The following is a 56,502-nucleotide window of genomic DNA, read 5'->3' on the forward strand; positions in this document are numbered from 1 at the left end:
GCCGTAGTGGGCATGCAGCGCCTCGACTTCGAGGATGTTCGCGGCGCTCATACCTTGCCCCCCGTGATCATGTTGCCCAGGTAGGCCGTGCGCACGCGCGCATCGGCCCGGATGTCGCCCGGCAGCCCCTCGGCCAGCACGCGGCCCAGCTGCATCACGGTCACGGTGTCGGAGATGTCCATCACGATGTTCATGTTGTGCTCGATCAGCACCACGGTGTGGGCGTCGCGCAGGCCGCGGATCAGCCGCTTCATGTCGTCGAGGTCGTCGATGCCCATGCCCGAGGTGGGCTCGTCCAGGAAGATGGCCTTGGGCTTGGCGGCCAGCGCCATGCCCACTTCGAGGCGGCGCTGCTGGCCATGCGACAGCTCGCTCGCGGGCACGTCGGCCAGCCGCTGCAGGCCCACGCGTTCCAGCACCTCGGCCACCGTCTCGGCGCAGGCGCGTTCGCCGACCGGCGCGCGCCAGCAGTTCATGGCCTGGCGCGGCGCGATGCCCTGCGCCGCCACGCGCAGGTTCTCGCGCACCGAAAGGCTCGCGAACAGGCTGGTCACCTGGAACGAGCGTGCCATGCCGCGCTGCACGCGCTTGTGGTCGGGCTCGTGCGTCACGTCGTGGCCGTCGAACAGGATGCGGCCACCCGTGGTGGTGCCGGTGCCCGTGAGCATGTGGAACAGCGTGGTCTTGCCGGCGCCGTTCGGACCGATCACCGAGTGCACGGTGTTGCGCTTGATCTTCAGGTCGACCCCGCCGAGCGCGGCGAACTTGCCGTAGTGCTTGGTGACGCCAATGGCTTCGATGAGGATATCGCTCATGCCTGCTCTCCCTGCACGGCCGGCGCCTTGGCGGCGGCCGGCACCTTGCGGAACACGCGCCGCCATGCGCTTTCGCCCAGGCCCCAGAGGCCGCGCTGCATGCCGATGCTCACCGCAATCAGCATCAGCCCCAGCAGCAGCAGCCATCGCGGCCACAGCGTGGAGAGCCAGTCGGCCAGCAGCACGTAGAAGGCCGAGCCCAGCACCGAGGCAAACAGGTTGCCGGTGCCGCCGATCACCGTGATGACCAGGATCATCTCGCTCGTGTGGTACTCGGCATTCGACAGCGGTGCGATGCCGGTCATCATCGCGTGCAGCCCACCCGCGAGGCCGGTGACGGCGCCCGAGATCACGAAGGCCAGCAGCTTGAAGCGCTTGAGGTCGTAGCCCACCGCGGCGGCGCGGTCCTCGTTGTCGCGGATGGCCAGCAGCGTGCGGCCGAACACCGAATCGGTCACGCGCAGCAGCAGGCCGAAGGCGATGAGGAACATCACGGCCACGAAGGCGTAGTACTTCCAGGGCGTGTCCATGAAGGCGGGGCGCGGCACGTCGAGCAGGCCGTTGTCGCCACCCGTGAGCCCCGACGCGGTGTACGCCACAAAGTAGAACATCTGCGCGAAGGCCAGCGTGAGCATCACGAAGTAGGTGCCGCGCTGGCGGATCGCGACCCAGCCGACCACCGCCGCGCCCAATGCGCCCATGGCAACGGCCGCGAGCAAGGCAAGCGGCATCGGCAGCGAAAGCCGCGTGAGCAGGATCGCGATGGTGTAGCTGCCGAGGCCGAAGAAGATGCCCTGACCGAACGAGAGCAGTCCCGTGTAGCCCAGCAGCAGGTTGCAGCCCAGGGCCGCCAGCGCGTAGATCAGCACCTCGCTCGCGAGCGAACCCGAACGCAGCACCAGCGGCAGGACCAGCGCAACGACGAGCGCCAAAAGGAAAGTGATTTTTTTGGGCATGGCGATGTTCATCCTCTGCGGCCGAGCAGGCCATGCGGGCGCAGCAGCAGCACCGCCCCCATCGCCACGTAGATCATCAGGCTCGCGCCCGGCGGCCAGATGGTGCTCATGAGGCTCTGCACGATGCCGATCAACAGACCGCCGACCAGCGCACCGCCGAAGCTGCCGAGCCCGCCGATCACCACCACCACGAAAGCCACGCTGAGCGCCTCCACGCCCATGAAGGGCTCCGCGCCCCGGATCGGCGCGGCCAGCACGCCGGCCAGTGCCGCGGTGGCCGCACCCAGCGCGAACACCAGGCTGAACACGCGGAACACGTTGATGCCGAGCAGCGACACCATCTCGGTCGATTCGCTGCCAGCGCGCACCGCGCTGCCCAGGCGCGTGCCTTCGAGCACCCACCACAAGAGCACCGCGAGCACGGCGGTGAAGCCGATCACGAACAGCCGGTACTTGGGATAGATGAAGCTGCCCCACATCACCACGCCCTGCAGCAGGTCGGGCGTCGCCACGCTGTTGCCCAGCGGCCCCCAGAACACGATGACGATCTCCTGCACCGCGAGCGCAAGCCCCACGGTCACGAGAATGTGGAACTCGTGCGCCTTGGCATAGACGCGGCGCAGCAGCAGCTTCTCGGCCAGCCAGCCGAGCGCGCCCACGAACAGCGGCACCAGCACCAGCGCGGCCCAGAAGTCGAGCCCCCACTGCATGGCCTGGAAGCACAGGTACGCGCCCAGCAGGTAGAAGGCCCCGTGCGCAAAGTTCACGAAGCGCAGCAGGCCGAACACGATGGACAAGCCAACGGCCAGCAGGAAATACAGCATGCCGATGCCGATTCCGTTGATGGTCTGGAGCAGGTAGACGGTCATGGGCGCGTCGGTGTCCTTTGCGGCCTCAGGCCAGCTTGCAGCCGGTCTTGTCGATGGCAAGGAAAGACTTGCCCGAACTCACCACGTCCACATAGTCGGCCGGGTTCTTCATCTTCGACTTGGCCTTGCCCTTGAGCAGGTAGTAGTCCTTGATGACCTGGTGGTCGGCCTTGCGGATTTCTTCCGTGCCCGTGAGCCCCTCGTACTTCATGCCTTCGAGCGCCGCGATCACGGCCTTCTGGTCCACGGTGCCCGCCTTGACGATGCCGTCGATCAGGATCTTGGTGCAGACATACGAGCCCGCGAGGCTGTAGTTGGGCACGATCTTGAGCTTGTCGGCCGTGAGCTTCACCAAGTCCTTGTTGAGGGCGGTGTCGGCCGTGTGCCAGTACTGCGCGCCAAAGTAGACGCCGTCGCACAGGTCGGCGCCGAGCTCGTCGAACTGCTCCAGACCCGAGGCCCAGGCCATGAGGATCGTCATGTTCTTGTGCATGCCGAAGCTCACCGCCTGGCGCAGCGCGGCCGACGACTGCGCGCCGAAGTTCAGGAGCAGCAGCACGTCGGGCTTGGCGGCCATCGCATTGGTGAGATAGCCGCTGAATTCCTTCTCGTTGAGCGAGTGGTAGCTGTTGCCCACGTGCTCGATGCCCTTCTCCTGGAAGATGTTCTTGGCCGCGCCCAGGAGCCCTTCGCCGAACACGTACTGCGGCGTGATGGTGTACCAGCGCTTGGCCTTCGGCATGCTGGCGATCAGCGGGCGCACCGTCTGCTCGATCGCGCCGAAGGTGGGCACCGACCAGCGGAAGGTGGCCGGGTTGCAGTCCTTGCCCGTGATCTCGTCGGCACCCGCGGTGGTGATGAAGACGCCGCCGGCCTTCTCGGCCTCCTTGCCCATGGCCAGCGCTTCGGACGACAGGATGCCGCCCGCGAAGAACTTGGCGCCCTGCTGCTGCGAGGCTTCCTGCACCTTGCGCACGGCAGTGGCCGGCTTGCCTTCGGTGTCGAGCACCGTATAGGCCAGCGGGCGCTTGAGCACGCTGCCGTACTGCTCGATGGCCAGCTTCATGCCCAGGTCGGCGAACTTGCCGTTGGCCGCGAAGGCGCCCGACATCGGCACCGGGCAGCCGAAGCGGATCGCGTCGGCCGACTGGGCGAAGGCGGCGCGGCCAGCCAGCAGGGAAGCGGGAGCGGCCGACAGGGCGGCGAGCTGAAGAAGGTGTCTGCGTTGCATGGAATTCTCCGGACGAGGGTGGGAGGTAAGAGAAAGGTGCTGCCTGAAGTCGGCAACGAATTTAAGCGGATAAATATGATTAATATGCTGGTAAAAACCCGCTAGCAATGCCCGTGCCAAAATCCGGGAAGGCCCGGGCCCGATACCTGCTCCAGAGCCCTTAAATCACCCGAAACGACCCTCTACGCATGAAACCGACGCAGGACGCCATGACCTTCGGGCACACCCGCGCCAAGCGGCAGAAGCTCTCCGACGTCATCGTCGAGGACGTCAAGCGCTGGATCGTGGCCGAGCGCAAGCAGCCGGGCGACCGGCTGCCGAACGAGAAGGAATTGATCGAGCTCTTCGGCTACTCGAAGAGCACGGTGCGCGAGGCGTTGAAGGCGCTGGAGGTGCGCGGGCTGGTCTCCATCCGCACCGGGCCGGGCGGCGGCGCCTACCTGCAGCAGGTCTCGGTCGACCATGCGTCGGAGCCGCTGCGCAACTTCCTGCACTTCCATCACCTGGACGGGCACCACATCTACCAGCTGCGCAAGGTGCTGGAGCCCGAGCTGGCCGTGAGCGTGGTCGGCAAGCTGACGCCCGAGCAGTTCGAGCGGCTCGAAGCCAACGTGCGCCTTTGCACGCTGGAGCCCACCAACGAGGACGAGCTGCGCACGCAGCGCGAGGCCGAGCTCGCGTTTCACACCATGCTGGCCGAGGCCTGCCCCAATCCGGTGCTGTCCTTCATGTGCCGCTTCCTGAACGACCTGCTGCGCGACCTCGTGGTCTACAAGAAGGCGCTGGACCATCACCACTTCGGCGAGGCCAATGTCGACTATCACACGCAGCTGCTGGCGGCCTATCGCCGGGAAGATGCGAACGAGGTGCGCCGGCTGATGGCCGAGCACATGGTCGATGCCGAGGCGCACATGCATGAGATGGAGGCGCACATCGGGGCGAAGCATCTGTTGCTGCCTAGCGGGCAGCGTTGACCGGTGGGTTGAGAGCAGGCCGTTTTTCTTGTCCCCTCTCCCCTTGGGGAGAGGGCTAGGGTGAGGGCCGCGGGCCTTCACACTCGCACGCCCTTTGCCATTGCCGAAGCCCTCACCCCGGCCCTCTCCCGCAAGCGGGAGAGGGAGCAAGACCGAACTCGCGCACAAGCGTTACTTGTGCGCCTTCTCCAGACACTCCTGAAACGCCAGCACCGCCCGTGACGGCTTCGGCGACCGCCGCAGCAAACTCACGAACCGGCACGCGTAGTTGAACCGCGCCGGCAGCACGGGCTTCATGAGCCCGCGCTCCTCGAACACCTGCGTGTAGTGGTCAGGCAAAAAACCGAGAAAGCGCCCCGAAAGAATCAGCGTGGCAATCGCTTCCTGGTCGAAGCCCGTCGCCTTGCGCGACAGCTTCGCGCGATGGCTCAGTTCCATGTTGGGCGAGTGGTAGCCCAGGCCCGCAAAGTGATGCTCGCGCAGCCTGGCCCACGTGAGCTTTGCGTTGTTGCTCTCGAAGAGCAGATGCCCCTTGCCGCAGTAAAGCAGCATCGTCTCGTCGAACAGGTCGGCGTACACCAGGCTCTTCGAGGCCCGGTGCGCCGGGATGATGCCGATCTGGAAATTGCCTTCCAGCACGCCCTGCTCGATGGCGTTGATCGAGCCCACATGCACCGCCAGGTTCACCTCCGGCGCCAGTTCGGTGAAGCGCGCGATGGCTTCGCCGATGCGCGCCTTCGGATTGGTCGCCGTCTTGTCGAACAGCGCCACGTCGAGCTGGCCGCCCATGCGGTTGTGGATGTCGTCGATGCTGCCGCGAAAGGCATCGACCGAGGCCAGCAGGCGCAGCGTCTCGTCGTACACGCGCTGGCCCTCGGCCGTGAGCGCAAAGCCCGCGCGGCCGCGCCGGCACAGCACCAGGCCGAGCCGCGTTTCCAGGTCCTTCACGTGCCGGCTCACGGTGGAGGTGCCGATGTTGAGCTCCAGCTCGGCCGCCGCCATGCCGCCGCAGTCGACCACGCTCTTGAACACCTTGAGCAGGCGCAGGTCCATGTCGCTGAGCTGCCCCAGCACGGCGCGATTGCGGGCACTGTTTTGGGCTTTCGCCTTTACTTGCATGATGTGTCAAGTGAACATTGATATTGCGCCATTCTCCACACTGAAGGCTCTGCCAACAATCGGCACACCTCATCACCCTTTTGGAGCCCGCTTGCGCGGGAAGCGCCATGACCCTTGCAACGCCCGCCATCGAACCGACGCCCGCCCTGCGCACCGACGCCGCCTGGCTCGACGCGCACTGGATGCCCTACACCGGCAACCGCAACTTCAAGGCCGATCCGCGCATGATCGTGGAGGCCAGGGGTGCCTACTTCTCCGATGGCGACGGCCGCAAGATCTTCGACGGCCTCTCGGGCCTGTGGTGCTCGGGCCTGGGCCACGGCCGCCCTGAAATCACCGAAGCGGTGAGCCGCCAGATCGCCAAGCTCGACTACTCGCCCGCCTTCCAGTTCGGCCATCCGCTCTCGTTCGAGCTGGCCAACAGGATCAAGGAGCTCACGCCCGCGGGCCTGGACTACGTGTTCTTCACCGGCTCGGGCTCCGAAGCGGCCGACACTTCGCTCAAGATGGCGCGCGCCTACTGGCGCACCAAGGGCCTTGCCAGCAAGACGCGCCTGATCGGCCGCGAGAAGGGCTACCACGGCGTCAACTTCGGCGGCATCTCGGTGGGCGGCATCGCGGCCAACCGCAAGCTGTTCGGCCAGGCCGTGGAGGCGGACCACCTGCCGCACACGCAGATCGCGGCCAATGCCTTCACGCGCGGCATGTCCGAGAACGGCGCCGAGCTGGCCGACCGCCTGCTCGACCTGATCGCGCTGCACGACGCCTCGAACATCGCGGCGGTGATCGTGGAGCCCTTCGCGGGTTCGGCCGGCGTGGTGATTCCGCCCAAGGGCTACCTGAAGCGCCTGCGCGACATCTGCACCGCCAACAACATCCTCCTGATCTTCGACGAGGTCATCACCGGCTTCGGCCGCTGCGGCGCACTCACGGGTGCCGATGCCTTCGGCGTGACGCCCGACATCATGAACATCGCCAAGCAGGTGACCAACGGCGCGCAGCCGCTGGGCGCGGTGATTGCCAGCAAGGAGATCTACGACACCTTCATGGCGGCGGGCGGCCCCGACTACATGCTCGAATTCCCGCACGGCTACACCTACGGCGCGCACCCGGTGGCCTGCGCCGCCGGCATCGCGGCGCTCGACGTGCTGCAGAAGGAAGACATGATCGGCCGCGTGCAGGCGCTCGCGCCGCACTTCGAGAACGCGGTGCACAGCCTCAAGGGCAGCAAGCACGTGACCGACATCCGCAACTACGGCCTGGCCGCGGGCCTGACGATTGCCGCGCTGCCGGGCGAGCCGGCACGCCGGCCGTACGAGATCGCGATGAACTGCTGGAAGAAGGGCTTCTACGTGCGCTACGGCGGCGACACGATCCAGCTCGCGCCGCCCTTCATTTCCGAGAAGGCGGAGATCGACCGCCTCGTCAACGCGCTGGGCGACGCGCTCGCAGAAACGGCCTGACGCACGGGCGGGCGGGCAATGGACGGCTCTGCATAATGAGCCGGCCTCCATTTCCCCGCCAGCCCCGTGCAACAGATCGACCTTTCCTACGCGATCCGGCCCCGCCGCAGCGGATCGCGGCAGATCCGCAATCCGCTGATGCAGATCCTGCAGGCGGTGCGCGAGCACGGCTCCATCTCGGCCGCGTCGCGCGCGCTCGACCTGTCCTACCGCCATGTGTGGGGCGAGCTCAAGCACTGGGAGCAGGCGCTCGGCCATCCGCTGATACAGGGCGAGCAGGGCCAGCGCGCGCAGCTTTCCGAATTCGGCGACAAGCTGCTGTGGGCCGAGCGCCAGGCCCAGGCCCGGCTCGCGCCGCAGATCGAGGCGCTGCATGCCGAACTGGAGCGCGCCTTCGCCCTCGCCTTCGACGACCGCACCCATGTGCTGAGCCTGCAAGCCAGCCACGACGACGCGCTCGCGCTGCTGCGCACGCATGCGGCGGGCACCGCGCAGCTGCATCTGGACATCCACTTCACCGGCAGCGTCGATGCGATCCGCGCGCTCAACCAGGGCCGCTGCGTGATGGCGGGCTTCCATACGCTGGAGCACCCGCCGCGCGGCTCGCTGGCGCAGCGCACCTACCAGCCGCTGCTCAAGCCGGGTCAGCACAAGCTGATCGGATTCGCGCGGCGCACGCAGGGCCTGCTCGTGGCGCCGGGCAACCCGCTCAACCTGCGCTCGCTGGCCGACGCGGCGCGGCTGCGCGCGCGCTACGTCAACCGGGCCATCGGCACCGGCACGCGCCTGCTGCTGGACGAACTGCTGGCAGAAGCCGGTCTCGACGCCTCAGCGCTCGCGGGCTACGAGCGCTGCGAAACCTCGCATGCCGCGGTCGCGCATGCCGTGGCGTCCGGACAGGCCGATGCGGGGCTCGGGCTCGAATCTGCCGCGCACGCCGAAGGGCTCGACTTCGTGCCGCTGGTGCGGGAGCGCTACCACCTGGCCTGCCTCAAGTCGGCGCTCGACCAGCCCGCCATGCAGGCGCTGGTGGCGGTGCTGCAGAGCGCAAGCTGGCAGCACCTGCTGGAGACGCTGCCCGGCTACGAGGCTGCGGCCAGCGGCGAGGTGCAGTCGCTGCGCGCGCTGCTGCCGTGGTGGACCTTCGCGCGCGAGAAGAAGGCTCACGGGCATTGAAGAGGCGGTCCGGGCACATGGGTTAAGGTTGTACCCATGACAGCTGCGGTGCATAGCGACATTCCCGCCCGTCTCGACCGCCTGCCGTGGTCGCGCTGGCACTGGCGCGTGGTGGTTGCGCTCGGCGTGGCCTGGGTGCTCGACGGCCTCGAGGTGACGCTTGTCGGCTCGATCGGCGCCGTGCTCGAGCGGCCCGACACACTCGGGCTCAGCGCCGGCGAGATCGGCTGGTCGGGCTCGATCTACATCGCGGGCGCGGTGATCGGCGCCCTGCTCTTCGGCCGCCTGACCGACCGGCTCGGGCGCAAGAAGCTGTTCCTGGTCACGCTGGTGGTCTACACCCTGGGCACGCTGGCCACCGCGTTCTCGCCGGACTTCGCCTTCTTTGCGCTGTGCCGCTTCATCACGGGCCTGGGCATCGGCGGCGAATATGCAGCCATCAATTCCGCCATCGACGAGCTCATTCCGGCGCGCGTGCGCGGCCGCGTCAACCTCGCGATCAACGGCAGCTTCTGGATCGGCGCGGCGCTGGGGGCCGGGCTCAGCCTGGTACTGCTCGACCCGCGCGTGATCGGTCCGGTGTGGGGCTGGCGCGCGGGTTTCGCGCTGGGCGCGGTGCTGGCGGTGGCCATCCTGCTGGTGCGGCGCCACGTGCCCGAAAGCCCGCGCTGGCTGATGGCGCATGGCCGCGCCGACGAGGCGCTGCGCATCGTCGAGACCATCGAGGCCGAGGTCCGCGCGCAGCACGGCCCGCTGGCGCTGGCCGAGGGCCGCGTGGCCTATGGCGGCGGGCACCACCGCAGCCCGTCGATGCGCGAGGTGGCGCACGTGCTGCTGCGCCGCTACCGCGCGCGCAGCGTGGTCGCGGTGGCGCTGATGGTTTCGCAGGCCTTCTTCTACAACGCGATCTTCTTCACCTATGCGCTGGTGCTCACGCGCTTCTACGGCGTGGCCGAGGACAACGTGGCGCTCTACATCTTTCCGTTCGCGCTTGGCAATGTGCTCGGGCCGCTGCTGCTGGGCCCGCTGTTCGACAGCGTGGGGCGGCGCAAGATGATCGCGCTGACCTACGTGCTCGCGGGCGTCGGGCTCGCGTTCACCGGCTGGGCCTTCATGATGGGCTGGCTCGATGCGCGCAGCCAGGCGCTGTGCTGGTCGGCGGTGTTCTTCCTGGCCTCGGCCGCGGCGAGCTCGGCCTACCTCACGGTCAGCGAAGTGTTCCCGCTCGAGATGCGCGCCATGGCCATCGCGATCTTCTACGCCATCGGCATGGGCGCGGGCGGCTTCGTGGCGCCGGTGCTGTTCGGCGTGCTGATCGAGACCGGCAGCCGCGGCGCGGTGATGGTGGGCTACGCGATCGGCGCCACGCTGGTCATCGTTGCGGGACTGCTCGCGCTGCGCTATGCGGCCGATGCGGAGTGCAAGCCGCTCGAGGAAGTGGCGCCGCCGCTGTCGTCGGAGATCGGGAGCACCGGGATCGGCGACTAGGCAGCCCCCGGCGCAGGCTCAAAGTGCACAGGTCCTGAAGCCGAAGAAACCATCGTCGCGCCCGGGCAGCGCAAAGCTGCGGCGCCGCGGCGAACGCAGGCGCGAGCGGGTCGCGAACGACGCGCCGCGCAGCACGCGCGCCTCGCCGAATGCAGGCACGGGATCGAACTCGCTGCCCGCGCTCCAGGGATCGGCGCGAAAGCCGGGCCAGGGCCGCAGCGTGCCCGCGGTCCACTCGTGCACGTCGGCCCAGCGGAATCCACGCCGCGCCGCCGTGTGCGCCGCAATTTCCCATTCGACCTCGGTCGCGATGCGCCGGCCGGCCCAGCGCGTCCAGGCATCGGCCTCCCACCAGCTCAGGTGCACCGCGCTGTGGTGGCCGGCCGCACGCACGGTGGCACCAAAACGGTGCTGCAGCACCGAGCCGCCGGTGCCGTTGCGCGCGACGCCGATCTGCTCGATATGGCGCGGCCCGCGGCGCCCTTCGATCTGCGAGGCGAGCCAGCGCCAGCCCTGCGGATGCCAGAGCTCCTCGCGGTCGTAGCCGCCCTCGTCGACGAATTCGATGAACTGGCTCCAGGTCACGGGCTGGGCATCGATCTCGAATTCGGGCACCTCGACGCGGTGCGCGCCCTGCTCCTGCGCGAAGGCGAAGCCGCAGCCCTCGGGCAGGCCGAGCTCCCATTGCGTGGCCGGCAGCAGCAGCGGCTCGCGCGTGACGGCCGTGGGCATCGGATCGATGCCCAAAGGCAGCCCCAGCGTCTGCGCCATCACGATGAACTGCTCGCCGCGCAGGTCTTCATGGAAGAGCGCGAGGCGGTAGAAGTAAAGCCCCGGATCGGTCTCGGCCGCATGCTCGAGCAGTTCGAGCGTGCTCTCCAGCGTTTCGAGCAGGTAGGCCTTGGTCTGGGCCAGGTCCGGCAGGCCGGGCGACCAGCGCTGCGCGGGCGAAACCTGGGCCGGGTTCCACCAGTCGTCGGCCGCGGGCTCGATGGCGGCCAGGCGGGTCGGCCGCACCGGGCAATCGGCGCCGAAGGCGCGCTGGGTGTTGCGCCCGATCCACCATTCGGCGAACCAGCCGATGTGCCCCGCCAGCCAGAGCGGCGGCACCAGGCCCGCATCGCCCGTGCGCTCCACCGCGAGCGCGGGCGAGCCCAGCGCCTCTTCGTAAAGCGAGAGCAGATGAAGCGTGTGGTTGCGCGCATCGATCAGGGCCAGCGAGAGCAGCTCGCGGCCGGCGCGCTGCATGTCGGGCGAGTCGATGGAGTGCGGCAAGCCCGTGGGCAGCGGAGGCGGCGACGACGAGGGCATGTTTCATTATCGCGAGCCGGCGCACCAGTGCGGCGCATGGCGGCCGCGCCTACGGGAATACACCGCCCGTGCCCGTCCGAAAACGGCTTTGCGCGCCGATAAAATCGCGCGTCCGCCGAAAGCCCCCGGACCGCCGCCCGCCGGCGGAGCCCGGCCCGCTTCTGCATCCAAGCATCCATTTCCTCTCTGGAGAAGAGCATGAATTTCCTGCTCAGATTTTCGCGCGCGGTCGATTGGCTCAATGGCCAGATCGGCAAGTACGTGATCTGGCTCATCCTTGCATCCACCGTGATCAGCGGCGTCAATGCCGTGGTCCGGAAGGTGTTCAACGTCAGCTCCAACGCCTATCTCGAAGTGCAGTGGTACCTGTTCGCCGCATCCTTCCTGATTGCCGCGGGCTATACCCTCCTGAACCAGGAGCACGTGAAGATCGACGTGATCCTCAGCCGCCTGTCCAAGCGCGGCCAGATCTGGGTCGACATCATCGGCTTCAGCTTCTTCCTCACGCCGGTCTGCCTCGCCATCCTCTGGTATGGCATTCCGTTCTTCCTGCAGGGCTATCGCTCGGGCGAGATGTCGAACAACGCCGGCGGCCTGATCCGCTGGCCGATCTACGCCATGATCCCGCTGGGCTTCTCGCTGCTGATGCTCCAGGGCTGGTCCGAACTCATCAAGCGCATCGCGTTCCTGCAGGGCCGCATCGACGATCCCACGCAGAAGCGCGACGAAAAGACCGCCGAAGAAGAACTGGCCGAGTCGATCCGCCGGCTCGCCGAATCCAACGCCAAAGGCTGAGCGGTAGCACCCCATGGAATTCATTACGCAAAACTTCGCCCCGATCATGTTCGCGGGGCTGATCGTGTTCCTGCTGTTCGGCTTCCCGGTGGCGTTCAGCCTCGGCGCCTGCGGCCTGTTCTTCGGCTTCGTCGGCGTGGAGCTCGGCCTCCTGCCCGAGGCGCTGCTGCAGGCGCTGCCGCTGCGGGTGTTCGGCATCATGCAGAACGACACGCTGCTGGCCATTCCGTTCTTCACGCTCATGGGGCTGATCCTCGAGCGAAGCGGCATGGCCGAAGACCTGCTCGACTCGATCGGCCAGCTCTTCGGCCCCGTGCGCGGCGGCCTCGCGCTGGCCGTGATCTTCGTGGGTGCGCTGCTTGCGGCCACCACCGGCGTGGTGGCGGCCTCGGTCATCTCGATGGGCCTGATCTCGCTGCCGATCATGCTGCGCTACGGCTATGACCGGCGCATCGCCTCGGGCGTGATTGCGGCCTCGGGCACGCTGGCGCAGATCATTCCGCCTTCGCTGGTGCTGATCATCATGGCCGACCAGCTCGGCCGCAGCGTGGGCGACATGTACAAGGGCGCGTTCGTGCCGGGCTTCATGCTCACGGCCATGTACGCGGGCTACGTGATCCTGCTGGCCATCTTCAAGCCCAAGTGGGTTCCGGCCCTGCCGCTCGAGGCACGCACCTTCCGCGAGCCGAGCGGCAGCAGCGGCCTGCCCTCGCTGCTGGTGCTGACCACCGTTGCCACCGCGGCGGCCGTGTTCTTTGCCAAGCACATTGCCGATGTCCACACCTGGTGGACCGGCCAGCCCGTGACCAGCGTGGCCACCGACGAAACCATCGTGGTGTCGATGTGCGTCGGCGTGATGCTGGCCTTCCTGATCGCGGTGGCCAACCGCCTGCTGCGGCTGCGCCTGCTGTCGCGCATTGCCGAGCGCGTGACCTTCGTGCTGATCCCGCCGCTGCTGCTGATCTTCCTGGTGCTGGGCACGATTTTCCTCGGCGTGGCCACCCCCACCGAAGGCGGCGCCATGGGTGCCCTGGGCGCCTTCATCATGGCCATGGTGCGCGGACGGCTCAGCATGAGCCTGCTCAAGCAGGCGCTCAACACCACCACCAAGCTGTCGTGCTTCGTGGTGTTCATCCTGATCGGCTCGACCATCTTCAGCCTGGTGTTCCAGGGCGTGGACGGACCGCGCTGGGTCGAGCACCTGCTGACCGGCATGCCCGGCGGCCAGCTCGGCTTCCTGATCCTGGTGAACGTGCTGATCTTCTTCCTGGCGTTCTTCCTGGACTTCTTCGAGCTCTCGTTCATCGTGGTGCCGCTCCTGGCACCCGTGGCGCACAAGCTCGGCATCGACCTGATCTGGTTCGGCGTGCTGCTGGCTGTGAACATGCAGACCTCGTTCATGCATCCGCCTTTCGGCTTCGCGCTGTTCTACCTGCGCAGCGTGGCGCCGACCAAGGCCTACAACGACAAGGTCACGAACGAACGCATCGAGCCCGTCACCACCATGCAGATCTACTGGGGGGCGGTGCCCTTCGTGCTGATCCAGATCATCATGGTCGGCCTGATCATCGCGTTCCCGGCCATCGTCTCGAGCGGGCTCGACAAGGAGGTGGCAGTCGACCTCGACAAGATCGGCGCCGAGATGCAGGCCAACATGCCGAAGGACGACTCCCAGCCCGCTCCCGAGCCGGCACCCGGCGCCTCGGCACCGGCCGGCGGCGAAGCGCCTGCGGGCGCGGAAGAAGACCCGATGAAGGCCATGCAGGAACAGCTGGACCGGGACGCGGGCAAGAAGTAGTTCGAAGAAAGCCGCTGCAGGCCCTCCGGGGCACGCGGCGGCCGCGGGCCTTCCCCGAAGCCCCAAAAAAAAAGCCCCGCATCGCGGGGCTTTTTGCTGGCCGGAGTGAACCCGGATCAGAGCTTGAGCGTGGACATGAACGAGTCGAAGCGCGATTCCGCAAAACGGAACCAGAGCACCTGGTCGCGCTGGAAGCTGCGGAAGTCGGCGTAGATCTTCTTCCACTCGGGGCTCTTGGCGTCGTTCTCGGCATAGACCTCGAGCGAAGCCTTGTAGGCGGCGTCCATCATGGCTTGCGAGAACGGCAGCACCTTGGTCTTGGCGGCCACGAGCTGCTTGAGCGCGATGGGGTTCAGCGCGTCGTACTTGGCCAGCATGTCCGACGAGGCCACGGCCGCGGCGGCTTCCACGATGGCCTTGTTCTCGGCCGAGAGGCCGTCCATGGCCTTCTGGTTGATGAAGAAGTCCACTTCCGGACCGCCTTCCCACCAGCCGGGGTAGTAGTAGAACGGCGCGACCTTGTTGAAGCCGAGCTTCTGGTCGTCGTACGGTCCCACCCATTCGGCGGCATCGATGGTGCCCTTTTCGAGCGCCTGGTAGATCTCGCCGCCCGGCAGGCTTTGCGGCACGGCGCCCATCTTCTGCATGACCTCGCCGATCAGGCCGCCGCCCAGGCGCATCTTCATGCCCTTGAAATCCGCCACGGACTTGATTTCCTTGCGGAACCAGCCGCCCATCTGGCAGCCCGTGTTGCCGCCGGCGAAGCTCACCATGCTGTATTTGGCGTAGAACTCGTTCATGAGCTTGCGGCCGTTGCCGTGCATCATCCACGCGGTCATCTGGCGCGAGTTCAGGCCGAACGGAATGGCCGAACCCAGCGCGAACGCGGGGTTCTTGCCGTAGAAGTAGTAGGGCACGGTGTGGCACATCTCGACCGAACCGTTCTGCACGCCGTCCACCACGCCGAAGGGAGGCATCAGCTCGCCGCCGGCATGGACCGAGATTTCGAACTTGCCGCCCGACATGGCCTTGACTGCCTTGGCGAAGACTTCCGCGCCGCCGTAGATGGTGTCGAGCGACTTGGGAAAGCTCGACGCCAGGCGCCAGCGGACGGCCGCCTGCGCATGAACTGCGGGCGCAATGCCGGCGGCCAGAACGCCCGCAATGCCGGCGTTTTTAATGAGGGAACGACGATCCATTGAATTCACTCCGAGTGCATTGGAAAAAACGAAACGCGGCTTGTGGCCGCGTCGAGGACTTTTGTAAGTCCCGGATATTGTAAAAACGCACTTACACCCGGCCGGCGGGGGTTTACCCTGCGGCGGCCGCGCCGAAGCGCTGCGCAATCGAAGCGGCAATGCCGGGCGCATCGAGCCCGATCGATGCGAGCAATTTGCCAGGGTCGCCATGCTCGATGAAGCGGTCGGGCAGGCCCAGCTGCAGCACCGGCCTTTGCACATGGGCCGCCTGCAGCGCCTCGAGCACCGCGCTGCCCGCGCCGCCCATGACGGCGCCCTCTTCGAGCGTCACGATGGCGTCATGCGTGCCCGCCACCTTCAGCAGCAGCTCGACGTCCAGCGGCTTGGCCCAGCGCATGTTGACCACCGTGGCATCGAGCGATTCGGCCGCCGTGAGCGCCGGGTACAGCAAAGTGCCGAAGACCAGGATGGCGATGCGCTTGCCCTCGCGGCGCACTTCGCCCTTGCCGAACGGCAGCGCGTCGAGTGCGAGGTGCGGCACCACGCCGGCACCGGCCCCGCGCGGATAACGCACGGCCACCGGATGGTTCTGCTCGTAGGCGCTCGACAGGAGCTGCCGGCACTCGCGCTCGTCGGCCGGGCAGGCAATGCTCATGTTGGGAATGCAGCGCAGGAACGGGATGTCGTAGGCGCCCGCGTGCGTGGCGCCGTCGGCACCCACGAGGCCGGCGCGGTCGAGTGCGAACACCACCGGCAGGTTCTGGATCGCGACGTCGTGGATCAGCTGGTCGTAGGCGCGCTGCAGGAAGGTCGAATAGATCGCCACCACCGGCTTCAGGCCCTCGCAGGCCAGGCCCGCCGCAAAGGTGACGGCATGCTGCTCGGCAATGCCGACGTCGTAGTAGCGGTCGGGAAAGCGCTGCTCGAACTCGACCAGCCCCGAGCCTTCGCGCATGGCCGGCGTGATGCCCACCAGCCGGCCGTCGTGCGCGGCCATGTCGCAGAGCCATTGGCCGAAGACCTGCGTGAAGGTCTGCTTGGCCACCGCGGTGGGCTTGACCAGCCCCACCTGCGGATCGAACTTGCCGGGCCCGTGGTAGGCCACCGGGTCGGCCTCGGCCAGCTTGTAGCCCTGGCCCTTCTTGGTGACCACGTGCAGGAACTGCGGGCCGTCCAGGTGCTTGAGGTTCTCGAGCGTGGGCACCAGCGAATCGAGGTCGTGGCCGTCGATGGGGCCGACGTAGTTGAAGCCGAACTGCTCGAACAGCGTGGCGGGCACCACCATGCCCTTGGCGTGCTGCTCGAAGCGCTTGGCCAGCTCGAACAGCGGCGGCGCCGCGCGCAGCACGCTCTTGCCGACGTTCTTGGCCGCGGCGTAGAAGTTGCCGCTCATCAGCTGCGCGAGGTAGCGGTTGAGCGCGCCCACGGGCGGGCTGATCGACATGTCGTTGTCGTTCAGGATCACCAGCAGCTTGCAGTCGCACACGCCGGCGTTGTTGAGCGCCTCGAAGGCCATGCCGGCCGTGAGCGCGCCGTCGCCGATGATGGCCACGGAATGGCGGTCCTCGCCCTTCTGCTTGGCCGCCATCGCCATGCCGAGCGCGGCCGAGATGCTGGTCGACGAGTGCGCGGTGCCGAAGGTGTCGTATTCGCTCTCGCTCCTCTGCGGAAAGCCCGAGATGCCGCCGATCTGCCGCAGCGTGGGCATGCGCTCGCGCCGGCCCGTGAGGATCTTGTGCGGATAGGTCTGGTGGCCCACGTCCCACACCAGGCGGTCGTGCGGCGTGTTGAACACGTGGTGCAGCGCGACCGTGAGCTCGACCGTGCCAAGGTTCGAGCTCAGGTGGCCGCCGGTGCGCGAGACGTTGTCGAGCACGCAGGCGCGCACCTCGGCCGCCAGCTGCCTGAGCTGGGCGCGGTCGAACTGGCGGATCGGCGATGGATCGTGAAGCGTGGGAAGCAGCGCAGCCATGGGATCGTCGTGGGTCTTCTTGTCCATCTGTGAGTTGTTCATCGGTCGCGGTCGACGACCATGTGGGCCAGCGCGCGCAACGCCGCGGTGTCGGCCAGGCCGCTGCGGTCCAGCGCCGCGAGCGATTCGGCCAGCAGCTGCCTTGCCTGCGCACGCGCACCGTCCAGGCCCCACAGCGAAACATAGGTGGGCTTGTCGGCGGCCGCATCCTTGCCGGCGGTCTTGCCGAGGGTCTGCGAATCGGCCGTGACGTCGAGGATGTCGTCGACCACCTGGAACGCCAGGCCGATGGCGGCGCCATAGTCGCGCAGCGCGGCCAGCGCCGCGGGCGCCACGGCGCCGGCGCAGGCCGCGCCCATCTCGACGCTGCCCTGCAGCAGCGCGCCGGTCTTCAGGCGGTGCATTTCGCGCAGCTGTGCTTCGTCCAGCGCGAGGCCCACGCTGGCCAGGTCGATGGCCTGCCCGCCCGCCATGCCCTGGCTGCCCGCGGCGCGCGCGAGCAGCCGGCACAGCGTGGCCTGGATGGATGCGGGAATCTCGTCGCCCTCGGGCGTGAGCAGCTCGAAGGCCAGCGCCTGCAGGGCGTCGCCGGCCAGCAGCGCATCGGCTTCGCCGAACTTCACGTGCACCGTGGGCTTGCCACGCCGCAGCACGTCGTTGTCCATGCTCGGCAGGTCGTCGTGCACCAGCGAGTAGGCGTGGATCAGCTCGGTTGCGCAGGCCGCACGCAGCGCCGCAGCCGCATTGCCGCCGACCGCTTCGCTCGCGGCCAGCACCAGGAGCGGCCGCAGCCGCTTGCCGCCGTCGAGCACGGCATAGCGCATGGCATCGCCGAGCAGCACCGGCGCGTCGACGCCGACCCAGCGCGACAGCGCCGCCTCGACGCGCGCCAGGTGCGGGTCGCTCCAGCTGGCCAGGCGCGCGGCATCCCATTCCACCGCTTGAACCGCGCTCATTCGGCAGTCCAGGGCTTGAGGCTCCCGGCGTCGAGCACCTTGATCTGGTCTTCGACCGCCTGGAGCTTTTCGCGGCAGAAGGCGAGCAGCGCGGCGCCGCGCTGGTAGCTGCCGAGCAGCTGGTCGAGCGGCAATTGGCCCGACTCGAGTTCTGCAACCAATTGTTCCAACTCCTGGAGCCCGGCTTCGTAGCTGGCCGGCAGCGGCCCCGTGTCGGGCGTGGCGGCCGGGCTGGACGTGGCGGAAGAAGGGACCTTGGGCATGCGAGCGAACGAGTGTGAAACCGCGCATTTTAGGACGGGGAAGCAAACGGGCGCCGGCATGCGGCGAGCCACCGGCACTGCACTGCCCCCTTGGGTACAATCCGAGCTTCCCAAGCCGGCCGACCCGGCACAACTCTTCGGGCCGTCGCCCTCCAGACGGCGCCTTCCGTCTTTTCTTTTTTCTCCCTGTGGGGAGCTTGGTCAGGTCCTCCATGTCTGATTTAAGTCTTCAACTGCAGCAGGCCACGAGCCAACTTCCAGTTTCCGCGTACTTCGACGAGTCGCTCTACGCGCGCGAGATGCAAACGCTGTTCGCGCAGGGCCCGCGCTATGTGGGCCATCGCCTGGCCGTGCCCGAGCCCGGCAACTTCCACACCCTGCCGCAGGAGCACCAGGGCCGCGCGCTGGTGCACACGCCCAAGGGCGTGGAACTCATCTCCAACGTGTGCCGCCACCGCCAGGCGCTCATTCTCCAGGGCCGCGGCCAGCTCGACAGCCAGGCCGGCGGCAACATCGTGTGCCCGCTGCACCGCTGGACCTATGCGGCCAGCGATGCGCGCACCACCGGCACGCTGATCGGCGCGCCGCACTTCCAGCAGGACCCCTGCCTCAACCTGCACAACTACCCGCTCACCGAGTGGAACGGCCTGCTGTTCGAGCGCGGTCCCGATGGCGCAGGGCGCGACGTGGCGGCCGACATGGCCGAGCTCGGCCCGCGCGCCGACCTCGACTTCACGGGCTACGCGCTCGACCGCGTCGAGCTGCACGAGTGCAACTACAACTGGAAGACCTTCATCGAGGTCTACCTGGAGGACTACCACGTGGGCCCGTTCCACCCGGGCCTGGGCAGCTTCGTCACCTGCGACGACCTGCGCTGGGAGTTCAACCGCAACTTCTCGGTGCAGACCGTGGGCGTGGCCAACCGGCTCGGCCGCGCGGGCAGCCCGATCTACCAGAAGTGGCAGGAGCAGCTGCTCAAGTACCGCGAAGGCAAGCCGCCCAAGTACGGCGCCATCTGGCTCACCTACTACCCGCACGTGATGATCGAGTGGTATCCGCATGTGCTCACGGTGTCGACGCTGCATCCGGTGAGCCCTACCAGGACGCTCAACATGGTGGAGTTCTTCTACCCCGAGGAAATCGTGGCCTTCGAGCGCGAGTTCGTCGAGGCCCAGCAGGCCGCCTACATGGAAACCTGCGTGGAGGACGACGAGATCGCCGAGCGCATGGACGCCGGCCGCCGCGCGCTCATGCTGCGCGGCGACGACGAGAGCGGCCCCTACCAGAGCCCGATGGAAGACGGCATGCAGCAGTTCCACGAGTGGTACCGCAGCGCAATGCAGAACAACGCCTGAGCCGATAGTGCAAGCACTCTGGATGGTGCTCGGCGCCTTCTTGTTCGCCACCATGAGCGTGGTCGTCAAGGTGGCCTCGGCCTGGTTCAACAGCGGCGAGATGGTGCTCGGGCGCGGCCTGATCGGCATCGTGTTCCTGTGGCTGCTGGCGCGCAACCGCGGCGTCTCCATGGCCACCCGCTACCCCGGCATGCACGCCTGGCGCAGCACCATCGGCGTGGTGTCGCTGGGTGCGTGGTTCTATGCCATTGCCCACATGCCGCTGGCCACGGCCGTCACGCTCAACTACATGAGCAGCGTGTGGATCGCGGCCTTCCTGGTCGGCGGCGCGCTGCTGGCCTGGGTGCCGGTGCCCGGGCGCGACGGCCGCATCGAGCGCCCGCCGCTGCAGGGCACGCTCGCGCTGACCGTGCTCGCGGGCTTTGCCGGCGTGGTGCTGATGCTCAAGCCCACGGTCAGCGGCAGCGACGGCTTCGCAGGAATGCTGGGCCTGCTGTCGGGCCTCACGGCCGCCTTTGCCTACATGCAGGTGGTGGCGCTGTCGCGCATCGGCGAACCCGAGCTGCGCACGGTGTTCTATTTCGCGGTGGGCTCCGCGGTGGCGGGCGCCTTTGCCACGGCCGCCACGGGGTTTTCGGGCGGAAATTCCTGGACGTGGCAGCATGCGCTGTGGCTGCTGCCGATCGGCCTTCTGGCGGCCCTCGGGCAGCTGTGCATGACGCGCGCCTACGCCACGGCCAAGACGCAGGCCGGCACGCTGGTAGTGGCCAACCTGCAGTACTCCGGCATCATCTTTGCGGCGTTGTACAGCGTGGTGCTGTTCGACGACCGCATCGACGCCGCCGGCTGGACCGGCATGGCGCTCATCATCGTGAGCGGCATCGCGGCCACCGTGCTGCGCCAGCGCGCAGTGCCCAAGGCGCCGGCCGAAGAACACTGATCCGCATCGACCCTCATCGACAACGAAGGAACCCCGCCATGTACACCACCCTCCTCAGCGTCGAACAACTCCAGCAGCTGCAGGCCGGCGACGCGCCCCACATGGTCTTCGACTGCAGCTTCGATCTCATGAAGCCCGAAGCCGGCGCGCAGCAATATGCCGCCGCCCACATCCCGGGCGCGGTGTACGCGAACCTCGACACCGACCTGAGCGCCAAGCACGGCATGCCGGGCGCGCAGGGCGACGTGGTCATCGCGCAGGAAGACGGCGTGCCGGCCTCGGGCGGGCGCCATCCGCTGCCCAGCCGCGAGAAGTTCGCGGCCTGGCTGTCGAGCATCGGCTTTTCCAACGACATGCAGGCCGTGGTGTACGACCGCAACGGCGCCAACTACTGCGGCCGGCTCTGGTGGATGCTCAAGTGGATGGGCCACGACGCGGTGGCCGTGCTCGACGGCGGCCTGCAGGCCTGGCAGGCCGCGGGCGGCGAAGTCACGAACCGCGAGGAGCCCGCGCACTTCCAGTCGAACTTCGTGATGGGCGAGCCGCTGGTGAAGCTCGTGGCCACCGACGTGGTGGCGCGCCGGCTCGGCCAGCCTGACCAGAACCTGATCGACGCGCGTGCCGCCGCACGTTATCGCGGAGAGGTGGAACCTCTGGACCCGATTGCGGGTCACATCCCCGGGGCTGTGAACCGGCCCTTCGCCGAGAACCTCGGCCCCGACGGCAAGTTCAAGCCGGCATCGCAATTGCGCGCCGAGTTCGAAGCGCTGCTCGCGGGACGCGATCCGGCGACGGTCGTCCACCAATGCGGCAGCGGCGTGAGCGCTGTGCCCAACCTGCTCGCGATGCAGATCGCGGGCCTTGGGACGACGGCGCTCTATGCCGGCAGCTGGAGCGAGTGGAGCAACACGCCGGGGCTGCCGACCCGGCAAGGCGCAGAACCATGAGCAAGACCCGACTTCGACGACGCATTTCATCCGGCCTCGCATTGGCCGCGGCGCTGTTCGCAGCCCCCTTTCTTTCCGCCCAGGCGCAGCAGCAGCATGCGCATGTGCACGGCCAGCTCAAGCTCGATGTGGCGATCGACGGACCCACGGTGGTGATCGACATGGAATCGCCACTGGACAACATCGTCGGCTTCGAGCGCGCGCCCAAGACCGACGCCGAGAAGAAGACCGCCGAAGACGCTATCGCCCAGCTGCGCGCAGCCGACAAGCTGTTTGCCATCGACCCGGCCGCCAACTGCAAGCTCGGCCCGGTCGAGCTGCGCTCCAGCGCACTGGGCCTTGGCAACCCCGACCCGGCAGAGCCCGCGGGCCATGCCGACCTCGACGCGACCTTTTCGTTCAACTGCACCCATGCGGCCGCGGCAAAGTTCATCGACGTGAATCTGTTCTCCGCCTTCAAGGGCACGCGCCAGATCGATTCGCAGATTGCATCCGCGCAAGGCCAGTTCAAGCGCCAGCTCAAGCGCCCGGCCGGCGCACAGGCCGCCCAGCCCGTTCGCCTGAACCTGGGCAAGTGACACTGTGAGCACCGTCCCCCAGGGCGAGGCCGCGCCGCCGCTGCGCGTGGTGCTCGCCGCCGAAGGGCTGCGCTTCTCGTGGCCCGGCATGCCAAGGCCGTGCATCGACATCGAGGCCTTGCGCATCACCGCGGGCGAGGCCGTCTTCCTGCACGGGCCGAGCGGCTGCGGCAAGAGCACGCTGCTGTCGCTTCTGGCCGGCGTGCTGGTGGCGGACGAAGGCCGCGTCACGCTGCTGGGGCACGACTGGTCGCAGCTCTCAGGCGCCGCGCGCGACCGCTGCCGCGTTGCGCACGTCGGCTACATCTTCCAGCAGTTCAACCTGCTGCCCTACCTGAACGTGCTCGACAACGTGCTGCTGCCCTGCCGCTTCTCGCAGCGGCGAGAGGCGCAGGCCGCACGCGGCGGCAGCGCGCGCGAAGAGGCCGAGCACCTGCTCGATCAGATGGGGCTCGACCGCAACCTCTGGAAGCGCCAGGCGATGCAGCTCTCCGTGGGCCAGCAGCAGCGCGTGGCCGCGGCGCGCGCGCTCATCGGCCAGCCCGAAGTGGTGATTGCCGACGAACCCACCTCTGCGCTCGACGAGGACCGGCGCGAAGCCTTCCTCGACGTGCTGCTGACGGCCTGCGCCGTGAACAACAGCGCGCTCGTGTTCGTGAGCCACGACCAGCGCATCGCGCAGCGCTTTGCGCGGCACGTGCTGCTGCCCGAGATCAACCGCGCGGCGCCCGCGGCCATGGCGGCGGACAGCTGAGATGAAGGCGCTTTTTTCCATTGCCTGGCGCAGCGCCTGGAACCGGCGCTTCACGCTGGCGCTCACGGTGTTCTCGATCGCGCTGTCGACCTTCCTGCTGCTCGGCGTGGAGCGCATCCGCACCGAGCTGCGCGAGAACTTCGCATCGTCCGTCTCGGGCACCGACCTGATCGTGGGCGCGCGCACCGGCGCCACGCAGCTGCTGCTGTACTCGGTGTTCCGCATCGGCGCGGCCACCAACAACATTTCCTGGAAGAGCGTGCAGGCCCTGGCCGCGCATCCGGGCGTCGACTGGGTGGTGCCGCTTTCGCTCGGCGACTCGCACCGCGGCTTCGCGGTGCTCGCAACCTCGCCCGAATACTTCGCGCGCTTTCGCTACGGCAACCGCCAGCCGCTCGCGCTGCGCGAGGGCAAGCCCTTCAGCGCGCTGTTCGATGCGGTGGTGGGCGCCGAGGTGGCCGACAAGCTCGGCTACCACGTCGGCCAGAGGATCACGCTCGCGCATGGCAGCGGCGAACTCAATGCGTCCGAGCATGCCGACAAGCCCTTCACCGTGGTGGGCGTGCTCGCGCGCACCGGCACGCCGGTCGACCGCACGGTGCACATCGGCCTCGAAGCGATGGAAGCGATCCACCTCGAATGGGTGGGCGGCGCGCCGATGCCGGGCGTGAAGATCCCGGCCGAGCAGGTGCGCAAGTTCGACCTCACGCCCAAGAACGTGACGGCCGCGCTCGTGGGCCTGAAGAACCGCTCGGCCGTGTTCGGCGTGCAGCGCTGGATCTCCACCTACACCGGCGAGCCGCTGATGGCCATCCTGCCCGGCGTGGCGCTCGACGAGCTGTGGAGCGTGATCGGCATCGGCGAGAACGCCCTGCTGCTGATGTCGGCGCTGGTGGCGCTGGTGAGCCTTGCGGGCCTGGTCTCGGTGGTGATGGCGGGGCTGAACGAAAGGCGGCGCGAGCTGGCCGTGCTGCGCGCCGTGGGTGCCGGCCTGCGCCATGTGCTAGCGCTGCTTGCGCTGGAGGGCGCCATGGTCACCGTGCTGGGCGTGGCCCTCGGCGTGGTGATGGCGGTGCTTGGCATTGCCCTGCTCGCGCCATGGCTGCAGGCGCAGTTCGGGCTGACATTGAGCCTTTCGCCACCTACACTGAACGAATGGCTGCTGATGGCGAGCCTGCTGGTCGCGGGCTGGCTGGCAAGCCTCTTGCCCGGCATCCGGGCCTATCGGCTCTCTTTGGCCGACGGCCTTTCCCCGAGGATTTAAACCATGCGCATCGCAAAAAAGAACTCCACGGTCAACGCCTTCACGCGGCTTTCGATGCTGCTGGCTGGCGCCGGCCTTGCCGCCGCCACATGGGCCGCCGACCCGGCACCCAAGGACACGACCGCATCGAACCCGCTCGGCGGCAAGGCCGCACCGCCTGCTGCCGCAGCCAAGGCTGCGCCGGGCCAGCCGCGCCAGATCACCTGGGAAGAGCTCGTGCCCAAGGACTGGGACCCGGCCAAGGAATTCAAGGGCATGGACCTGAGCGCGCTCAACGACGGCGACCCGCGCGCCAACGAGCTGCTCATGAAGATGCAGGAAGTGTCGAACAACGCACCGACCAACCCCTCCATGAACGGCGCGGACATCAAGATCCCGGGCTTCATCGTGCCGCTCGAGGAAGCCAAGGGCGAAGTGACCGAGTTCCTGCTCGTGCCCTACTTCGGCGCCTGCATCCACACGCCGCCGCCGCCGGCCAACCAGATCCTGCACGTGGTCACGCCCAAGGGCGCCAAGTTCCGCGCCATGGACACCGTGTGGGTCACCGGCAAGCTGCAGACGCTGCGCAACGATTCGATGATGGGCGTGAGCGGCTACCACGTGAACGCAACGAGCGTCAGCAAATACACAGGCGGCGCCAAGTAGAGCCTGGGGCTTGTGGTTCTGCGCCGACAGCGCAGGCGGCGCAACACCGACACAGACCGTTGCATCGACGATGCAGGCTGGCGTCGTCGCTACAGGTGGCGCGCCGTTGAAGAGTTTCGAAGGCGCGGCTTCTGCGCCCATAGGAACTCCAGATGACAACATCACTGCGCCGCACACCGCTCGCGCGGCTCCTGACGATCTCGCTGTGCATCGGCGCAATCGGCATCGCCGGCTGCAACAAGACCGACAGCACGCCTTCGGCCCCGGCACCTGCGCCCGCGCCTCCGGCAGCTGCCGCGCCGGCACCCGCGCCAGCCGCCCCCGCTCCCGCGGCCTACACGCCGCCCTCCGCCGAGCAGCTCTACCAGCTGGTCGCGCCCATCGCGCTGTACCCCGACAAGCTGGTGGCGCAGGTGCTGGCCGGCGCCACCTATCCCGACCAGATCACGGCCGCGCACGGCTGGCTCGCGCAGAACGCGTCCCTCAAGGGCGGCCCGCTCGCGGACGCGGCCAATCAGCAGCCCTGGGACCCGAGCGTGAAATCGCTCACCGCGTTCCGCCCGGTGCTGGACCAGATGGCCGGCAACATCGCGTGGACCGAAGCGCTCGGACAGGCCTACTACAACGATCCCGCCGACGTGATGAACGCGATCCAGGTCATGCGCCAGCGCGCATCGGCAGCGGGCCGGCTCAAGAACAACGACAAGCTGCGCGTGGCCAGCGCCGCCACACCGCGCAACTACGCACCGGCGCCTGACGTGCAGCCCGTCTATGCGGGCCCCGCCGTCGTCGAGCCGCCGCCGCAGTTCATCACCATCGAGCCTGCGCAGCCCGACGTGGTCTACGTGCCGAGCTACGACCCGCAGCGCATCTACGGCGAACCCGTGCCCGTGTATCCCGGCTATGCGTACACCCCGCCCGTCGAGGTTGCGCCCGGCTACAGCCGCGGCCAGATGGCGGCGGCCGGCGCGTTCACCTTCGGGCTCGGCGTGGTGGTGGGCGCCGCGCTCGAGCGGCACGACTGGGGCTGGCGCTCGTGGGACGTGAACTGGGGCGCGCCGCGCTACCGGGATCGCGACCGCGCGGTGCCGCCGGCCTATGCGCGGCCCGCCGTGGTCTACAACAACAGCACCTACATCTCGCGCTCGACGACCGTGGTCAACAACGTGCGCAATGTCTACAACAACAACGCGCCGCGCGGCCTGCCGCCGGGCGCGCCCCCGCCCAATTTCGCGGCCGCGCCGGGTCTGCCCCCGCCACAGAACGCCCAGTTCGCGCAACAGCAGCAACAGCAGCAACAGCAGCAACAACAGCAACGGGAGCAGCAGGCACGGCAGCAGCAAGCCTTCATGCGCCAGCAGCAGGAGCAGCAGCAAGCCGCACAACAAGCACAGCAGCTGCAGGCCCGCCAGCGCCAGCAGGAGCAGCAGGAGCGGCAGGCACGCCTTCAGCAGCACCCGCAGCAAGACCCATTGCAGCGCCAGCAAGCGCAACAGGCGCAGCAACAGGCGCAGCAACAGGCGCAGCAACAAGCACAGCGACAGGCGCGGCAACAGGCACGACAACAGGAGCGGCTGGCGCGGCAGCAGGCGCACAACACGCCCCCGCAAGCGCCGCAGGCCTTGCTTCAACAACAGCAGCAGCAGCAGGACCTCGCGCGGCGGCAGCAGGCGGCCCAGCAGCAACAGCAACAGCAACAGGCGCGCGCGGCCAGCCAGGCCCAGCAGCAGCAGGCCATGCAGGAGCGCCAGCAACAAAGGCAATCGGCGCAGCAGGAGCAATCACGGCGCCAGCAGATGCAGCAACAGCAAGCCCAGCAGCAGGCCCGCGTGCTCCAGCAGCAGCAAGCGCAACAGCAGCAGATGCAGCGGCAGCAGGCGCAGCAGCAGGCCCGGCAACAGCAGCATCAAGAGCAACTGCAGCGGCAGCAGCAAGAAGCGCAAGCAGCACGCCAGCAGCAACAGCGGCAGCAGGCGATCCAACAACAGCAGCAACAGCAGCAGCAACGCCAACAGCAACAGGCTCAACAGCAAGCGCAGCAGGCACAGCAAATCCGCCAGCAGCAGCAACAGGCCCAGCAGCACGCGGCCGCCGCCGCAGCGGCCCATCGGCGCCCGCCCGGCCGCCCCGGCGAACCGCCCAAGGACCAGCCCTGAAGGCGGCGGCCGCGAGGCCGGTTACTGCTTGCCGATTTCCGTCAGCAACCGGGTGACGAGATAAAGGCGCGGCACGATCGAGTCGACCTCGATGTATTCGTCGCGTGCGTGATAGCCGAAGCCCGCGAGGCCGAAGCTCTCGACCACGGTGGCCTTGCCGGAGCGGCCCGCATAGCCCGCATCGGTGCCGCCGCCGGTCATGGGCGTGAGCGCGAGCTCGCGGTCGATCTCCTTGTAGATGGCCTGGGCCTTCTCGCCCAGCGCGCGGCCCTTCTCGCCCGCCACGAAAGCCGGGCGGCCCACTTCCACCTTGAGCGTGGTCTCGGTGTCGGGCACCAGCTTGCCGCTCGCGAGCTTCGCCTGCAGCGCGGCTTCGAGCTTCTTCTCGGCGCCGGGCTGCGTGATGCGGATGTCGCCGAGCGCCTGCGCCTTCTCGGTGATCTGGTTGATCGGGCCGGTGGCGCGCGCCACGGTCCAGTTGAGTGCCACGCCGGGGATGTCCTTGGCCACGTCGCGGGTCTGCAGCAGCTGGTACGACAGCTCGTACAGCGCGTTGCGGCCCAGCTCGGGTGCGGCGCCCGCATGCGATGCGCGGCCCTTCACGTCGAGCGTGGCTTGCGCGATGCCGGCCGCGCCCAGCAGCAGCGATTCGCCCTTGGCCACCGACTTGGCGGCGGTGGGCTCGAAGGACAGCACCGTGTCGTGCTGGTCGGCCATGGTTGCGATGAGCTCGCCCGAGCCCACCGAGCCCACTTCCTCGTCGGGGTTCATGAGCACCGTGAGCGTGTCGTAGTCGCGCCAGCCCGCATCGGCCAGGATCTTCAGCGAAGCCATCATGACCGCGAGCCCGCCCTTGTCGTCCGCGATGCCCGGCCCGTAGATGCGGTTGCCGTCGACCTTGTAGGGCTGGCTGTTCAGGATGCCGGCGGCGTACACCGTGTCCATGTGGCCCTGCAGCATGATCCTGCGCTTGCCCGTGCCCTTGAGGGTGCCGATGACGATGTCGGCGCCCGCGCCCGCCGTGGCCTTGCGCCGCTCCGTCTTGAAGCCCGCGGCCTTCAGGCGCGCTTCCACCACGTCGGCCATCTTGAGCAGGCCGTCGACGTTGAGGCTGCCCGATTCGATCAGCACCATTTCCTTGAGGTTGTCGATCACCGCGGGCTGCGCCTTTTCGGCGGCGGCGAGCAGCTTGGCATCGGGCGCGGCGTGCACGGCGGCGGCGGCGCCAAGGGCGAGGCTGCAGGCCAGCGACACGGACCGCAGGGCAAGGAAGGACGAGGGCAGGTTCATGATGGTTTCTTGTCGGAGTGATTGGCGGGCGCCAGCATAGCGACCCTCGCCAGCATTCGCGCGCAAATCGGCGACAGCAGGACGGCGCGGCGAAGCGTCAGGCCCCGCGGCCTCGCGTGGCTTTCTTCGTGGCGGCTGCGGGCTTGGATCTGGGCGGCACCTTCCCCACCGGCCCGGAAGCAGGCGCCTCGCGCGCCGACCGCATGTGCCCGCTCTCCGCCGTGGTCATGCCCACGATCTTCGCGAGCTGCCGGCTCACGCTCACATAGGCATGGCCGAGCCGGCTGTCGAAATACAGCGAGTCGCCGCGCGCAAGCTGCACCACTTCGCCGTTCTCGAAGTGCACCTCGATCTCGCCCGACAGCACATAGGCGAATTCCTCGCCCGCATGCCGCACGAAGTCTTCCGGCCCATGGATGCGCCGCGCATGCACCGTGCCCACGATGGGGCTCATCTGCTTGCCGGCCGCCGTGGTGCCGAGGAATTCGTAGGCGATCGAGAGGCCCCGGTACACCACGCCCTTGCCGGCGCGCGTGACGACCGGCCCGTCGAGCTGCGCGGGCTTGACGCCGGCGCCCGCGAACATGGCGTTCATGTCCATCTCGAGCGCGCGGCCGAGTGCGGTGAAGTTCTCGTAGCCCAGCGCGAGCTGGCCGCGCTCGGCGCGCGAGATGGTGGTGATCGACACGCCCGAGCGCTCGGCCAGCTGCGCCAGCGTCCAGCCGAAGCGCTTGCGCGCGGCGCGCAGCCGATGGCCGAAAGTGGTGCGGTCCAGCGTGGGCGCCTCGTCCTTCGGCCTTGTTCCCGGCTTGGTCCCTGTGTGTGGATTCACGCTTGGCTTTCTCTTGTGGTGCAGCGCAATTCTGCCAGCCCGGCGCCGCGCCATCCATGACAGCCCGCACGGCGCAGGCCTGGAATTTGCGTATGCGCAAATTGCGTTGACGCAAATTTCACCGATGCGGTGCACCATGGTTTCCCCTTGGTGCGTCCTGTTTTATTTGCGTATCCGCAAATTTCTACCTACACTTTTCGCCGATGACTGCAAACTCCAAAGCGCCCACGGTGGCCGACTACCTTGTGATTGGCGGCGGCATTGCCGGGGCTTCGGTGGCCCACTGGCTCGCCCCGCATGCCCGCGTTATCCTGCTCGAACGCGAAGCCCAGCCGGGCTACCACTCCACCGGCCGCTCGGCCGCGCTCTTCATGGAAAGCTACGGCACCGCGCAGGTGCGCGCCCTCACCATGGCGAGCCGCGCCTTTCTCGAGCATCCGCCCGAAGGCTTTTCCGAGCACCCGCTGCTCACGCCGCGCGGCGCGATGATGGTCGCGAGCACCGAGCACCTGGCCGAGCTCGAGGCCCACTGGAACGTGCTGCGCGCCATGAACACCGGCGCCACGCGGCTTGGCAGCGAAGAAGCGCTGGCAATGGTGCCTGCGCTCAGGCCCGGGCAGGTGGCCGGCGCCGTCTACGAACCCGACGCCGCCGACATGGACGTGCACGCCATCCACCAGGGCTACCTGCGCGGCATGCGGCAGGCCGGCGGCAAGCTGGTGTGCGATGCCGGCGTGACGGCCATCGAACGCATCGGCGAGCGCTGGCGCGTGACGGCTGGCGGCAATGTCTACGAAGCACCGGTGCTGCTCAACGCCGCGGGCGCCTGGGTCGACACCATCGCGCGGATGGCCGGTGTGAAGCCCATCGGCATCGAGCCGCGCCGGCGCTCGGCCTTCGTCTTCGCGCCGCCCGAAGGCAGCAGCGTCGCGCACTGGCCCATGGTGTTCGGCGCCGACGAAGGCTGGTACATCAAGCCCGATGCCGGCATGCTGCTCGGCTCGCCGGCCAATGCCGACCTGGTCGAGCCGCAGGACGTGCAGCCCGAGGAGCTGGACATCGCCTTCGCGATCCACCGCATCGAGGAAGCGACCACGCTCGCCATCCGCCGGCCCGCGCGCACCTGGGCCGGCCTGCGCTCCTTCGTGGCCGACGGCGACCTGGTGGGCGGCTTCGATCCGGACGCGCCGGGCTTCTTCTGGGTTGCGGCGCAGGGCGGCTACGGCATCCAGACCTCGGCGGCCATGGGCGAGGCCTGCGCCGCGCTGGCGCGCGGACTGCCGCTGCCCGAACGCATCGCGGGCTTCGGCCTCACGGCCGAGATGCTCGGGCCGCAGCGGCTGCGCACGGCCGCAGCCGGCTGACAAGAACACTCCCACCACCACAGAGACAAACCCATGCGTGTCTTCAGCGCCTCCCTGGCCACCGAAACCAACACCTTCGGCCCGATGCCGACCGGCCTCGCCTCCTTCAAGGACCGCGGCTACTTCCCGGCCGGCCGGCATCCGGACGCGATGACGCTGTTCTCGGGCCCGCTGTGGGCCGCACGCATGCGCGGCGCCGACCGCGGCTGGGAGCTGTTCGAAGGCATGGTGGCCGGCGCGCAGCCCAGCGGCACCACCACGCGCCACGCCTACGAAACGCTGCGCGACGAGTTGCTGGCCGACCTGCGTGCGGTGCTGCCGGTCGACATGGTGCTGCTCGGCCTGCACGGCGCGATGGTGGCCGACGGCTACGACGACTGCGAAGGCGACCTGCTGGCGCGTGTGCGGCAGATCGTCGGGCCGGGCGTGGTGATCGGCGCCGAGCTCGATCCGCACAACCACCTCACGCCGCAGATGGTAGCCAACGCCGACCTGATGATCTCGTTCAAGGAATATCCGCACACCGACGTGCTCGAACGCGGCCTGGAGCTGGTGGACATCTGCGCCGCGATGGCCGAAGGCAAGGTGAAGCCGGTGGCCGCGGTGGTCGACTGCGACATGATCGTCACGGTGCACACCTCGCGCGAGCCGGCGCGCGGCTTCGTCGAGCGCATGCAGTCGCTCGAGGGCAAGGACGGCGTGCTGTCGATCTCGCTCACGCATGGCTTCTCGTGGGGCGACGTGCCCGAGATGGGCACCAAGGTGCTGGTCTACACCGACGGCGACCAGGCCAAGGCCGATGCGCTGGCCCGCCAGCTGGCCGACGAAGTCATCGCCATGCGCGAGGGCCTCGCGATCGACTACCCGGGCATCGACGCCTCGCTCGACCAGGCGCTGGCCTTCGACGGCGGCCCGGTGGTGCTGTCCGACGGCGCCGACAACCCCGGCGGCGGCGCGGCCAGCGACTCCACCTTCATCCTGCGCCGCATGGTCGAGCGCGGCATCACCAACGCGGCCATTGGCCCGATGTGGGATCCGATCGCGGTGCGCATTGCCTTCGATGCAGGCGTGGGCGCCAAGCTCGCGATGCGCATCGGCGGCAAGATCAGCCCGCTGTCGGGCGACCCGATCGACCTCGACTGCACCGTGAAGGCGCTCAAGCACGACCTGGTGATGACGGGCCTCGCGGGCACGCCCACGCTCATGGGCGACAGCGCGCTGGTCGAGGCCAACGGCATCGAGATCGTGCTGATCACGCTGCGCAACCAGGCCATGGGCACCGACCTGTTCACGCAGCTGGGCTGCGACCTTGCGGCCAAGAAGATCATCGTCGTGAAGTCGTCGCAGCACTTCTATGCCTCGTACTCGAAAGTCGCGAAGCACGTGATCTACGCCGGCGCTCCCGGTGCAGTGACGCTCGACCTCAACACCCTGCCCTACCGCAAGGCGCGCCTGCCCAAGTGGCCCATCGGCGTCGCCGCCTGACCTTTTCTTTCGCCCCCAACGGAGAACCGACGATGAAACGACGAACGCTTGCCGCCCTTGCCACCCTGGCGCTTTCCGCCGCGTGCCTGCCGGCCCTCGCCCAGACGCCGGCGCCCAAGACGCTCAAGGTGGTGGCGCATGCCGACCTGAAGATCCTCGACCCGACCTTCACCACCGCCTACATCTCGCGCAACTTCGGCTACATGGTCTACGACACGCTGTTCGCGCAGGATGCAAACGGCAAGCCGCAGCCGCAGATGGCCGAGAAGTACACCAGCTCCAAGGACGGCAAGCAGTGGAGCTTCACGCTGCGCCCGGGCCTGAAGTTCTCCGACGGCGCCGCCGTGACCTCGGCCGATGCCATTGCCTCGCTGCAGCGCTGGGCCGCGCGCGACAGCATCGGCCGCGCCATGGTGGCGGGCGGCGCCGAGTGGAAGGCGGTGGATGCGCGCACCTTCACGCTCACGCTCGCCGAGCCCTTCGGCCTGGTGCTCGAGGGCCTGGCCAAGCCCTCGAGCTTTCCGCCCGTGATCCTGCCCGAGCGGCTCGCGAAGATGCCCGCCACGGCGCCGCTGCCCGAGGTGATCGGCTCCGGCCCCTTCATCTTCAAGCGCGACGAATGGGTGCCGGGCAACAAGACCGTCTTCGTGCGCAACCCCAACTACCTGCCGCGCAGCGAACCGCCGAGCGGCCTGGCCGGCAGCAAGAAGACCAGCTTCGACCGCGTGGAATGGCTCTACCTGCCCGACGCCAACAGCGCCATCGCGGCGCTCAAGCGCGGCGAGGTCGACCTGGTGGAGCAGGTGCCACCCGACTACATCGCGCCGCTGCGCACCGACCCCGGCGTGAAGATCGGCTCGGGCGGCACCTACCAGGGCTTCCTGGTCATGAACCACCTGCTGCCGCCCTTCAACAACCCGAAGATCCGCCAGGCGCTGCTGCAGGCCGTGAGCCAGGAGCGCATCGTCGCGGCCATGGGCTATCCGCTGGACATGCGCATGGCCTACTGCCCGACCTTCTTCATCTGCGGCAGCCCCAACGAAACCCCCGCGGGCGCCGAGCCCTACCGCAAGGCCGACGTGGCCAAGGCCAAGAAGCTGCTCGCGGACGCGGGCTACAAGGGCGAGAAGGTCACCATCCTGGTGCCGAGCGACGTCACCTACCTCAATGCCGAGGCGCTGATGGCCGCACAGACCATGCGCAGCATCGGCATGAACGTCGATGCGCAGACCATGGACTGGGCCTCCATCGGCGCGCGCCGCGCCAAGCGCGACGCGCCGGAAGCGGGCGGCTGGAACATGTACGTCACCGTGGCCGGCGAGTTCGACGTCAACTCCCCCATCACCAACGCCTACCTGAGCGCGGCCTGCGGCAACACGCTGCCCGGCTGGCCCTGCGACAAGACGCTCGATGACCTGCGCAACGCCTGGCTGAAGGAAACCGTGCCGGCCAAGCGGCGCGAGATCCTCGACGCCTTCCAGGCCCGTGCCTATGAAACGGTGCCCTACATCAACGCAGGCCAGTACACGGCCGCGTTTGCCGCCCGCGCCAGCCTCAAGGGCACCGACAAGCTCTGGGCCGGCATGCCGACGGTCTGGATGCTCGACAAGTAAGCGGCACCACACGGCAGCACCATGGGCTACATCCTCAGGCGATTTCTCTCGACGCTGCCGGTGATGGCAGTGGTGGCGGTGGTGGTGTTCCTGCTGATCCACCTGTCGCCGGGCGACCCGGCGGCGCTGATCGCGGGCGACCTGGCCTCCGTCGAAGATATCGAGAAGCTGCGCGCCGCGCTGGGACTGAACCTGCCGCTGTGGCAGCAGTTCGCGATCTGGCTCGGCAAGCTCTTCACGGGCGACCTCGGCACCTCGATCTTCACGCAGGTGCCGGTGGCGCAGCTGCTCGCGCAGCGGCTGGAGCCCACGGTGTCGATCGCGGTGCTGACCATGGCGCTCACGCTGGTGCTGGCGGTGCCGCTGGGCACGCTCGCGGCCTACCGCGCGGGCAGCTGGATCGACCGGCTCGTGATGCTGTTCGCGGTGCTCGCGTTCTCGGTGCCGGTGTTCCTGGTGGGCTACCTGCTGATCTACGCTTTTGCGATCCAGCTGCCGTGGTTTCCGGTGCAAGGCTACGTGCGCTTTTCCGACAGCCCTGGGCAGTGGCTGCGCGGCCTGGTGCTGCCCTGCGTGAACCTCGCGCTGGTGTACATCGCGCTCGTCACACGCATGACGCGCGCCACCGTGCTCGAGGTGCTGCATGAAGACTACATCCGCACCGCGCGCGCCAAGGGCCTGGGCGTGCTGCCGGTGCTGGGCCATGCGCTGCGCAACGCGGCCATTCCCATCGCCACCACGGTGGGCGTGGGCATCGCCCTGTTGATCGGCGGCGTGGTGGTGACGGAGACGGTGTTCGCCATTCCGGGCGTGGGCCGCCTCGTGATCGATTCGGTGCAGCGCCACGACTACCCGGTGATCCAGAGCGTGCTGCTGCTGTCGGCCGGCGTGTACGTGCTGATCAACCTGCTGATCGACCTGAGCTACCGCTTGTTCGATCCGCGCATCACGTACTAGATGTCCTCATGTCCACCGTACTTCCGATGAGTGAACTTCCACCACCCGTTGCCACCGCCGCGCCCGTGGCCATGGCCGACGAAGCGCCCTTCGTGCCGCCGCGCTGGCGCTGGGTGCGCAAGCATCCGACGCTGATCGTCGGCGGGCTGCTGCTGGTGGCAGTGGCCGCCGTCTCCATCGGCGCGCCCTGGATCGCCACCTTCGATCCGCAGGACATCGATCCGCTCGCGCGCATGCAGCCGCCCTCGGCCGAGCACCTGTTCGGCACCGATGCGCTCGGCCGCGACGTGTTCAGCCGCGCCGTGTGGGGCGGGCAGGTGTCGATGATCGTCGGCGCCTCGGTTGCGCTGCTCGCCACCTTCTTCGGCGTATTGATCGGCCTTTTCGCGGGCTTCGTGCGCTGGGCCGACGGGCCGGTGATGCGCGTGATGGACGGGCTCATGGCCATTCCCGGCATCCTGCTGGCCATTGCGCTCATGGCGGTGACGCGCGCCAGCCTCACGACGGTGATCGTCGCCATCACGGTGCCGGAGATCCCGCGCGTGGTGCGGCTGGTGCGCTCGCTCGCGCTCACCCTGCGCGAGCAGCTGTATGTCGAGGCCGCGCATGCGGTCGGTACGCGCTTGCCGGTGATCCTGCTGCGCCACGTGCTGCCCAACATGGTGGCGCCCTTGATCGTGCAGTCGACCTTCGTGGCCGCCGCCGCGGTGCTGACCGAAGCGGCGCTTTCCTTCCTTGGCGTGGGCGTGCCGGCGCAGACGCCGAGCTGGGGCAACATGATGGCCGAGGGCCGCAACTTCGTGGCGGTGGCGTTCCACATCATCCTGTACCCGGGCCTGCTGCTGGCGGCCACGGTGCTGGCAATCAACCTGCTGGGCGACGGCCTGCGCGATGCGCTCGACCCGCGCCTGGCGCGGCAGCTGTGAGGCCCGCCATGGCACCCATGTCCCATCTTGCGCTCGCGCCCGGCGAGCCCCTGCTCGAAGTCGACAACCTGCGCACCCATTTCCATACGCTGGCCGGCGTGGTGCGCTCGGTCGACGGCGTTTCATACACCGTGCGCGCGGGCCGCACGCTCGGCGTGGTCGGCGAGTCGGGCTGCGGCAAGAGCGTGACCGCGCTCTCGATCCTGCGGCTGGTGCCCACGCCGCCCGGCCGCCACATGGGCGCGGTGCGCCTGCGCGGCACCGACCTGATGCGGCTCAGCGAACGCGAGATGCGGCAGATCCGCGGCAACCGCATCTCGATGATCTTCCAGGAGCCGATGACCTCGCTGAACCCGGTGCTCACCGTGGGCCGGCAGATCGCCGAGACGGTGCAGCTGCACCAGAAGGCCAGCCGCGCCGACGCGCTGCAGCGCGCGGTGGAAATGCTGCGCGTGGTGCAGATCCCCGAGCCCGAGCGGCGCGTGAAGGAGTATCCGCACCAGCTCTCTGGCGGCATGCGCCAGCGCGTGATGATCGCGCTGGCCCTGGCCTGCAACCCCGAGGTGCTGATTGCCGACGAGCCCACCACCGCGCTCGACGTGACGATCCAGGCGCAGATCCTCGACCTCATCAAGCGGCTGCAGAAGGAACTGGGCATGGGCGTGGTGATGATCACGCACGACCTCGGCGTGGTGGCCGAGAGCTGCGACCGCGTGGTCGTGATGTATGCCGGCAAGAAGGTCGAAGAGGCCGACGTAGTCGACCTGTTCGACCGGCCGCTGCACCCCTACACGCGCGCGCTGATGGCCTCGATGCCGTCGATGAACACCGCGAGCACGCGGCTGGCCGAGATCCCGGGGCTGGTGCCGGCCGCGCACGAACTGGGCCGCGGCTGCGCCTTTGCGGCGCGCTGCAGCCAGGCGCGCGAGCGCTGCCGCGCGGAGACGCCGCACCTCACACTGCAGGGCGGCGACCACGTGGTGGCCTGCTTCGCCGTCGAAGAACAATGGGCCGATGCCGCCGAGGTGAGCGCATGACGACGACAACCACAGCCCCGCTGCTCCAGGTGCGCAACCTGCGCAAGCACTACCTCTCGCCCAAGCGCTGGCTGCGGCCGGCCAGGCCCGCGATCCAGGCGGTCGACGGCGTCTCGTTCTCGGTGGCGCGCGGCGAAACGCTGTCGCTGGTCGGCGAATCGGGCTGCGGCAAGACGACCACCGCCAAGTCGGTGATGCGGCTGGTGGAGCCGACCTCGGGCTCGGTGGAGCTCGAAGGCGAGGAATTGCTGACGCTCTCCGCCAACGAGATGCGGCTGCGCCGGCGCCAGCTGCAGATCATCTTCCAGGACCCGTATGCCTCGCTCAATCCGCGCCTCACGGCCGGCGACATCGTGGCCGAGCCGATGCGCAACTTCAGCAGCTTCGGCACCGGCACAGCGGCCGAGCGGCGCGAACGCGTGCAGTGGCTGTTCTCGCGCGTGGGCCTCAGGCCCGAGGCGGCGAAGAAATTTCCGCACGAGTTCTCGGGCGGCCAGCGGCAGCGTCTGGGCATTGCGCGCGCGCTGGCGCTCAACCCCAAGCTGATCGTCTGCGACGAGCCGGTGTCCGCGCTCGACGTGTCGGTGCAGGCGCAGGTGGTGAACCTGCTGATGGACCTGCAGGCCGAGTTCGGCATCGCCTACCTGTTCGTCGCGCACGATCTCGCGGTGGTGCGCCACATCAGCCACCGCGTGGCTGTGATGTACCTCGGCCACATCGTCGAGATCGCGGACCGGAACACGCTGTTTTCCGCGCCGCGGCATCCCTACACCGAGATCCTTCTTTCGGCCGTGCCCGTGCCCAATCCGCGCACACCGGCGTGCCGCATGCTGCTGCAGGGCGACCCGCCGAGTCCCGCCAACCCGCCGTCGGGCTGCCGCTTCCACACGCGCTGCCCGATGGCACAGGCGGTGTGCAAGGAACAGGTGCCCGAGTTGACGGAACGACCCTCGTCTTCCAATGGCGGGCATTGGGTGGCTTGCCACTTTCGCTGAGGTGGAGGTGTGGATGCCGCTTGTTCAGGGCGTTGCTCCCGCCGACGGGGTACCTTGCTCCGCGAATGTCCCCCGCCCTTCGGGCTCCTCCTTAATTTCGCTGCGCAAGGCACCCCATCAGCGGGTGCGTTGGACAGAGCAGTCGTCGATCAGCGGTACACCCAGAGCGTGCCCAGGTGCACAGGGCATCGGGTGCTCCCCGCAGCGAAATCAAGGAGGAGGCCGCAGGCCGGGGGACATTCGCGGAGGGGAGTACCCGGTGGCCTGTGCACGCGCCCCGAACAAGAGCGCCCCAAACAAACGTCCTTGAAAACATGAAAGGCCTCGCATGAGCACACTCAAAAACCACTACGACCTGCTGATCCGCGGCGGCACCGTGATCGACGGCACCAAGGCGCCGCGCTTCGAGGCCGACGTAGGCATTGCCCGCGGCCGCATCGCCGCCATCGGCAATCTTGCAGGCCACACCGCCGACCGGACGCTCGACGCCACCGGCCGCATTGTCGCGCCCGGCTTCATCGACTCGCACACGCACGACGACCAGGCCGTGCTGTCGCAGGCGCAGATGCCGTTCAAGGTGTCGCAGGGCGTGACCACCGTGATCGCGGGCAACTGCGGCATCAGCGCCGCGCCGCTGCGCGAAGACATGGAGCTGCCGATGCCGCTGAGCCTGCTCGAGTCGCCGGCCGCGGGACGCTTCACGAGCTTCGCGGCCTACCTCGATGCGCTGCGCGCCACGCCATCGTCCGTGAACGTGGCCGCGATGGTGGGGCACTCGACCCTGCGCGCCGTGGTCATGTCCGACCTCGACCGACCCGCCAACGACAGCGAGATTGCCGCCATGCAGGCCCTGGTCGAGGAAGCGATGCAGGCCGGCGCCATCGGCCTGTCGACCGGCACCTTCTACCCACCGGCCGTCAAGGCGACGACCGAGGAGATCATCGAGGTCGCCCGCCCGCTCAGCGCGCGCAAGGCGCTCTACGTGACGCACATGCGCGACGAGGCCGACCGCGTGATGGAGTCGCTCGAAGAAACCTTCCACATCGGCCGCGCGCTCGGCATTCCCGTGGTGGTGTCGCACCACAAGGTGCAGAACGCGCAGAACTTCGGCAAGAGCAAGGTCACGCTGCCCTTCATCAAGGAAGCGATGCGCCACCAGTGCATCGGGCTCGACTGCTATCCCTACACGGCAGGCTCCACCATGATCCGCACCGACCGCGGCATGATGGACGGCCGCGTGCTGATTGCATCGAGCGTGCCGCACCCCGAATGCGCCGGGCGCGACCTGAAGGACATCGCGGTCGAATGGGGCGTGTCCGGCGAAGAGGCGGCCAAGCGGCTTTCGCCGGGCAGCGCGATCTATTTCATGATGGACGAGGACGACGTGCAGCGCATCCTCGCCTTCGAGGACACCATGATCGGCTCCGACGGCATTCCGCTCGGCGAGAAGCCGCATCCGCGGCTATGGGGCACCTTCCCGCGCGTGCTGGGCCACTACAGCCGCGACGTCGGCCTGTTTCCGCTGGAGACGGCGGTGTGGAAGATGACCGGGCTCACCGCGCGCAACTTCGGGCTGCACGAGCGCGGCGCGCTGAAGCCGGGCCACCATGCGGACGTGGTGATCTTCGATGCCCAGGCGGTGCGCGACACGGCCAGCTACGCGTCGCCGACCTTGCCGGCCGAAGGCATCGATGCGGTGATCGTGAACGGCGCCGTCACCTGGCAGCACGGCGCGCACAGCGGCGCGCGCAACGGGCAGGTGATCACGCGGCGCGACGCGAAGGCCTGACGGGGATCAGTCGGGGGCGTTCATCACGCGGTCGAACTCCTCGTCGGCCGGAACGTTGTCGGCGTCGAGCTCGCTCGCATCGGTGAGATCGATGCCGGTTTCCTCCGACAGGTCGTCGGAGATTTCGCTGTCGGTCTCCTCGAAGTCGTCGGCTGGCGTGTTGTCGTCGTCTTCGTCGGACGACGAGGCGGAACGCGCGGTGGCGTCGACGTGAATCATGATCGGCTCCTCAGGCTGAATACGGAACGAACCCCTATAGTGCGCCTGTTTCGGCCATTCCGGTTCACCTCAGGCGCGGCGTCGGTGTCGGAAAGTTTCGCTGCACCGGCGCCGGCGGCCTGGCCGCCCTGCTCTCAGTCCTTGTGGACGTGGCCATGTTCCCCGTGGCCTTCGTCCTGGCCATGGTCGCCGTGGCCGTGCTCGCCGTGCGCGAGCCGGCTCACCAGCGTGACCAGCGCGATGCCCACCACCAGCCACACGATCTGCGCCGCGGTCTGCCGCGCGGGCAGCCGCTTCTGCAGCTGGGGAATCAGGTCGGCCAGCGCCACGTAGACGAAGCTGCTGCTGGCCAGCACCAGGAAGTACGGCAGCCAGCCGTGCAGCTGGTCGACCAGCCACCATCCCACGATGCCGCCGAGCATGGTCATGGTGCCGGCCAGCGACACCTTGACGAGCGCCGCGCGCTGGTTGGCCGAGCTCTGGCGCAGCACGACCAGGTCGCCGATGTGGTGCGGCACCTCGTGCGCCAGCACGGCCACGGCCGCCACCAGGCCGAGGCGTATGTCCGCGATGAAGGCCGACGCAATCAGGATGCCGTCGCCGAAGCAGTGCACGCTGTCGCCGGTGAGCACGGCCCAGCCGCCGCCGGTGCGGGGCGCGTGGGCATGCGCATGGCCGTGGTGGTGGCCGTGGTCGTGGCCATGGCCGTGATCGCCGTGATCGCCGTGATCGCCGTGATGGTGCTCGTGCCCGTGGTGCCAGAGCTCGGCCTTGTCGAGCAGGAAGAAGAACACCAGGCCGAACAGCAGCACGCCGAACAGCAGCGCGGGCTCGATGCGGCTTTCGAAGGCTTCGGGCAACAGGTGCATGAACGCGGTGGCCAGCAGCGCGCCTGCGGCCAGGCTCAGCAGGTGCTGCGAATTCACGCCGCCCGAACCGTTGCGAACGCCCACGCGCAAGAGCAATGCGGCCAGCCACACGCTTCCGATGCCGGCCACCAGGGTCGCCGCGATGATCACTATCAAATTCATAGCTGCTTGCGCAATGTCGATGGGCATCGATGCCCGATACCGTTCATAAAAAGAGAAAAGGCCGTCACGGGGACGGCCTTCGGCGGAGGGTGGCTGCTGGCTGCCCGTCAGGCGACGCCATTGGCTTTGAACCAGGCCGTGGCGCGCTGCCATCCGTCTTCGGCCGCGCTCTTCACGTAGCTCGGGCGGTAGTCGGCATGGAACGCGTGGCCTGCTTCGGGATACACGACGAAGCTCGAAGCCTTGGCCGCCGGGGTTCCGGTGGCGAGGGCGGCTTTCATCTTATCAACCGTGTCAAGGGGGATGCCCTGGTCCTTGCCGCCGTAGAGGCCGAGCACCGGCGCCTGCAGGCTGGCCGCGACGTCGATCGGATGCCTGGGCGTGAGTTGGCTCGGCTGGCCGACCAGCCGGCCGTACCAGGCCACGCCGGCCTTGACCTTGCCGGTGGCCGCGTAGAGCCACACGAAGCGCCCGCCCCAGCAGAAGCCGGTGATGCCCGCCTTGGCCACGTTGCCGCCGTTGGCCGCGGCGTACGCGAGCGCGCCGTCGAGGTCGGCCAGCACCTGCGCATCGGGCACCTTGCTCACGATGTCTGCCTGCAGCTTGGGAATGTCGGTGTAGCTCTTGGCATCGCCCTGGCGCGCATAGAGCTCGGGCGCAATGGCCAGGTAGCCGAGCTGGGCGAAGCGGCGGCAGGTGTCGGCGATGTATTCGTGCACGCCGAAGATCTCCTGCACCACCAGGATCACGGGCAGGCCGGTCTTGCCGGCCGGCGCGGCCGTATAGGCCGGCACCTCGAAGCCATTGACGGTGTACTTGACGGGGCCGGCCTTCAGGCCTTCGGCCGAGGTGCTGATGGCAGTCTGCGCCACGACCGGCATGACCGCGGCCGCGTAGCCCACGCCAATGGCGGCCTTGAGCGCGGTGCGCCGCGTGGCGCCCTGCTCGGTGCTCTGGCCGGGGCGAAGCGAATCGAAATCGGAACGGCTGTCGTCGCGAAGGGACATGGGTAGGGCTCCAGTTGAATCGTCGGACAAGGACGGCATGCACGAAAAACGCACGCCGCAATGTAGGCGAAATCAGCCAGCCCCGTCTGCCGGCAGGGTTGCTTGCTAGTCGCGGTAGGCGCGGCGCGCCAGTGCGGCGGCCAGCACCTGTGCCGGGTCGACCAGGCTCAGCCCGGCCACGGCGGCCGAGCCCTGCAGCCCGAGCGGAACCTCGGTGCAGCCCATGATGATGGTGACCGGCCCGTGGCGCTCTGCGAGCCGCAGCGCCACCTGAGAAAAACAGGCCTCGGCGAGCTGCATGTTGCCGGCCTTGACGCCGTCGAAGATGCCGCGCGTGATGATGCGGCGCTCCTCGGCCAGCGGCACATGGCAGTCGAGCCCCGCCTCGGCCAGCGCCTGTTCGTAGAGCCGCACGCGGTAGGTGCCTTCGGTGGCCATCAGCGCCACGCTGCCCGTGCCCTGCGCGGCCAGATGCAGCGCCACCTCGCGTGCCATGTGCAGCAACTCGACCTGCGGAAAGCGTTCCTGCAGCCGGGCATGCCAGGCATGCGCGGTGTTGCAGGCAATGGCCACCGCCTGGCTGCCCAGCGCGGCAAGCCGCCCGAGCGCCTGCAGCATCGGCTCGAGCGGCTGGTGCGCGCCGTTCTCGGCCGAGCCCAGCGCATCGGTGCGGTCGGGCACCGGCACCTGCGCGAGCCAGTGCTCCGGAAAGGACTGGTCCCGCACCGGCTCCCCGCGCGCGCGCATCTGCTGCGCGCAGGCCTGCACGAACAGCCGGACGAAATCGGCTCCCGCCGCAGGGCCCATGCCGCCCAGGATGCCGACTACGTTCGTGGAAGCCATGGTCCGGTCCGTCCGTGGGTCAGGTCGCTGGCTTGTCGGAAGGCGCCTTGATGTTGTCCTTGAGCTGCTGGCTCATGGGCAGGTTCAGCGGCACGTTCTTCGGCGGGATCGGCGACATGAACCACTTGTTGTAGAGCTTCTCGAACTCGCCGCTCTTCATCATGCCGATGAAGGTGTCGTCCACCAGCTTCTTGAAGGCCGGGTCGTCCTTGGGCAGCATGCAGGCATAGGGCTCGACCTGCAGCGGCTCGCCCACCACCTCGTAGTCGGCCGGGTTCTTGGCGTTGGCGATCAGGCCGAACAGCAGGATGTCGTCCATTGCAAACGCCACGGCGCGGTCGCTTTCCACGAGCAGGAAGGCATCGGCGTGGTCCTTGCCGAGCACGATGTCCATGTCGAGGTTCTTCTCGGTGTTGTACTTGCGCATGACCAGCGCATTGGTGGTGCCGGTGGTGCTGGCCACCGTCTTCTTGGCGAGGTCGGCGTAGTCCTTGATCTTCGAGGACTTCTTCACCAGCAGGCGCGTGCCGGTGTAGAAATGGTTCACGGCAAAGGCCACGTCCTTGCCGCGCGCGCTGTTGTTGGTGGTGGAGCCGCACTCCAGGTCGACGGTGCCGTTGGTGATGAGCGGAATGCGGTTCTGCGAGGTCACCGGCATCAGCTGCACCTGCAGGCTGGGCTTGTTGAGCTTCTTCTTCACCGCCTCGACCACGGCGTTGGAGAGTTCGACCGAGAATCCGATCGGCTTGTTGGGGCCGTCCAGGTAGCTGAAGGGCACCGACGACTCGCGGTAGGCGAGCGTGATCTTGCCGGACTCGGCGATCTTGGCCAGCGTGTCGGCGGCCTGGACGCCCGTGGCGGTAAGCAGCACCACGGCAGCGGCAGCCATCAATGCGGAGAGTTTCATGCGAGCCTTCTTCAGGTTGGTTGAACAGAACAGCCAGTGTAAGAAGGAGTGACACATCGCGACAATTCCAAATGAACCCTAGGCCATACCCAAAGGTTATGGGTTAAGGCAGGCGGACGGACGGGGCATGCGCTTTGGCTATGGGCCACCGCGCTTTTGGCATTTCCGGCCGGCGCGGCGCGCACCTACAGTCGACGCTGTCCCCTCTTCACCCCCTCTTCGGAAAGTTGCCTCCATGCATGTGTGTGTGCTGGGCGCCGGCATCGTGGGCCTGGCCACCGCCTGGCAGCTCGAACGCCGGGGCCACCAGGTCACGGTCGTCGACCGCGCCGCCCCCGGTGCGGGCGCGAGCGGCGGCAATGGCGCGCAGCTCAGCTACTCGTACGTGCAGCCGCTGGCCGATCCGTCGATCTGGAAGCAGTTGCCCAAGCTGCTGCTCTCGCCCTCCTCGCCGCTCAAGCTGCGGCCCCAGCTCGACCCGCTCCAGTGGCGCTGGGGCCTGGCCTTCCTGGCCGCCTGCAATGCGCAGACCTCGCGCAGCACCACCGCGCAATTGCTCGCGCTGGCCGCGTTCAGCCGCACCGGGTTCGAGGCGATGCAGGCCGACGTGGCACCCGACTGCGACTTTTCCGCCACAGGCAAGCTGGTGCTGTATGCCAGCGCGGCCTCGCTTGACGGCGCGCGCGCGCAGCTCGAACTGCAGCGCGCCCTGGGCAGCGAGCAGCGCATCGTCTCGCCCGACGAATGCGCCGCCATCGAGCCCGCGCTCGCGGACTACCGCAGCCAGATGGCGGGCGCCGTCTACACGCCGAGCGAATGCGCGGCCGACTGCCTCAAGGTCTGCGCCGAACTGCAGCGGGTGCTCGGCGCGCGCGGCGTGCGTTTTGTGCTCGGCGCCGATGTGCACGGCTTCTCGCGCAGCAACGGCCGGGTGGCGGCGGTGAACACCAGTGCCGGCGACATCGAGGCCGATGCTTTCGTGATGGCACTGGGCTCGGCCTCGCACAGGCTCGGGCGCGCGCTGGGCGCCTACCTGCCGGTGTATCCGCTCAAGGGCTACAGCATCACGATGGAGGTCGACCCCTCGCCCGGCGCCGCGCCCACGGTGAACGTGACCGACAGCGCCCGCAAGGTGGTGTTCGCGCGCATCGGCTCGCGGCTGCGCGTGGCGGGCATGGCGGAACTGGTGGGGCACGACGCGAGCATCCCGGCCACGCGCATCGAGACGTTGGCTGCCGCCACGCGCGCCGTCTTCCCGCATGCAAGCCGGCTCGAGGAACTGCATCCGTGGACCGGCATGCGGCCGGCCACGCCCAAGGGGCTGCCGATCATCGGGCGGCTCGCGAGCGCGCCCGCGAACATGCTGTTCAACACCGGGCATGGCGCGCTGGGCTTCACGCTGGCTTTCGGCTCGGCGCAGCGGATTGCCGAGGCGCTGGAGCCCGCGGCTTCCTGAGTTGCCGCGCCAGCGGTGTCAGACGGCCTGCTCGATCGCCTCGCGCATGCAGCGCGTGATGCCGCGCACCGCCACCGAATCGGGCTTGCCCGCAAAACGCAGGGCGCGCACCGGCACCGGAATGTGCGGCTCGAGCGCCAGCACGTCGACCTTGGCGGCGTCCGCCGAACGCGCCGTGCAGCCATCGACCAGCGCCACGCCCAGCCCGTGGTGCGCCATCGACAGCGCGGCGTGGTAGGTCTGCACCGTGACCACCGCCTGCTGGAAGCCGACGCCCGCCTGGCGGCAGGCTTGGCTCAGGCTGGTGCCCACCGGGTCGCGGCTGTCGAGCCCGATCACCGGCCGGTCGACCAGGTCGTGCAGCGCCACCGAGCCGTTGCGCACCAGCGCGCGCGGCAGCATGCCCTTGGGCGCGATGCACACCATGCGCGTGTCGGCCAGCGTTTCCTGCGTGAGCGAGGGATGCACCGCGGGGCTGAAGACAAAACCCACGTCGGCCTCCTGCAGCAGCAGCGCCGACATGATCTGCGGCGAGTGCAGCGACTCCACCGTGATCGCATAGCCCGGGTGCTTCTCGCGGAAGGCCTTGAGCGCGCGCGGCAGCACCTCGTAGCTCAGCGCCAGCACGCTCAGGATGCGCAGCTCGCCGGTGTCGCTGCCCGCGCGCAGGTTGGCGGCCAGGCGCTGCACCTCGTCGAGCTGCGCAAACAGCCGCTCGATGTGCGGATAGAGCGTGAGCGCCTCGGTGGTCGGCGTGAGCCGGCCCTTGGCGCGCTGGAACAGCGGAAAGCCCAGCTGCAGCTCGGCATGCTGCAGGGTGCGGCTCACCGCCGGCTGCGTGATGTTGATGAGCCGCGCCGCCGCGCTCACGCTGCCCGTGAGCATGATGGCGTTGAAGACCTCGATGTGGCGCAGGCGCATGGCCGGCTCAGTTGCCTGCGACCTTGCTGCGGGAGAGATCCATCACCATGCGGGTTGCAAGATAGAGCCTCGGCTCGATGGAGTCGACCAGCACGTACTCGGCATCGGCCGAATGCGCGCCGAAGCCCTGCAGGCCGAAGCGCTCCACCACCGGCGCCTTGGTCTTGAGCGCGGCAAAGGCGGCATCGGTGCCGCCGCCGGCCACCTTGTCGTCGGCGCCCAGCGGCCGGCCGAGCTCGTCCTTGTAGATCTGCTGCGCGTGCTTCGCAAGCGCGAGCGAGGCATCGGTGGCTTCGAGCGGCGGACGGCGGCGCTCGAACTTCATCTCGACCTTGGCCTCCGGGATCAGCTGCTTCTTCACGCGCTCCTGCACCTGCTGCTCGATGCGGTCGTAGTCGCTCACCTTGAGCACGCGCACGTCGGCGCCCGCGGTGGCGCTGGCGGGGATCACGTTGCGATTGCTGCCCGACTTGGAGATGGTCCAGTTCATCTTCAAGCCGGTGGCGGGGTCGGACAGGTCGCGCATCTGCAGGATCTGGTGCGACAGCTCGTAGAGCGCATTCACGCCCAATTCCGGCGCCGAGCCCGCATGCGAGGCCTTGCCCGTGACGTTGAGCGTGACCGAGGCAATGCCCGCGGTGGCCAGCGAGAGCTTGTCTTCCTTGACCGAAGCGCCCTCGAACGACAGCACCGCGTCGTGCTCGCCGCCCAGCCGCGTGATGAGCGCGCGCGCGCCCGGCGAGCTGATTTCCTCGTCGCCGTTGATCAGCACGGTGAGCGTGCCGTAGTCCTTGAACTTCAGTGCCTGCAGCATCGCGACCGTGTGCGTGATGACCGCCACGCCCTGCTTGTCGTCGGCAATGCCCAGGCCATAGGCCTTGTCGCCCTCGACGCGGAACGGCTGCTTGTTGAGCATGCCCACGGTGTAGACCGTGTCCATGTGCGCGATGAGCATGATCTTCTTCTTGCCCGTGCCCTTGAAGGTGGCGCGCACGGCCCGGCCGATCTTCTCGGGCGTGTCTTCCATGCGGTAGGCCTCGGCGCTGGTGTCGACCAGCTCGACCTCGCCGCCCATGGCCTTGAACTTTGCGGCGATGAGGTCGGAGATCTTCTCCAGGCCCTCGAGGTCGCGGCTGCCCGATTCGATCGAGACCAGTTCCTTCAGCGTCTCGAGCAGCGCGGGCTTTTCCTTGGCGGCCAGCGAGGCGATGCGGGCATCGGGGGCGGCAAATGCGGTGCCCAGGCATGCGGCGCAAACGGCGGCGAGCAGGAATTTGCGGGGCTGGAATGTCATGTGCGTGCTTCTTCTTTCTTCAGTGGGTGGGGATCAGTGCGCCTTGTCCCAGTTGGGTCCGATGCCGATCTCGGCCAGGAGCGGCACCTTGAGCTCGGCCACGCCGGCCATCAGGCGCGGGATCTCGGTGCGCACCCATTCGATCTCGGCCTCGGGCACTTCGAACACCAGTTCGTCGTGCACCTGCATGATCATGCGGGTGGCGCGCTTCTCTTCGTCAAGCACGTTCTGTACCTTGATCATGCTGAGCTTGATCAGGTCAGCGGCCGTGCCCTGCATGGGCGCATTGATGGCCGCGCGCTCGGCACCGCCGCGGCGCGGGCCGTTGGGCGAATTGATCTCGGGCAGGTAGAGGCGCCGGCCGAACACGGTCTCGACATAGCCCTTTTCCTTGGCCAATGCCTTGGTCTCGTCCATGTACGCCTTCACGCCCGGATAGCGCGCAAAGTAGCGGTCGATGTAGGAGGCCGCGGCCTTGGTCTCGATGCCCAGGTTGCGCGCCAGGCCGAAGCTGCTCATGCCGTAGATGAGCCCGAAGTTGATCACCTTCGCATAGCGGCGCTGCTCGCTCGACACCTGGTCGGGCGTGGCGCCGAACACCTCCGCCGCGGTGGCGCGGTGCACGTCGATGCCCTCCCTGAAGGCGCGCAGCAGCGACTCGTCGCCGCTGATGTGGGCCATGATGCGCAGCTCGATCTGCGAGTAGTCGGCGCTCGCGATCACGCTGCCGGGCGGTGCAACGAAGGCCTCGCGCACGCGGCGGCCTTCGGGCGTGCGGATCGGGATGTTCTGCAGGTTGGGATCGTTGCTCGACAGCCGCCCCGTCACCGCCACGGCCTGTGCATAGTGCGTGTGGACGCGGCCGGTGCGCGGGTTGGCGAGCTGGCCGAGCTTGTCGGTGTAGGTGCCCTTGAGCTTGGACAGGCCGCGGTGCTCGAGGATCTTGGCCGGCAGCGGATAGTCCTCGGCCAGTTTCTCGAGCACTTCCTCGTCGGTGCTGGGCGCGCCGCTCGGCGTCTTCTTGACCACCGGCAGGCCCAGCTTGGTGAAGAAGATCTCGCCGATCTGCTTGGGCGAACCCAGGTTGAAGGGCTGGCCCGCGATCTCGTAGGCCTCCTGTTCGAGCGCCATGATGCGCGTGCCGAGTTCGTGGCTCTGCGCGGCCAGCGTGGGCGCATCGATCAGCACGCCGTTGCGCTCGACGCGGTAGAGCGCCTCGCTCGAATCCATCTCGAGCTGGTAGATGAAGCGCAGCTTCTCGTCGCGCTCGATCTGCGGCCACAGCGCCAGGTGCACGTCGAGCGTCTGGTCGCTGTCCTCGCACGAATATTCGGCGGCCTTGGCGATGTCGACCTGGCTGAACGGGATCTGGTGCGCGCCCTTGCCGCACAGGTCTTCGTACGAGATGCCGCTGCGGCCCAGGTGGCGTTCGGCCAGGCTTGCGAGCCCGTGCGGCCGGTGCGCCTCGAGCACATAGCTCTGCAGCATGGTGTCGTGCGCATAGCCCTGCACTTCGATGCCGTGGTTGGCGAACACATGGCGGTCGTACTTGATGTGCTGGCCGAGCTTCTTTTTCGCGGGGTTTTCGAGCCAGGGCTTGAGCCTGGCGAGCACCTCGTCGATGGGCAGCTGCGCGGGCGCGTCGGGATAGTTGTGCGCCAGCGGAACGTAGGCCGCCGCGCCGGGCTCGATGCTGAAGCTCACGCCGACGATGCGCGCCACCATCTCGTCGAGCGAGGTGGTCTCGGTGTCGATGGCGGCCAGCTCGGCGGCCTCGAGCTTGGCGAGCCAGGCGTCGAACTGTTCCCAGGTGGTGATGGTGTCGTACTTCAGGTTGCTCGCGGGCGATGCGGCCTCCAGCGCGCCGAGCTCGGCCGATTCGTCGAAGAGGCCGCCCTGGTCGGCGCTCGCAGCGGCGCCACGGGCCATCTGCTTCTTGATGTTCTCTTCGATCAGCTCGGGCGGCACTTCCAGCGCCTCGAGCGACTTGACCAGGCTCTTGAAGCCGAACCGCTCGTAGAAGGGCTTGAGCTCGGCGGTCTGCGGCGCGCCCACCGGCAGGCCTTCGAGCGAGGGCAGGCCGACCACGTGCGCGGCCAGGTCGCAATCGGTGCGGATGGTGACGAGCTGGCGGCTCAGCGGGAGCTTGTCCAAGGCCTTGCGCAGGTTCTCGCCGGCTTGTCCCTTGACTTCGGCGGCGCGTTCGATCAACGCGTCGAGCGAGCCGTATTCGAGCAGCCACTTGGCAGCTGTCTTGGGACCGACCTTCTCGACGCCGGGCACGTTGTCGACCGCATCGCCGACCAGCGTCTGGTAGTCGATCATCAGGTTGGGCGGCACGCCGAACTCAGCCGTGACCCCCGCCACGTCGCGCTTCTTGCCGTTCATCGTGTCGATGATGGTGATGTGCTCGTCCACCAGCTGGCTCAGGTCCTTGTCGCCGCTCGACACGATCACTTCGACGCCCTGCTGCGCCGCGGTCTTGGCGAGCGTGCCGATCACGTCGTCGGCCTCGATGTCGGGCACGCAGAGCACCGGCCAGCCCATCAGCTTGACCACCTCGTGGATGGGGTCGATCTGGCTGCGCAGGTCGTCGGGCATGGGGGAGCGGTTGGCCTTGTATTCGGGGTACAGGTCGTCGCGGAAAGTCTTGCCGGGTGCATCGAAGATGCAGGCCGCGTAGTCGGCGCGCACCTCGCGGCGCAGCGCCGTCATCATGTTGATCATTCCGCGGATGGCGCCGGTCGCCGGGCTCTTCGGGTCGCCGGGCACGGCCCGCAGGTCGGGCATGGCATGGAAGGCGCGGTAGAGATAGCTCGAGCCATCGACGAGCAGCAGCGTTTTCTTGTCGGTCATCGGGCCATTTTGCCGTGCCCGGACCGGCATCCCGAACCACGCCTGCAAGCGCCGCCCGCCGACACGCCGAAAGCGCCCCCGCGCCTACAATCCCGCTATGCCTAGCCCCACACTCCTGGTCGCCCGCCGCATCCTGCTGGCGCTGGCCTTTGCCGTCCCCGTTGCCGCCGTCCAGGCGCAGCCCGCGCCCGCCGTAACGCCTGCGCCGGCCGAGCCGCTACAAAATCAGGAGCAGGCCGAAGGCCGCCGCAACCAGAAGGTCGAGCACATCCACACGGAAGACAGCGGCGCCTCGGTCGACGAGGTGCGCTACGGCGGCCGCACGCAGAGCATCAACGTGAAGCCCAAGGCCAATGTGCCGGGCTACGAGGTGCGGCCCAACGATCCAGGCGCGCGTACGGGTTCCGGCGATGCCAACTCGAACGGCAATGGCGCCCGGGTCTGGAACGTGATGAAGTTCTGACCGTGCCGCGCCTTCCATCTGCAGCAAGACGCTGAGCACCGCCATGGCAGTTTTTACCGAAGTCGAGTTCGGCGAGGCGGACGCGCTCGTGCAGCGCCTGGGCCTCGGCCCCCTGCGCGAGCTGCGCGGCATCGAGGGCGGCATCGAGAACACCAACTACTTCGCGACCACCGAAAGCGGCGAGTTCGTGCTGACGCTGTTCGAGCGCCTCGGCGCCGAGCAGCTTCCCTACTACCTTTGTCTGATGAAGCACCTGGCGGGCCGCGGCCTGCCGGTGCCCGAGCCGGTGGCCGACCCGGCCATCCAGCCGCCCTCGGGCCATGCGCTGACGATTCCCGCGAACGCCCCGTGCGAACTGCTGCTCAAGGTGGCGGGCAAGCCGGCCGCGCTGGTGCAGCGGCTCTCGGGCCGCAGCGAGCTCGCGCCGGGCACGGCCCATTGCGCCGAGCTGGGCGCCCTGCTCGCGCGCATGCACCTGGCCGCGCGCGACTTTCCGCGCATCCAGCCGAACCTGCGCGGCCTCGCATGGTGGAACGACACCGTGCCGGTGGTGCTGCCCTACGTGGACGAATCCCAGGCGGCGCTGCTGCGCGCCGAACTCGCGTATCAAAACCATATCGCCGAATCGTCGGCCTACGCGGCGCTGCCGCACGGCCCCGTGCATGCCGACATGTTCCGCGACAACGTGATGTTCGCCACCGGAGACGACGCCGGCACGGCGCCGCGCCTCACCGGCGTGTTCGACTTCTATTTCGCGGGCACCGACACCTGGCTGTTCGACCTGGCCGTGTGCCTGAACGACTGGGCCATCGATCTTTCGACCGGCCGGCACGACGCCGAACGCGCCGATGCGCTGCTCGCGGCCTATGAAAGCGTGCGCCCGCTGAATGCGGCTGAGCGCGCCCTGCTGCCCGCCATGCTGCGCGCCGCGGCGCTGCGCTTCTGGATCTCGCGGCTGTGGGACTTTCACCTGCCGCGCGAAGCCAGCATGCTCAAGCCGCACGACCCGGCGCACTTCGAGCGCGTGCTGCGCGAGCGCGCCACCCATCCGCATGCCATGGCGCAGTCGCTCGAGCCGCTGCCCGCCTGACCCTTCAAAAATGAAACTCCACATCGTGCCGGCGCGAACCGGCGCCGAATGGGTCCGCCTCGGGCTCAAGACCTTCTGGCGGCAGCCGCTCGCCTTCATCTCGCTGTTCTTCCTGCTGATGGCGCTGATCTCGACGGTGTCGCTGCTGCCGCTGGTGGGCAGCGTGCTGGCGCCGATCCTGCTGCCCTTCATGACGCTGGGCCTGATGGTGGCCACTTCAATTGCCTACACCGACAACGCCGAGGGTGCCGGCACCGCCGGCCATGCGCAGCGGCCCACCGGCTCGGCCATGTTCGTGGCGGTGGCGGCCGCCATGCGCACCGAGTGGCGCTCGCTGGTCAAGCTCGGCGTGATCTCGGCGGCGTATTTCGTGGTGGCGGTGCTGCTCACGAGCTTCATCGACGGCGGACAGCTGGCACGCGCCTACCTGCTCGACGACATGCCCTCGGCCGAGACCATCGCGAGCAGCGACTTCCAGGTCGCGCGCATGTTCCTCATGTGCCTGAACCTGCCGCTCTCGCTGGCAATGTGGCACGCCCCGGCGCTCGTGCACTGGCACGGCGTGGAGCCGGTCAAGAGCATCTTCTTCAGCGTGGTGGCACTGTTCCGCAACTTCGGCGCCTACGCGCTCTTCGTGCTGGCGTGGTTCGGCGTGTTCCTGCTCGCGGGCATCGGCATGGGGCTCATCGCCACCGTGCTGATCGGCGTGGGCGCGGCGGCCGGCGGCGCGGCGCTCATCGGCAACGTGCTGATCGTGGGATCGGCGCTGGTGCTCGCGGCCATGTCGCTGAGCTCCACCTGGTTCACCTTCCGCGACAGCTTCGATCCGAGCTGATCCGCCTCCTCCTCAATCGGCCGCGGCCTTGTCCTTGCGCAGGCTCGCGAACAGCGACCAGGCCATGCCAGCCAGCAGCAAGAGGCCGATGCCCAGCGCGCCCCACAGCCACCACTTGCGCGCCGGATCCGGCGGCGTGGGCACCGGCAATTGCGCCGCCGCGGCCACTGCTGCATCGACGGCGGCCACCGGCGGCTGCGGCAGCACGACGGTGGCCTCGTCCGCCGCCACCGGCTTGTTCGCGCTGTAGCCCGGCAGCAGGGTGGCAAGCGCGAGCGCCGCGCCGGGCGGACCGCCCTGCACGGCGTTCTTCGGCGGCACGGCATTCCAGGCCAGCGAATAAGGTGCGGCACCTTGCGCCAGGAACACCAGCGTGCGCGGCGTGGCGCCCACCACAATCGACGGCGGCGCCGCGCCCAGCAGGCTCACCGGTCCGGCGGTGCGCAGCCGCAGGTGCGTGTAGCGCGCGCCGTCCAGCGCCAGCACCGGCGAGCGCGCCTCGCCGCCCGTTTGCGCAAGGCGGTACACCACGGTGTCGAGCAGCGGCACCTCGCCCGCGCTGCCGGTGGGCGCCACAGGCGGGCGCTGCCGATGCCGCAGCGCATACAGCGGATTGCGCGGCACGGGCGCCGGATCGGCGGGGACCGTGGGCGTGGCGGCGAGCAGGCCCGAGATGCCGACCTGCGCCAGCGTGTTGACGTCGGCCAGGTCGATGCGCAGCGCTTCCACCGGCAGGCCGCGCGGCAGTGCGTAGTCGCAATGGTCGGCGCCGCAGCGCTCCGGCTTGAGCGCGCCGGACCATTGGAGCGGCGCCGCGGGTTCGGCCTCCTGCACGCTGTCGATTGCCACGCCGGTCAGCGGCGCGCCGTTCTGCGGATCGCTCCAGCGCAGGCGCAGGAAGCGCGCATGCACGCCGCCCAGTTCGACCGCGAGGCGTTCGATGGTCTGCCCGCCGTGCGCAAGCCGCACCAGCTGTTCTTCGCCCCCAACTGGCCGCCAGTGCCGCAGGTCGTCGCTGGCCTCCAGCCTGAAGGCGAACAGGCCGCGCGCCTCCGGCGCCACCTCGAAGCGCGCCTGCAGCAGGCCGCCCTTGAGCTGGCTCGCATCGATCAGCCACTGCGCCGCCTCGGCCTGCTGGCGCGCTGGCTTGCGGGCCAGCGCCAGCGAGCCGTCGGGACGCACCCTGAAGCCCAGCGATGCCTCGTCCGATGCATCTGCGGCACCCGCGGGCAGCGCAAAGATCGGCACTTCCTTCGAGCTGAAGCGCGGGGCCGCGGCCTCGTCGCGCAGCCATGCGTAGGGCACGGCATTGCCGGTGGCATTGCGCACCCGGATGTCGCGCAGGTCGCTGCGCGCGGCCAGGCCGTAGATGCCCAGCGGCAGTGTGAGCCGGTAGTACGGCCCGCTGCCCTGCAGGGCAATGGGCGCGGTGGTGGCGGGCTGCGCGCCGGCCGCACCACACCAGGTCGCGGCCATGGCCACGGCGAGGCGAACACCCGCCAGAAGAAGCGACGGCTTCGTGTTCTGCTTCATGCTGCACCTCCTTCGGGCAACACAACATCTTTCTCCTTTTCGATCTTCTTCGGCGGCACGGGCGCGAAATAGCCCACCAGCAGCAGCAATGCGCCCACCGCGATGAACGACACGATGCGGAACAACCCGCCCCGGTCCGCCAACTCGACAAAGAACAGTTTCAGCACCACAACGCCAAGCAGCGTCGCGCCGCCGACCCACAGGGTGCGCACCCCGCGTGCATGGCCGAGCACCATGGCGGCCACGCCGCAGACGGCCCAGGTGATCGAAAGCGCCGCCTGCGTGAGCCACGAGGCGTAGAGCGCGTCGAAACGCCATTCGACGCCCGCATAGTGATGGCAGCTGCGCAGCACCATGCCCGTCAGGAGCGCCAGGCCGGTGAGGCCGAGCACGCCCTTCGCCACCATGGGCTGCACGCGGGCGAACGACGCCTCGGGCAAGGCGCGCCACCAAAGCACCAGCGCGAACAGCACCAGCCACTGCGCAAGCTCGAGCGGATTCAAGAGCGGCACGTAGGGCAGCGGCGCCGCGTCGCCCGGGCTCGCGCCGTTGGTGACCCAGGCCCAGGCGAGCAGATAGGCCGCCACCGGCATCGCCGCGACTTCGAGGTAGGCGGCGCGGTATTCGGCCAGCGGCCAGCGCTGCAGCAGCGCGCGCGAGCGCAGCATCCACAGCGCCACCGCGGGCACGATGGCCCAGCCCAGCAATTGCCAGCTCGACCATTCCGCGCCGACGCGCCCGAGCTGCCACTGGCACTCGCGCGCCGCGAGCAGCACAAAGAACCAGAAGCCCGCCACGTGGAAAGGCACCAGCGCCGATGCGCCCAGCCAGCGCCTTTGCGCATGCAGCAGCCGCAGGTGCCACAGCAGCGCCAGCGGCCAGGCGATCCAGCCGAGCGCACTCGACGGCACGTAGACCAGCGGCGCTGCCAGCGCAACGGCATGGACGGCGATCAGGCCGAGGCCCGGCAAGGTGGCCAGGGTCGCGCGGCCGAGCTGCGGCCAAATGCGCCGGTGCGCCACGAGCGCCGAAAGCGCGGAGGTCACGAGCACGATCGCCACCGCAGCCGCGGCCAGGTGCGCGGCCAGCCCGTTGCGGCGCAGTACCTCGCCCGTTTCGTCGAGCCAGCCGAAGAGCCACCAGCCCAGCCCCCAGACCACCGGCAGCCACAGCGCGGCGGGATTGGCGCACCAGTCGTTGATCCAGCGCTTGCGCGGAGCCACGGTACCGCCGCCGGTGGCGCGCCGCCCTGCTTCGCCGCTGATCCAGCCGCCGGCCAGCAGCGCCGCGAGCCCCAGCACCACCGGCGTCCAGAAGCCCAGGTGCGCGAAAGCCGGCGGCGCGGCTTCCGCATGAAAGATGCGGCCGTAGACGTGAAGCAGCGCCGAGACGAGCTGCAGCACGCCCGCCAGCGCCGCGAGCGGCCCGTGCGCGATGCGCAGCGCCACCCAGAGCACCACGGTCGCCGTGATCGGCCACAGCAGCGCCGCCTGCGCAAGGCTCAGCTGGAACAGCATCGCCAGATGCAGCAGGCCCACGCCCGCGATCACCGCGATCGCATTGCCCAGCGACCACACCGGCTGGATGCCGCGTACCAATGCCGCGCGGTGCGCCTGCAGCATCGACCACGCGGCGCTGCCGAGCAGGCTCAGCGCGATCAGGCTCGCCGCCGCCGCGCCCTGCCAGCCGCTCGCCAGCACCTCGCCGCCGCGATGCGCATCGGCAACCTGGTGCAGCGTGGCGATGAAGCCGGCCACCGCCAGCGCCTGCATGCCATAGCTCACGAAAGCCAGCGGCCGCAACTGCAAGCGCACCGACACCGCAAAGGCGGCAGAAGCCAGCACCGCGGTTGCCGCCGCCGCCCACGGCGGCGTGAACCACTGCCACAGCAGCAGCGTGAGCGCGCCCATGCCGAGCCACGGCAGCGCGGTCCCCGCCAGCGCCTCCCAGCCGTTGCCTTCATCGAGCTTCGCGCCGCGATGAATCGCCCACATCGCGAAGGCGCTGACTGCCACCAGCAGCGGCCCGATCACCGATCCCTGCAGCAGCGGATGCCCCGCCGCCGCGTCGAGCTGCGTGGCTTCGAGCAGCTTCCACACCGCGCCGGCAAACACCACGAACGAGAAGGCGCGCGCATACACGCGCTGCTGCCGCGCGCCCAGCCAGTACATGCCGGCCGCTTCCACGGCCCAGGCCGCACCGGTCCACCGGCCTTCGAGGCCCAGCGGAATGGCGAGCGTGCCGAAGATCACGCCCACGATGGCGTAGGCCTCCGCCAGCAGCGCGAGGCCCTTGGGCTGCGTGGCGAACACCAGGCGGCCCAGCACCAGGTAGAAGGCCGCGAGCGCCATGGCCGAGAACGCGGCGCCGTACGCCCACGGCTGCATCAGCAGCACCTGCATGCCGAAGGCGACCATGGGCGTGCCGAACACCAGCGAGCTGTCGACGCGGCCCGCACGGCGCAGCGTATCGAGCGCACGCGCGGCCAGCGGCTGCGCAGGCTGCACCGGCGCGTCGAACAATGTGCGGCGCGCGAACAGCAGGCCGATGGCGACGAACAGCAGGAAGAACACCAGCAGGAAGGGCTGCACGATGCCGTACTGGTCGTGCGTGTAGTACCTGTGCGCCCACCCCGCGGCCAGCGTGAAAGTGCCGACGAAGCCGATCAGGTTCAGCACGCGCCAGGCCTTGAACCACGCGATCAGCACGATGCCCACGTCGAGCACCAGCAGGTA

The 56,502-nt window shown here is 68.5% G+C and carries 49 protein-coding genes (2 of these 49 cut by a window edge); 26 read left to right on the forward strand and 23 right to left on the reverse strand.

Annotated elements, in window-relative coordinates:
* The 5 genes in view from AC1DMS_RS10370 to AC1DMS_RS10390 are tightly spaced (at most 25 nt apart) and all read right to left on the reverse strand, a layout consistent with a single transcriptional unit that may run on beyond the window.
* Positions 1-51: the start of an ABC transporter ATP-binding protein gene (locus tag AC1DMS_RS10370; RefSeq protein WP_012746728.1), read on the reverse strand. Its footprint begins 663 nt before the window's first position; 51 of the gene's 714 nt are visible here — the first part of the coding sequence; it begins with the start codon at positions 49-51; its stop codon lies off the left edge, out of view.
* Positions 48-815 carry an ABC transporter ATP-binding protein gene (locus tag AC1DMS_RS10375; RefSeq protein ID WP_012746727.1) on the reverse strand — a complete coding sequence of 256 codons (768 nt, stop codon included), beginning with the start codon at positions 813-815 and terminating at the stop codon, positions 48-50. Before AC1DMS_RS10375 ends, AC1DMS_RS10370 begins: the two co-directional genes overlap by 4 nt.
* Positions 812-1,771 carry a branched-chain amino acid ABC transporter permease gene (locus AC1DMS_RS10380; RefSeq protein ID WP_012746726.1) on the reverse strand — a complete coding sequence of 320 codons (960 nt, stop codon included), beginning with the start codon at positions 1,769-1,771 and terminating at the stop codon, positions 812-814. The genes AC1DMS_RS10375 and AC1DMS_RS10380 overlap by 4 nt, the downstream gene beginning before the upstream one ends.
* An 8-nt stretch (positions 1,772-1,779) precedes the next feature.
* Positions 1,780-2,640 carry a branched-chain amino acid ABC transporter permease gene (locus tag AC1DMS_RS10385; protein WP_012746725.1) on the reverse strand — a complete coding sequence of 287 codons (861 nt, stop codon included), beginning with the start codon at positions 2,638-2,640 and terminating at the stop codon, positions 1,780-1,782.
* Positions 2,641-2,665: 25 nt separating this feature from the next.
* On the reverse strand, positions 2,666-3,871 hold the full coding sequence (locus AC1DMS_RS10390; RefSeq protein ID WP_012746724.1) for an ABC transporter substrate-binding protein: 1,206 nt from the start codon (positions 3,869-3,871) through the stop codon (positions 2,666-2,668).
* Between the two features lie 188 nt (positions 3,872-4,059).
* Here AC1DMS_RS10390 and AC1DMS_RS10395 point away from each other — a divergent pair, with 188 nt between their 5' ends.
* A complete protein-coding gene (locus AC1DMS_RS10395) occupies positions 4,060-4,845 on the forward strand; it encodes a FadR/GntR family transcriptional regulator (protein WP_012746723.1) in 786 nt (261 codons plus the stop codon).
* Positions 4,846-5,016: 171 nt separating this feature from the next.
* On the opposite strand, the gene AC1DMS_RS10400 is transcribed toward AC1DMS_RS10395, so the two are convergent.
* Positions 5,017-5,964 carry a LysR family transcriptional regulator gene (locus tag AC1DMS_RS10400; RefSeq protein ID WP_478180968.1) on the reverse strand — a complete coding sequence of 316 codons (948 nt, stop codon included), beginning with the start codon at positions 5,962-5,964 and terminating at the stop codon, positions 5,017-5,019.
* A gap of 107 nt (positions 5,965-6,071) precedes the next feature.
* On the opposite strand from AC1DMS_RS10400, the gene aptA reads away from it, so the two are divergent.
* The 3 genes from aptA to AC1DMS_RS10415 all read left to right on the forward strand — a co-directional run bounded on the left by aptA (position 6,072) and on the right by AC1DMS_RS10415 (position 10,091).
* Positions 6,072-7,427 carry an omega-aminotransferase AptA gene (gene aptA, locus AC1DMS_RS10405; protein WP_478180969.1) on the forward strand — a complete coding sequence of 452 codons (1,356 nt, stop codon included), beginning with the start codon at positions 6,072-6,074 and terminating at the stop codon, positions 7,425-7,427.
* Between the two features lie 66 nt (positions 7,428-7,493).
* Complete coding sequence (locus tag AC1DMS_RS10410; RefSeq protein ID WP_012746720.1) at positions 7,494-8,603, forward strand: substrate-binding domain-containing protein; 1,110 nt, start codon at positions 7,494-7,496, stop codon at positions 8,601-8,603.
* A 36-nt stretch (positions 8,604-8,639) separates the two neighbouring features.
* Complete coding sequence (locus AC1DMS_RS10415; protein ID WP_369664291.1) at positions 8,640-10,091, forward strand: MFS transporter; 1,452 nt, start codon at positions 8,640-8,642, stop codon at positions 10,089-10,091.
* An 18-nt stretch (positions 10,092-10,109) separates the two neighbouring features.
* Here the strand turns inward: AC1DMS_RS10415 and AC1DMS_RS10420 are convergent, their stop codons facing one another.
* Complete coding sequence (locus AC1DMS_RS10420) at positions 10,110-11,402, reverse strand: SUMF1/EgtB/PvdO family nonheme iron enzyme (RefSeq protein WP_369664290.1); 1,293 nt, start codon at positions 11,400-11,402, stop codon at positions 10,110-10,112.
* 198 nt (positions 11,403-11,600) lie between these two features.
* Here AC1DMS_RS10420 and AC1DMS_RS10425 point away from each other — a divergent pair, with 198 nt between their 5' ends.
* Together AC1DMS_RS10425 and AC1DMS_RS10430 are read left to right on the forward strand one after the other, a co-directional pair.
* Positions 11,601-12,197 carry a TRAP transporter small permease subunit gene (locus tag AC1DMS_RS10425; RefSeq protein ID WP_012746717.1) on the forward strand — a complete coding sequence of 199 codons (597 nt, stop codon included), beginning with the start codon at positions 11,601-11,603 and terminating at the stop codon, positions 12,195-12,197.
* 13 nt (positions 12,198-12,210) lie between these two features.
* Positions 12,211-13,995: a TRAP transporter large permease gene (locus AC1DMS_RS10430; protein ID WP_369664289.1), complete on the forward strand. Its 1,785-nt coding sequence runs from the start codon at positions 12,211-12,213 to the stop codon at positions 13,993-13,995.
* 116 nt (positions 13,996-14,111) lie between these two features.
* Here the strand turns inward: AC1DMS_RS10430 and AC1DMS_RS10435 are convergent, their stop codons facing one another.
* The 4 genes from AC1DMS_RS10435 to AC1DMS_RS10450 form a co-directional block, all read right to left on the reverse strand.
* Positions 14,112-15,194: a TRAP transporter substrate-binding protein gene (locus AC1DMS_RS10435; RefSeq protein ID WP_012746715.1), complete on the reverse strand. Its 1,083-nt coding sequence runs from the start codon at positions 15,192-15,194 to the stop codon at positions 14,112-14,114.
* 112 nt (positions 15,195-15,306) lie between these two features.
* Entirely contained in the window at positions 15,307-17,166 is a 1,860-nt protein-coding gene (gene dxs / locus AC1DMS_RS10440; protein ID WP_478181064.1) for a 1-deoxy-D-xylulose-5-phosphate synthase, read from the reverse strand.
* A gap of 38 nt (positions 17,167-17,204) precedes the next feature.
* Positions 17,205-18,122 carry a polyprenyl synthetase family protein gene (locus AC1DMS_RS10445; RefSeq protein WP_478180970.1) on the reverse strand — a complete coding sequence of 306 codons (918 nt, stop codon included), beginning with the start codon at positions 18,120-18,122 and terminating at the stop codon, positions 17,205-17,207.
* Positions 18,119-18,385, reverse strand: coding sequence for an exodeoxyribonuclease VII small subunit (locus tag AC1DMS_RS10450; RefSeq protein ID WP_012746712.1), 267 nt, complete (start codon positions 18,383-18,385; stop codon positions 18,119-18,121). The genes AC1DMS_RS10445 and AC1DMS_RS10450 overlap by 4 nt, the downstream gene beginning before the upstream one ends.
* 212 nt (positions 18,386-18,597) lie before the next feature.
* Between AC1DMS_RS10450 and AC1DMS_RS10455 the strand changes: the two genes are divergently transcribed.
* From AC1DMS_RS10455 to AC1DMS_RS10490, 8 genes are all read left to right on the forward strand, one after another.
* Complete coding sequence (locus AC1DMS_RS10455; RefSeq protein WP_012746711.1) at positions 18,598-19,740, forward strand: aromatic ring-hydroxylating oxygenase subunit alpha; 1,143 nt, start codon at positions 18,598-18,600, stop codon at positions 19,738-19,740.
* A gap of 22 nt (positions 19,741-19,762) precedes the next feature.
* Positions 19,763-20,680 carry a DMT family transporter gene (locus tag AC1DMS_RS10460; RefSeq protein WP_012746710.1) on the forward strand — a complete coding sequence of 306 codons (918 nt, stop codon included), beginning with the start codon at positions 19,763-19,765 and terminating at the stop codon, positions 20,678-20,680.
* 38 nt (positions 20,681-20,718) lie between these two features.
* A complete protein-coding gene (locus tag AC1DMS_RS10465; RefSeq protein WP_062362494.1) occupies positions 20,719-21,627 on the forward strand; it encodes a sulfurtransferase in 909 nt (302 codons plus the stop codon).
* Positions 21,624-22,205, forward strand: coding sequence for a DUF2796 domain-containing protein (locus AC1DMS_RS10470; protein WP_278878088.1), 582 nt, complete (start codon positions 21,624-21,626; stop codon positions 22,203-22,205). Before AC1DMS_RS10465 ends, AC1DMS_RS10470 begins: the two co-directional genes overlap by 4 nt.
* Positions 22,206-22,209: 4 nt before the next feature.
* Positions 22,210-22,959: an ABC transporter ATP-binding protein gene (locus AC1DMS_RS10475; protein WP_062362498.1), complete on the forward strand. Its 750-nt coding sequence runs from the start codon at positions 22,210-22,212 to the stop codon at positions 22,957-22,959.
* 1 nt (position 22,960) lies between these two features.
* Positions 22,961-24,223, forward strand: coding sequence for an ABC transporter permease (locus tag AC1DMS_RS10480; protein ID WP_369664288.1), 1,263 nt, complete (start codon positions 22,961-22,963; stop codon positions 24,221-24,223).
* A gap of 3 nt (positions 24,224-24,226) precedes the next feature.
* On the forward strand, positions 24,227-24,868 hold the full coding sequence (locus AC1DMS_RS10485) for a DUF3299 domain-containing protein (RefSeq protein ID WP_278878085.1): 642 nt from the start codon (positions 24,227-24,229) through the stop codon (positions 24,866-24,868).
* A 152-nt stretch (positions 24,869-25,020) separates the two neighbouring features.
* Positions 25,021-27,024, forward strand: a complete 2,004-nt coding sequence (locus AC1DMS_RS10490) for a DUF3300 domain-containing protein (protein ID WP_478180971.1) — start codon at positions 25,021-25,023, stop codon at positions 27,022-27,024.
* Between the two features lie 21 nt (positions 27,025-27,045).
* Here AC1DMS_RS10490 and AC1DMS_RS10495 read toward each other — a convergent pair whose 3' ends face one another.
* The gene (locus AC1DMS_RS10495; RefSeq protein WP_062362501.1) at positions 27,046-28,314 is read right to left on the reverse strand and encodes a glutamate carboxypeptidase; all 1,269 of its coding nucleotides are present in this window, start codon (positions 28,312-28,314) and stop codon (positions 27,046-27,048) included.
* A gap of 97 nt (positions 28,315-28,411) precedes the next feature.
* Complete coding sequence (locus AC1DMS_RS10500) at positions 28,412-29,146, reverse strand: helix-turn-helix domain-containing protein (protein ID WP_062362503.1); 735 nt, start codon at positions 29,144-29,146, stop codon at positions 28,412-28,414.
* A gap of 203 nt (positions 29,147-29,349) precedes the next feature.
* On the opposite strand from AC1DMS_RS10500, the gene AC1DMS_RS10505 reads away from it, so the two are divergent.
* From AC1DMS_RS10505 to AC1DMS_RS10540, 8 genes are all read left to right on the forward strand, one after another.
* Positions 29,350-30,510, forward strand: a complete 1,161-nt coding sequence (locus AC1DMS_RS10505; RefSeq protein WP_062362505.1) for an NAD(P)/FAD-dependent oxidoreductase — start codon at positions 29,350-29,352, stop codon at positions 30,508-30,510.
* A gap of 33 nt (positions 30,511-30,543) precedes the next feature.
* Positions 30,544-31,995, forward strand: a complete 1,452-nt coding sequence (locus AC1DMS_RS10510) for a M81 family metallopeptidase (RefSeq protein ID WP_062362506.1) — start codon at positions 30,544-30,546, stop codon at positions 31,993-31,995.
* 32 nt (positions 31,996-32,027) lie between these two features.
* Positions 32,028-33,608, forward strand: coding sequence for an ABC transporter substrate-binding protein (locus AC1DMS_RS10515; RefSeq protein WP_062362509.1), 1,581 nt, complete (start codon positions 32,028-32,030; stop codon positions 33,606-33,608).
* A 21-nt stretch (positions 33,609-33,629) separates the two neighbouring features.
* Complete coding sequence (locus tag AC1DMS_RS10520) at positions 33,630-34,565, forward strand: ABC transporter permease (protein ID WP_012746698.1); 936 nt, start codon at positions 33,630-33,632, stop codon at positions 34,563-34,565.
* Positions 34,566-34,591: 26 nt separating this feature from the next.
* Positions 34,592-35,491: an ABC transporter permease gene (locus AC1DMS_RS10525; protein ID WP_062362512.1), complete on the forward strand. Its 900-nt coding sequence runs from the start codon at positions 34,592-34,594 to the stop codon at positions 35,489-35,491.
* 8 nt (positions 35,492-35,499) lie between these two features.
* The gene (locus AC1DMS_RS10530) at positions 35,500-36,528 is read left to right on the forward strand and encodes an ABC transporter ATP-binding protein (protein WP_278874899.1); all 1,029 of its coding nucleotides are present in this window, start codon (positions 35,500-35,502) and stop codon (positions 36,526-36,528) included.
* Positions 36,525-37,523, forward strand: coding sequence for an ABC transporter ATP-binding protein (locus AC1DMS_RS10535; protein WP_062362518.1), 999 nt, complete (start codon positions 36,525-36,527; stop codon positions 37,521-37,523). The genes AC1DMS_RS10530 and AC1DMS_RS10535 overlap by 4 nt, the downstream gene beginning before the upstream one ends.
* Positions 37,524-37,851: 328 nt before the next feature.
* Positions 37,852-39,312, forward strand: coding sequence for an N-acyl-D-amino-acid deacylase family protein (locus AC1DMS_RS10540; RefSeq protein ID WP_062362522.1), 1,461 nt, complete (start codon positions 37,852-37,854; stop codon positions 39,310-39,312).
* A gap of 6 nt (positions 39,313-39,318) precedes the next feature.
* Here AC1DMS_RS10540 and AC1DMS_RS10545 read toward each other — a convergent pair whose 3' ends face one another.
* The 5 genes from AC1DMS_RS10545 to AC1DMS_RS10565 form a co-directional block, all read right to left on the reverse strand.
* Positions 39,319-39,531 (reverse strand): hypothetical protein, encoded by a 213-nt coding sequence (locus AC1DMS_RS10545; RefSeq protein ID WP_012746693.1) that lies wholly within the window; start codon positions 39,529-39,531, stop codon positions 39,319-39,321.
* A gap of 134 nt (positions 39,532-39,665) precedes the next feature.
* Complete coding sequence (locus AC1DMS_RS10550) at positions 39,666-40,562, reverse strand: ZIP family metal transporter (protein WP_062362525.1); 897 nt, start codon at positions 40,560-40,562, stop codon at positions 39,666-39,668.
* Positions 40,563-40,669: 107 nt separating this feature from the next.
* Positions 40,670-41,569 carry a dienelactone hydrolase family protein gene (locus tag AC1DMS_RS10555; RefSeq protein WP_062362528.1) on the reverse strand — a complete coding sequence of 300 codons (900 nt, stop codon included), beginning with the start codon at positions 41,567-41,569 and terminating at the stop codon, positions 40,670-40,672.
* 105 nt (positions 41,570-41,674) lie between these two features.
* Complete coding sequence (locus AC1DMS_RS10560) at positions 41,675-42,412, reverse strand: aspartate/glutamate racemase family protein (protein ID WP_062362530.1); 738 nt, start codon at positions 42,410-42,412, stop codon at positions 41,675-41,677.
* A 19-nt stretch (positions 42,413-42,431) separates the two neighbouring features.
* Positions 42,432-43,319, reverse strand: coding sequence for a transporter substrate-binding domain-containing protein (locus AC1DMS_RS10565; RefSeq protein WP_012746689.1), 888 nt, complete (start codon positions 43,317-43,319; stop codon positions 42,432-42,434).
* Between the two features lie 235 nt (positions 43,320-43,554).
* On the opposite strand from AC1DMS_RS10565, the gene AC1DMS_RS10570 reads away from it, so the two are divergent.
* On the forward strand, positions 43,555-44,775 hold the full coding sequence (locus AC1DMS_RS10570; RefSeq protein WP_478180972.1) for a D-amino acid dehydrogenase: 1,221 nt from the start codon (positions 43,555-43,557) through the stop codon (positions 44,773-44,775).
* Positions 44,776-44,793: 18 nt separating this feature from the next.
* Here AC1DMS_RS10570 and AC1DMS_RS10575 read toward each other — a convergent pair whose 3' ends face one another.
* From AC1DMS_RS10575 to polA, 3 genes are read right to left on the reverse strand one after another with little or no spacing between them, the layout of a single operon-like run.
* Positions 44,794-45,696 (reverse strand): LysR family transcriptional regulator, encoded by a 903-nt coding sequence (locus AC1DMS_RS10575; protein WP_012746687.1) that lies wholly within the window; start codon positions 45,694-45,696, stop codon positions 44,794-44,796.
* 7 nt (positions 45,697-45,703) lie between these two features.
* On the reverse strand, positions 45,704-46,990 hold the full coding sequence (locus tag AC1DMS_RS10580; RefSeq protein WP_478180973.1) for a M20/M25/M40 family metallo-hydrolase: 1,287 nt from the start codon (positions 46,988-46,990) through the stop codon (positions 45,704-45,706).
* Positions 46,991-47,023: 33 nt separating this feature from the next.
* Entirely contained in the window at positions 47,024-49,846 is a 2,823-nt protein-coding gene (gene polA / locus AC1DMS_RS10585) for a DNA polymerase I (protein ID WP_478180974.1), read from the reverse strand.
* A 97-nt stretch (positions 49,847-49,943) separates the two neighbouring features.
* Here polA and AC1DMS_RS10590 point away from each other — a divergent pair, with 97 nt between their 5' ends.
* Genes AC1DMS_RS10590 through AC1DMS_RS10600 form a run of 3 tightly spaced genes read left to right on the forward strand, consistent with a single transcriptional unit; the run spans position 49,944 to position 52,234 of the window.
* Entirely contained in the window at positions 49,944-50,309 is a 366-nt protein-coding gene (locus AC1DMS_RS10590) for a hypothetical protein (protein WP_436043034.1), read from the forward strand.
* 43 nt (positions 50,310-50,352) lie between these two features.
* Entirely contained in the window at positions 50,353-51,399 is a 1,047-nt protein-coding gene (locus tag AC1DMS_RS10595) for a homoserine kinase (protein WP_436043032.1), read from the forward strand.
* Between the two features lie 10 nt (positions 51,400-51,409).
* The gene (locus tag AC1DMS_RS10600) at positions 51,410-52,234 is read left to right on the forward strand and encodes a BPSS1780 family membrane protein (RefSeq protein WP_018903138.1); all 825 of its coding nucleotides are present in this window, start codon (positions 51,410-51,412) and stop codon (positions 52,232-52,234) included.
* Positions 52,235-52,246: 12 nt separating this feature from the next.
* Here the strand turns inward: AC1DMS_RS10600 and AC1DMS_RS10605 are convergent, their stop codons facing one another.
* Both AC1DMS_RS10605 and AC1DMS_RS10610 read right to left on the reverse strand, forming a co-directional pair.
* Entirely contained in the window at positions 52,247-53,767 is a 1,521-nt protein-coding gene (locus AC1DMS_RS10605) for a DUF3999 domain-containing protein (RefSeq protein WP_436043030.1), read from the reverse strand.
* Positions 53,764-56,502, reverse strand: the 3' portion of a protein-coding gene (locus AC1DMS_RS10610; RefSeq protein ID WP_478180975.1) for a DUF2339 domain-containing protein. It continues 960 nt past the right edge of the window; the window shows 2,739 of its 3,699 coding nt (coding positions 961-3,699); its start codon lies beyond the right edge, outside the window; its stop codon occupies positions 53,764-53,766. The genes AC1DMS_RS10605 and AC1DMS_RS10610 overlap by 4 nt, the downstream gene beginning before the upstream one ends.

It is taken from the genome of Variovorax sp. 05T418 (assembly GCF_056396385.1).

Coding starts and splice junctions, on each gene's coding strand:
- AC1DMS_RS10375 (WP_012746727.1), bottom strand. CDS start 815: ATGAGCGATATCCTCATCGAAGCCATTGGCGTCACCAAGCACTACGGC.
- AC1DMS_RS10380 (WP_012746726.1), bottom strand. CDS start 1,771: ATGCCCAAAAAAATCACTTTCCTTTTGGCGCTCGTCGTTGCGCTGGTC.
- AC1DMS_RS10385 (WP_012746725.1), bottom strand. CDS start 2,640: ATGACCGTCTACCTGCTCCAGACCATCAACGGAATCGGCATCGGCATG.
- AC1DMS_RS10390 (WP_012746724.1), bottom strand. CDS start 3,871: ATGCAACGCAGACACCTTCTTCAGCTCGCCGCCCTGTCGGCCGCTCCC.
- AC1DMS_RS10395 (WP_012746723.1), top strand. CDS start 4,060: ATGAAACCGACGCAGGACGCCATGACCTTCGGGCACACCCGCGCCAAG.
- AC1DMS_RS10400 (WP_478180968.1), bottom strand. CDS start 5,964: ATGCAAGTAAAGGCGAAAGCCCAAAACAGTGCCCGCAATCGCGCCGTG.
- aptA (WP_478180969.1), top strand. CDS start 6,072: ATGACCCTTGCAACGCCCGCCATCGAACCGACGCCCGCCCTGCGCACC.
- AC1DMS_RS10415 (WP_369664291.1), top strand. CDS start 8,640: ATGACAGCTGCGGTGCATAGCGACATTCCCGCCCGTCTCGACCGCCTG.
- AC1DMS_RS10420 (WP_369664290.1), bottom strand. CDS start 11,402: ATGCCCTCGTCGTCGCCGCCTCCGCTGCCCACGGGCTTGCCGCACTCC.
- AC1DMS_RS10425 (WP_012746717.1), top strand. CDS start 11,601: ATGAATTTCCTGCTCAGATTTTCGCGCGCGGTCGATTGGCTCAATGGC.
- AC1DMS_RS10430 (WP_369664289.1), top strand. CDS start 12,211: ATGGAATTCATTACGCAAAACTTCGCCCCGATCATGTTCGCGGGGCTG.
- AC1DMS_RS10435 (WP_012746715.1), bottom strand. CDS start 15,194: ATGGATCGTCGTTCCCTCATTAAAAACGCCGGCATTGCGGGCGTTCTG.
- dxs (WP_478181064.1), bottom strand. CDS start 17,166: ATGGCTGCGCTGCTTCCCACGCTTCACGATCCATCGCCGATCCGCCAG.
- AC1DMS_RS10445 (WP_478180970.1), bottom strand. CDS start 18,122: ATGAGCGCGGTTCAAGCGGTGGAATGGGATGCCGCGCGCCTGGCCAGC.
- AC1DMS_RS10450 (WP_012746712.1), bottom strand. CDS start 18,385: ATGCCCAAGGTCCCTTCTTCCGCCACGTCCAGCCCGGCCGCCACGCCC.
- AC1DMS_RS10455 (WP_012746711.1), top strand. CDS start 18,598: ATGTCTGATTTAAGTCTTCAACTGCAGCAGGCCACGAGCCAACTTCCA.
- AC1DMS_RS10460 (WP_012746710.1), top strand. CDS start 19,763: ATGGTGCTCGGCGCCTTCTTGTTCGCCACCATGAGCGTGGTCGTCAAG.
- AC1DMS_RS10465 (WP_062362494.1), top strand. CDS start 20,719: ATGTACACCACCCTCCTCAGCGTCGAACAACTCCAGCAGCTGCAGGCC.
- AC1DMS_RS10470 (WP_278878088.1), top strand. CDS start 21,624: ATGAGCAAGACCCGACTTCGACGACGCATTTCATCCGGCCTCGCATTG.
- AC1DMS_RS10480 (WP_369664288.1), top strand. CDS start 22,961: ATGAAGGCGCTTTTTTCCATTGCCTGGCGCAGCGCCTGGAACCGGCGC.
- AC1DMS_RS10485 (WP_278878085.1), top strand. CDS start 24,227: ATGCGCATCGCAAAAAAGAACTCCACGGTCAACGCCTTCACGCGGCTT.
- AC1DMS_RS10490 (WP_478180971.1), top strand. CDS start 25,021: ATGACAACATCACTGCGCCGCACACCGCTCGCGCGGCTCCTGACGATC.
- AC1DMS_RS10495 (WP_062362501.1), bottom strand. CDS start 28,314: ATGAACCTGCCCTCGTCCTTCCTTGCCCTGCGGTCCGTGTCGCTGGCC.
- AC1DMS_RS10505 (WP_062362505.1), top strand. CDS start 29,350: ATGACTGCAAACTCCAAAGCGCCCACGGTGGCCGACTACCTTGTGATT.
- AC1DMS_RS10510 (WP_062362506.1), top strand. CDS start 30,544: ATGCGTGTCTTCAGCGCCTCCCTGGCCACCGAAACCAACACCTTCGGC.
- AC1DMS_RS10515 (WP_062362509.1), top strand. CDS start 32,028: ATGAAACGACGAACGCTTGCCGCCCTTGCCACCCTGGCGCTTTCCGCC.
- AC1DMS_RS10520 (WP_012746698.1), top strand. CDS start 33,630: ATGGGCTACATCCTCAGGCGATTTCTCTCGACGCTGCCGGTGATGGCA.
- AC1DMS_RS10525 (WP_062362512.1), top strand. CDS start 34,592: ATGAGTGAACTTCCACCACCCGTTGCCACCGCCGCGCCCGTGGCCATG.
- AC1DMS_RS10530 (WP_278874899.1), top strand. CDS start 35,500: ATGGCACCCATGTCCCATCTTGCGCTCGCGCCCGGCGAGCCCCTGCTC.
- AC1DMS_RS10535 (WP_062362518.1), top strand. CDS start 36,525: ATGACGACGACAACCACAGCCCCGCTGCTCCAGGTGCGCAACCTGCGC.
- AC1DMS_RS10540 (WP_062362522.1), top strand. CDS start 37,852: ATGAGCACACTCAAAAACCACTACGACCTGCTGATCCGCGGCGGCACC.
- AC1DMS_RS10545 (WP_012746693.1), bottom strand. CDS start 39,531: ATGATTCACGTCGACGCCACCGCGCGTTCCGCCTCGTCGTCCGACGAA.
- AC1DMS_RS10550 (WP_062362525.1), bottom strand. CDS start 40,562: ATGAATTTGATAGTGATCATCGCGGCGACCCTGGTGGCCGGCATCGGA.
- AC1DMS_RS10555 (WP_062362528.1), bottom strand. CDS start 41,569: ATGTCCCTTCGCGACGACAGCCGTTCCGATTTCGATTCGCTTCGCCCC.
- AC1DMS_RS10560 (WP_062362530.1), bottom strand. CDS start 42,412: ATGGCTTCCACGAACGTAGTCGGCATCCTGGGCGGCATGGGCCCTGCG.
- AC1DMS_RS10565 (WP_012746689.1), bottom strand. CDS start 43,319: ATGAAACTCTCCGCATTGATGGCTGCCGCTGCCGTGGTGCTGCTTACC.
- AC1DMS_RS10570 (WP_478180972.1), top strand. CDS start 43,555: ATGCATGTGTGTGTGCTGGGCGCCGGCATCGTGGGCCTGGCCACCGCC.
- AC1DMS_RS10575 (WP_012746687.1), bottom strand. CDS start 45,696: ATGCGCCTGCGCCACATCGAGGTCTTCAACGCCATCATGCTCACGGGC.
- AC1DMS_RS10580 (WP_478180973.1), bottom strand. CDS start 46,990: ATGACATTCCAGCCCCGCAAATTCCTGCTCGCCGCCGTTTGCGCCGCA.
- polA (WP_478180974.1), bottom strand. CDS start 49,846: ATGACCGACAAGAAAACGCTGCTGCTCGTCGATGGCTCGAGCTATCTC.
- AC1DMS_RS10590 (WP_436043034.1), top strand. CDS start 49,944: ATGCCTAGCCCCACACTCCTGGTCGCCCGCCGCATCCTGCTGGCGCTG.
- AC1DMS_RS10595 (WP_436043032.1), top strand. CDS start 50,353: ATGGCAGTTTTTACCGAAGTCGAGTTCGGCGAGGCGGACGCGCTCGTG.
- AC1DMS_RS10600 (WP_018903138.1), top strand. CDS start 51,410: ATGAAACTCCACATCGTGCCGGCGCGAACCGGCGCCGAATGGGTCCGC.
- AC1DMS_RS10605 (WP_436043030.1), bottom strand. CDS start 53,767: ATGAAGCAGAACACGAAGCCGTCGCTTCTTCTGGCGGGTGTTCGCCTC.